General features: G+C 34.7%; 52 protein-coding genes and 1 pseudogene (2 of these 53 only partly in view). 16 read left to right on the plus strand and 37 right to left on the minus strand.

Annotated features, from left to right (window positions below):
* Positions 1-486, plus strand: the 3' portion of a protein-coding gene (locus tag AAGD91_RS02875; RefSeq protein WP_341821438.1) for a hypothetical protein. The gene continues 291 nt to the left of window position 1, outside the view; the window shows 486 of its 777 coding nt (coding positions 292-777); the start codon falls outside the window, past its left edge; the stop codon is at positions 484-486.
* 253 nt (positions 487-739) lie between these two features.
* A pseudogene (locus AAGD91_RS06360) lies at positions 740-841 on the plus strand (IS630 family transposase); the annotation flags it as partial.
* A 124-nt stretch (positions 842-965) separates the two neighbouring features.
* Here AAGD91_RS06360 and AAGD91_RS02880 read toward each other — a convergent pair.
* The 8 genes from AAGD91_RS02880 to AAGD91_RS02915 form a co-directional block, all read right to left on the minus strand.
* On the minus strand, positions 966-1,454 hold the full coding sequence (locus AAGD91_RS02880; RefSeq protein ID WP_341820774.1) for a transposase: 489 nt from the start codon (positions 1,452-1,454) through the stop codon (positions 966-968).
* 158 nt (positions 1,455-1,612) lie between these two features.
* Positions 1,613-1,906: a transposase gene (locus AAGD91_RS02885; protein WP_253309376.1), complete on the minus strand. Its 294-nt coding sequence runs from the start codon at positions 1,904-1,906 to the stop codon at positions 1,613-1,615.
* 166 nt (positions 1,907-2,072) lie between these two features.
* Complete coding sequence (locus tag AAGD91_RS02890; protein ID WP_341821439.1) at positions 2,073-2,621, minus strand: head-tail connector protein; 549 nt, start codon at positions 2,619-2,621, stop codon at positions 2,073-2,075.
* 354 nt (positions 2,622-2,975) lie between these two features.
* Positions 2,976-3,287: a hypothetical protein gene (locus AAGD91_RS02895; RefSeq protein ID WP_341821440.1), complete on the minus strand. Its 312-nt coding sequence runs from the start codon at positions 3,285-3,287 to the stop codon at positions 2,976-2,978.
* Between the two features lie 353 nt (positions 3,288-3,640).
* On the minus strand, positions 3,641-4,663 hold the full coding sequence (locus AAGD91_RS02900; protein ID WP_341821441.1) for a hypothetical protein: 1,023 nt from the start codon (positions 4,661-4,663) through the stop codon (positions 3,641-3,643).
* Between the two features lie 729 nt (positions 4,664-5,392).
* Positions 5,393-5,971: an RlmE family RNA methyltransferase gene (locus AAGD91_RS02905; protein ID WP_341821442.1), complete on the minus strand. Its 579-nt coding sequence runs from the start codon at positions 5,969-5,971 to the stop codon at positions 5,393-5,395.
* Between the two features lie 76 nt (positions 5,972-6,047).
* On the minus strand, positions 6,048-6,623 hold the full coding sequence (locus AAGD91_RS02910; RefSeq protein WP_341821443.1) for a DUF2497 domain-containing protein: 576 nt from the start codon (positions 6,621-6,623) through the stop codon (positions 6,048-6,050).
* Between the two features lie 19 nt (positions 6,624-6,642).
* Complete coding sequence (locus tag AAGD91_RS02915; RefSeq protein ID WP_341821444.1) at positions 6,643-7,878, minus strand: TolC family protein; 1,236 nt, start codon at positions 7,876-7,878, stop codon at positions 6,643-6,645.
* Between the two features lie 132 nt (positions 7,879-8,010).
* On the opposite strand from AAGD91_RS02915, the gene rplM reads away from it, so the two are divergent.
* The 3 genes from rplM to AAGD91_RS02930 all read left to right on the plus strand — a co-directional run bounded on the left by rplM (position 8,011) and on the right by AAGD91_RS02930 (position 9,392).
* Positions 8,011-8,469: a 50S ribosomal protein L13 gene (gene rplM / locus AAGD91_RS02920; RefSeq protein WP_253309391.1), complete on the plus strand. Its 459-nt coding sequence runs from the start codon at positions 8,011-8,013 to the stop codon at positions 8,467-8,469.
* Positions 8,470-8,479: 10 nt separating this feature from the next.
* Positions 8,480-8,935, plus strand: a complete 456-nt coding sequence (gene rpsI / locus AAGD91_RS02925; RefSeq protein WP_264732271.1) for a 30S ribosomal protein S9 — start codon at positions 8,480-8,482, stop codon at positions 8,933-8,935.
* 145 nt (positions 8,936-9,080) lie between these two features.
* Complete coding sequence (locus AAGD91_RS02930; RefSeq protein ID WP_264688310.1) at positions 9,081-9,392, plus strand: HU family DNA-binding protein; 312 nt, start codon at positions 9,081-9,083, stop codon at positions 9,390-9,392.
* Here AAGD91_RS02930 and AAGD91_RS02935 read toward each other — a convergent pair.
* On the minus strand, positions 9,385-10,092 hold the full coding sequence (locus tag AAGD91_RS02935; RefSeq protein WP_341821445.1) for a pyridoxine 5'-phosphate synthase: 708 nt from the start codon (positions 10,090-10,092) through the stop codon (positions 9,385-9,387). The two genes, AAGD91_RS02930 and AAGD91_RS02935, sit on opposite strands and share 8 nt — an antisense overlap.
* 262 nt (positions 10,093-10,354) lie before the next feature.
* On the opposite strand from AAGD91_RS02935, the gene odhB reads away from it, so the two are divergent.
* Positions 10,355-11,527, plus strand: a complete 1,173-nt coding sequence (gene odhB, locus AAGD91_RS02940) for a 2-oxoglutarate dehydrogenase complex dihydrolipoyllysine-residue succinyltransferase (RefSeq protein WP_341821446.1) — start codon at positions 10,355-10,357, stop codon at positions 11,525-11,527.
* 38 nt (positions 11,528-11,565) lie between these two features.
* Here the strand turns inward: odhB and AAGD91_RS02945 are convergent, their stop codons facing one another.
* The 3 genes from AAGD91_RS02945 to AAGD91_RS02955 all read right to left on the minus strand — a co-directional run bounded on the left by AAGD91_RS02945 (position 11,566) and on the right by AAGD91_RS02955 (position 15,168).
* Complete coding sequence (locus AAGD91_RS02945; protein WP_341821447.1) at positions 11,566-12,966, minus strand: tetratricopeptide repeat protein; 1,401 nt, start codon at positions 12,964-12,966, stop codon at positions 11,566-11,568.
* Positions 12,967-13,014: 48 nt separating this feature from the next.
* Positions 13,015-13,158 carry a hypothetical protein gene (locus AAGD91_RS02950; RefSeq protein ID WP_341821448.1) on the minus strand — a complete coding sequence of 48 codons (144 nt, stop codon included), beginning with the start codon at positions 13,156-13,158 and terminating at the stop codon, positions 13,015-13,017.
* 132 nt (positions 13,159-13,290) lie between these two features.
* Positions 13,291-15,168 carry an NB-ARC domain-containing protein gene (locus AAGD91_RS02955; protein ID WP_341821449.1) on the minus strand — a complete coding sequence of 626 codons (1,878 nt, stop codon included), beginning with the start codon at positions 15,166-15,168 and terminating at the stop codon, positions 13,291-13,293.
* 249 nt (positions 15,169-15,417) lie between these two features.
* Between AAGD91_RS02955 and secA the strand changes: the two genes are divergently transcribed.
* Positions 15,418-18,078 carry a preprotein translocase subunit SecA gene (gene secA, locus AAGD91_RS02960; protein WP_341821450.1) on the plus strand — a complete coding sequence of 887 codons (2,661 nt, stop codon included), beginning with the start codon at positions 15,418-15,420 and terminating at the stop codon, positions 18,076-18,078.
* 3 nt (positions 18,079-18,081) lie between these two features.
* Here secA and AAGD91_RS02965 read toward each other — a convergent pair whose 3' ends face one another.
* The 7 genes from AAGD91_RS02965 to AAGD91_RS02995 form a co-directional block, all read right to left on the minus strand.
* Entirely contained in the window at positions 18,082-18,966 is an 885-nt protein-coding gene (locus AAGD91_RS02965) for an ankyrin repeat domain-containing protein (protein ID WP_341821451.1), read from the minus strand.
* A 391-nt stretch (positions 18,967-19,357) separates the two neighbouring features.
* Positions 19,358-20,920, minus strand: a complete 1,563-nt coding sequence (gene guaA, locus AAGD91_RS02970; RefSeq protein WP_341821452.1) for a glutamine-hydrolyzing GMP synthase — start codon at positions 20,918-20,920, stop codon at positions 19,358-19,360.
* Between the two features lie 105 nt (positions 20,921-21,025).
* Positions 21,026-21,532, minus strand: a complete 507-nt coding sequence (locus tag AAGD91_RS02975; RefSeq protein WP_341821453.1) for a DUF2924 domain-containing protein — start codon at positions 21,530-21,532, stop codon at positions 21,026-21,028.
* Complete coding sequence (locus tag AAGD91_RS02980; RefSeq protein WP_341821454.1) at positions 21,519-21,680, minus strand: hypothetical protein; 162 nt, start codon at positions 21,678-21,680, stop codon at positions 21,519-21,521. The genes AAGD91_RS02975 and AAGD91_RS02980 overlap by 14 nt, the downstream gene beginning before the upstream one ends.
* A 253-nt stretch (positions 21,681-21,933) precedes the next feature.
* Complete coding sequence (gatC, locus tag AAGD91_RS02985; protein ID WP_065094978.1) at positions 21,934-22,287, minus strand: Asp-tRNA(Asn)/Glu-tRNA(Gln) amidotransferase subunit GatC; 354 nt, start codon at positions 22,285-22,287, stop codon at positions 21,934-21,936.
* Positions 22,277-23,203, minus strand: a complete 927-nt coding sequence (locus AAGD91_RS02990) for a ribose-phosphate diphosphokinase (RefSeq protein ID WP_341821455.1) — start codon at positions 23,201-23,203, stop codon at positions 22,277-22,279. The genes gatC and AAGD91_RS02990 overlap by 11 nt, the downstream gene beginning before the upstream one ends.
* A 351-nt stretch (positions 23,204-23,554) precedes the next feature.
* A complete protein-coding gene (locus tag AAGD91_RS02995; protein ID WP_341821456.1) occupies positions 23,555-23,752 on the minus strand; it encodes a hypothetical protein in 198 nt (65 codons plus the stop codon).
* A gap of 180 nt (positions 23,753-23,932) precedes the next feature.
* On the opposite strand from AAGD91_RS02995, the gene sdhA reads away from it, so the two are divergent.
* Positions 23,933-25,738, plus strand: a complete 1,806-nt coding sequence (sdhA, locus tag AAGD91_RS03000) for a succinate dehydrogenase flavoprotein subunit (protein WP_341821457.1) — start codon at positions 23,933-23,935, stop codon at positions 25,736-25,738.
* On the opposite strand, the gene AAGD91_RS03005 is transcribed toward sdhA, so the two are convergent.
* From AAGD91_RS03005 to ychF, 7 genes are all read right to left on the minus strand, one after another.
* Positions 25,739-26,524, minus strand: coding sequence for a hypothetical protein (locus AAGD91_RS03005; RefSeq protein ID WP_341821458.1), 786 nt, complete (start codon positions 26,522-26,524; stop codon positions 25,739-25,741).
* Positions 26,525-26,557: 33 nt separating this feature from the next.
* Entirely contained in the window at positions 26,558-27,988 is a 1,431-nt protein-coding gene (locus AAGD91_RS03010; protein WP_341821459.1) for an ankyrin repeat domain-containing protein, read from the minus strand.
* 206 nt (positions 27,989-28,194) lie between these two features.
* Entirely contained in the window at positions 28,195-30,735 is a 2,541-nt protein-coding gene (locus AAGD91_RS03015; RefSeq protein WP_341821460.1) for an ankyrin repeat domain-containing protein, read from the minus strand.
* 444 nt (positions 30,736-31,179) lie between these two features.
* Positions 31,180-31,788 (minus strand): guanylate kinase, encoded by a 609-nt coding sequence (gmk, locus tag AAGD91_RS03020; RefSeq protein ID WP_341821501.1) that lies wholly within the window; start codon positions 31,786-31,788, stop codon positions 31,180-31,182.
* Positions 31,772-33,577: a pentapeptide repeat-containing protein gene (locus tag AAGD91_RS03025; protein ID WP_341821502.1), complete on the minus strand. Its 1,806-nt coding sequence runs from the start codon at positions 33,575-33,577 to the stop codon at positions 31,772-31,774. Before AAGD91_RS03025 ends, gmk begins: the two co-directional genes overlap by 17 nt.
* On the minus strand, positions 33,570-34,772 hold the full coding sequence (locus tag AAGD91_RS03030) for an ankyrin repeat domain-containing protein (protein WP_341821461.1): 1,203 nt from the start codon (positions 34,770-34,772) through the stop codon (positions 33,570-33,572). Before AAGD91_RS03030 ends, AAGD91_RS03025 begins: the two co-directional genes overlap by 8 nt.
* Positions 34,773-34,970: 198 nt before the next feature.
* The gene (gene ychF, locus AAGD91_RS03035; protein WP_341821462.1) at positions 34,971-36,065 is read right to left on the minus strand and encodes a redox-regulated ATPase YchF; all 1,095 of its coding nucleotides are present in this window, start codon (positions 36,063-36,065) and stop codon (positions 34,971-34,973) included.
* 118 nt (positions 36,066-36,183) lie between these two features.
* Between ychF and AAGD91_RS03040 the strand changes: the two genes are divergently transcribed.
* Positions 36,184-37,110 carry a hypothetical protein gene (locus tag AAGD91_RS03040; protein WP_341821463.1) on the plus strand — a complete coding sequence of 309 codons (927 nt, stop codon included), beginning with the start codon at positions 36,184-36,186 and terminating at the stop codon, positions 37,108-37,110.
* 85 nt (positions 37,111-37,195) lie between these two features.
* On the plus strand, positions 37,196-38,368 hold the full coding sequence (locus AAGD91_RS03045) for a CCA tRNA nucleotidyltransferase (RefSeq protein ID WP_341821464.1): 1,173 nt from the start codon (positions 37,196-37,198) through the stop codon (positions 38,366-38,368).
* Between the two features lie 97 nt (positions 38,369-38,465).
* Here the strand turns inward: AAGD91_RS03045 and AAGD91_RS03050 are convergent, their stop codons facing one another.
* The 4 genes from AAGD91_RS03050 to AAGD91_RS03065 all read right to left on the minus strand — a co-directional run bounded on the left by AAGD91_RS03050 (position 38,466) and on the right by AAGD91_RS03065 (position 41,351).
* Positions 38,466-38,885: a hypothetical protein gene (locus AAGD91_RS03050; protein ID WP_341821465.1), complete on the minus strand. Its 420-nt coding sequence runs from the start codon at positions 38,883-38,885 to the stop codon at positions 38,466-38,468.
* Complete coding sequence (locus AAGD91_RS03055) at positions 38,833-39,489, minus strand: hypothetical protein (RefSeq protein ID WP_341821466.1); 657 nt, start codon at positions 39,487-39,489, stop codon at positions 38,833-38,835. Before AAGD91_RS03055 ends, AAGD91_RS03050 begins: the two co-directional genes overlap by 53 nt.
* Positions 39,490-39,623: 134 nt before the next feature.
* Positions 39,624-40,682, minus strand: a complete 1,059-nt coding sequence (locus tag AAGD91_RS03060; protein ID WP_341821467.1) for a hypothetical protein — start codon at positions 40,680-40,682, stop codon at positions 39,624-39,626.
* A gap of 135 nt (positions 40,683-40,817) precedes the next feature.
* A complete protein-coding gene (locus AAGD91_RS03065; RefSeq protein WP_253309059.1) occupies positions 40,818-41,351 on the minus strand; it encodes an HK97 family phage prohead protease in 534 nt (177 codons plus the stop codon).
* Between the two features lie 818 nt (positions 41,352-42,169).
* On the opposite strand from AAGD91_RS03065, the gene gap reads away from it, so the two are divergent.
* From gap to AAGD91_RS03085, 4 genes are all read left to right on the plus strand, one after another.
* Positions 42,170-43,156 (plus strand): type I glyceraldehyde-3-phosphate dehydrogenase, encoded by a 987-nt coding sequence (gene gap, locus AAGD91_RS03070; RefSeq protein ID WP_341821503.1) that lies wholly within the window; start codon positions 42,170-42,172, stop codon positions 43,154-43,156.
* Positions 43,153-43,914: a twin-arginine translocase subunit TatC gene (gene tatC / locus AAGD91_RS03075; RefSeq protein ID WP_341821468.1), complete on the plus strand. Its 762-nt coding sequence runs from the start codon at positions 43,153-43,155 to the stop codon at positions 43,912-43,914. Before gap ends, tatC begins: the two co-directional genes overlap by 4 nt.
* Before the next feature lie 149 nt (positions 43,915-44,063).
* A complete protein-coding gene (locus tag AAGD91_RS03080; protein WP_341821469.1) occupies positions 44,064-44,441 on the plus strand; it encodes a hypothetical protein in 378 nt (125 codons plus the stop codon).
* A gap of 450 nt (positions 44,442-44,891) precedes the next feature.
* Entirely contained in the window at positions 44,892-46,445 is a 1,554-nt protein-coding gene (locus tag AAGD91_RS03085; RefSeq protein WP_341821470.1) for a hypothetical protein, read from the plus strand.
* A gap of 287 nt (positions 46,446-46,732) precedes the next feature.
* Here the strand turns inward: AAGD91_RS03085 and AAGD91_RS03090 are convergent, their stop codons facing one another.
* From AAGD91_RS03090 to AAGD91_RS03115, 6 genes are all read right to left on the minus strand, one after another.
* Positions 46,733-49,849 (minus strand): AsmA-like C-terminal domain-containing protein, encoded by a 3,117-nt coding sequence (locus tag AAGD91_RS03090; protein ID WP_341821471.1) that lies wholly within the window; start codon positions 49,847-49,849, stop codon positions 46,733-46,735.
* The gene (gene rnhA, locus AAGD91_RS03095) at positions 49,842-50,279 is read right to left on the minus strand and encodes a ribonuclease HI (RefSeq protein ID WP_253309066.1); all 438 of its coding nucleotides are present in this window, start codon (positions 50,277-50,279) and stop codon (positions 49,842-49,844) included. Before rnhA ends, AAGD91_RS03090 begins: the two co-directional genes overlap by 8 nt.
* 175 nt (positions 50,280-50,454) lie before the next feature.
* Positions 50,455-51,342, minus strand: coding sequence for a heme o synthase (locus AAGD91_RS03100; RefSeq protein WP_253309067.1), 888 nt, complete (start codon positions 51,340-51,342; stop codon positions 50,455-50,457).
* Between the two features lies 1 nt (position 51,343).
* A complete protein-coding gene (gene ctaD, locus AAGD91_RS03105) occupies positions 51,344-52,894 on the minus strand; it encodes a cytochrome c oxidase subunit I (RefSeq protein WP_341821472.1) in 1,551 nt (516 codons plus the stop codon).
* Positions 52,895-52,909: 15 nt separating this feature from the next.
* Positions 52,910-53,674 (minus strand): cytochrome c oxidase subunit II, encoded by a 765-nt coding sequence (coxB, locus tag AAGD91_RS03110; protein ID WP_341820570.1) that lies wholly within the window; start codon positions 53,672-53,674, stop codon positions 52,910-52,912.
* 543 nt (positions 53,675-54,217) lie between these two features.
* Complete coding sequence (locus AAGD91_RS03115) at positions 54,218-55,738, minus strand: HlyD family type I secretion periplasmic adaptor subunit (RefSeq protein WP_341820571.1); 1,521 nt, start codon at positions 55,736-55,738, stop codon at positions 54,218-54,220.
* Between the two features lie 266 nt (positions 55,739-56,004).
* Here AAGD91_RS03115 and fabG point away from each other — a divergent pair, with 266 nt between their 5' ends.
* Positions 56,005-56,739 carry a 3-oxoacyl-[acyl-carrier-protein] reductase gene (gene fabG / locus AAGD91_RS03120; RefSeq protein WP_341820572.1) on the plus strand — a complete coding sequence of 245 codons (735 nt, stop codon included), beginning with the start codon at positions 56,005-56,007 and terminating at the stop codon, positions 56,737-56,739.
* A gap of 95 nt (positions 56,740-56,834) precedes the next feature.
* Positions 56,835-57,170 (plus strand): TrbC/VirB2 family protein, encoded by a 336-nt coding sequence (locus tag AAGD91_RS03125; RefSeq protein ID WP_253309072.1) that lies wholly within the window; start codon positions 56,835-56,837, stop codon positions 57,168-57,170.
* Positions 57,171-57,198: 28 nt separating this feature from the next.
* Here AAGD91_RS03125 and AAGD91_RS03130 read toward each other — a convergent pair whose 3' ends face one another.
* Positions 57,199-57,671: the 3' portion of a M48 family metalloprotease gene (locus tag AAGD91_RS03130; protein ID WP_341820573.1), read on the minus strand. It continues 808 nt past the right edge of the window; 473 of the gene's 1,281 nt are visible here — the last part of the coding sequence; its start codon lies off the right edge, out of view; it ends in the stop codon at positions 57,199-57,201.

Here is a 57,671-nt window from a genome sequence, read left to right on the forward strand (position 1 = left end):
GATGCAGAATTTGAAACCATAAAGCATACTCGCGATAAATCAGAATCTATGAAAAGGGTTAGAGAGAAAAGAAGGAAGCAAGCAATAGAAGAAGTATTAAGTAGCATGTTTGCCCAGCAACAAAAGGAGCTAATGAACGCTAAACACTTAAGTCATGGACATGAAATAGCACATGATGATGAAGCAAAAAAACGAGTGAAGTCTTCAATCAGGGGAGTGTTGTTTTCGGTGATTGCTCATAGGATGGATCCAAGAAGGAGAGCAGGGGAAACTGCTGACGATAACGAAAAGCAAGCTCATATATATGGCAGGGAAGCAGTTGGTGGAGCTTTAGGTGCATTGTTAAAAACATTTTTAATAGCAGTTACTGCCGTTGTGCGCGAAATTGCTAAGCCACTTCAGCATATCAGCAAACAGGAAACATCTTTTGCAAAACAAGTTGAAGAAAGCAGAAACGCAGATTCACAAAAAGGTCGATCTGTGTAGACTTTTCCTTGTAATAATCTTTCGATTCTACTGTCTGTTAATTCATAATTAGGGTTATATAGCTAACTGAAAAAAGGTTACCCCAGAAGGGATAAAAAGGTATAAAATGGCTTTAGATAAGGTAGAATGGTGCCAAAGTGAGGATCTGAGGGAACGTGTTTTGAAAGTAGTAGACGAGAAAAAAATGACTATGGAGAAGATAAGCAAGAGAAAAGATAATTGAAAAATTTGGCAATATGTGCAAAGACAAAGATACTCGCCGGATTTAAATCCAATTGAAAAGTTATGGTTTGCCATCAAGCATGCCATAAGAAAAGCTCTGCAGAACTTTTGGCCCGATATCAATTCGGCTATTGATTTTAGCACTCGGGGAAACCTTACTTGGGTTAGCTATAGTTTGCTTGCTCACAAGAAAACTTTCCTGGATGCCAGTGGGCTTTGTTGCATCACACTTTATGAGATGGTGATTTATGGTAAATTCATGTAACTATCTCAAATTTAGCCATACCAATATCAGTGAATTTATTAAGCAAATAGCATTTGATTAGCAGTTCTTTTTCTCGATTTATCTCAGATTTATTCCTAAAACTAAATCCGAATATTTGCTTTAATCTTGAGAAAAACCCTTCAATATAAGATCTTTTCCCATAATTTACTTCTTTTTTCCATTCTTTCATGCCATCTTCACCGTATAATTTTATTAACGTAATAGCAGCATTCCTGTCAGACATATAATCTATTTCTGGATGTTCTGCCGCATTGTTTATTGGTGGAATTTTTGTCTTTATATCATATTCGTTACACAACTTATAAAACTTGTGCCTATCACATGCTCTATCTGCATATAGTGCTTTTATGGCATGCTGAAAATCAACTTCTTTTAGCAAATCACAAGCTCCATAGTGATCAGAGTAGACACCGTTACTGTATTTTACAGCTATGGCTTTTTTGTTGTTTATATTCAACATTACGTGCAATTTTCTCGTTTTCTCATAGTCACGATATTTTCTGTCAGTGCTATTTTCCTTGCTGTGTGTTGTTGTATATACTAATTCCTGTACTGTCTATAGCAATTTCGATATCTTCCATATTATTTTTATCAATTCTGCAATCATTTATCTTAATATTAAGTTTCTTTTGATGCTTGTGAATAGCTGATAACTGCCAAATCTCTTCCTATTTGTTGCAAATACCCTTTTATAAACCCGACTGTTTGTCTTAAACCAATTCTAAAGAAACTGACGATTATATGCACCAAAATCACAACTTTATCACTATAAATATAGTTGCCGCCCTGCATTTTTGGACAATTCTCGTACCAATTTTCTATGGCATCATTGATATAACAAAAAATGCTTCCTCTTTCTTGGAGAAATTTGTTATATTCATGGCAGTTACTGACTCTCATTTTTTGTGGCATATTTTTTCTTCAACAGTTAAATGGCTATTTATAATGAATTTTGTCAGTAACTGCCAGTTCTTTTTACTTGAGCGATGCAACAAAGCCATCCCAGTGTCTGGGCACTGGGATGACACCCTTCTGGTGGACAATGTTTGTACAGAGCTACTTGGATGACAAGAAAGAGCTACAAAACAACCTTTGGTTCGCGCAATGGAGAATACACCTTCTTCACTTCAGACAAATGGCTACTTACCCCCGATTCACGATCTTTGTAAATAGCAGAAACATGCCGCATAATACCTAGTTTTATCTGCTCAGGAACATTGTCATAGCCAGCCTCGTATACAACATCAACTCTTATTGCATTCAAATAATTGAAAAACTCAACGTAGCCCCCTACATCACTAAAATAATACTTAAGTGTTCTCTTCTCTTGACCTTTAGACATCATTGCAGTAGCCAATACTATCTTACTCACAGGGCCATAGCTTAAATAGATCCTACGAGGTACATAATCTTCATATGAAACTTGCCATGTTTGTTTCACCAGCGACTTTTCCATATGCCACTCAGCATAATCAGTTGCCATAAAAATTAGATCTGAAATCAACTTATCATCTTGATCGTTCTCAATGCGTAAAAAAGATTTAACCTCTTCTAAAGTAACTGGAAAAGATTCAGGCTTAGATTTACGTTGCACATGTATTCTTGGTGAAGTAGATCTTGTTGACATGATAACCCTCCTTATAAATATATTTTTGTCATTCTAACACTCCTTATTTTGTCATCCAAGTAGCTCTGTACGAACATTGTCTACCAGATCCAAGTGGCTGACACTGGTTTCTTTATGATGGCAGTGCTTGACACTGGAATCCAGCCTTTCACTGTCAAAGATGTTATTTTTAATATAAGGTTAGTCACTTTCGTGCTCACCAACTTAATCTCTAATCAAAATTTCTGGATCCAAGTAGTCAGGGCACTGGGATGACATCTTTGTGTTTGAGGCAAAACCGGCTATAATATTTCTTCGCAAACAAATGTTCGTACAGAGCTACTTTCATGACACCACGATTATGCTATAAATTCTTTATCGTATGAATATATTAAGAAGAGAACGTATTAAAGCTGTTTCTCCTTTTTTCTTGATAAAATTTGAACTTATAGCATATTCAACTAGGCTGGATTTTAGTAGATTAACATTTTGAGAATGAATATTATTGAAGATGGAGTTTAACTCTTTAGCAAGCAGACTGCGAAATTTTTGCACACTGTCATATGCGATATTTTCAAGTTCATGTGCAAATTTATCTTGAGCTATAGTTGTTATATCTTCAATTTCCTTATTAAACTCCTCTAGCTTTTTTTCGTTATTTTTAAAATTTTTCGTAAAAGTTTTCATATCAATTAAACTCAACTACTATTATGATTATAATGATAATGAAAAACTACCGAAGTAAAAAATTCACACTACTGTGTAACTTGCAAATACTTTTTACTAGTCACACGCTAGGGCTATAGGTGTCATCCAAGTACCCCCTTCCCGTCATCTGAGTAGCCTCCTTTTCCTGTCATCCCAGTGCTTGATACTGGGATCCAGGATTTTGATTGGACACTGGGTTGGTAAGCATAAAAGTGTTATGTTAAAACACAACGTTCTTGATGAGATTACGGCAAGGCTGGATTCCAGTGTCAGCTACTTGCATCTGCAAATTGCAATGTTCGTACAACTCTGGGTGCTGTACAAATCAAGTTTTACAAACACTGTTGTGCTGAACCTTGAATATCCACTTCTTTCAATTTAGTGGTAGGTTTTGGTTCAGCGATGGGTTTTGATATTGCGTATGTAATGCCACCGGCTATCAGTGCAGATACCACAGAAGCTGCAACTATTAATAGAGCAGACAATCCGGAAGCGATACTAAGAGCAGCACCTACTACTAACATAGCTGCAAGGCTCGCATAGGCAACTTTTGGGGAAAATTGTCTTTTTCCTATTTTTTCTAGTGACACTTCATTTGTTTTAGTTTTTGTTTTGCCTGATTCACCATTAAGCGTTGCGTTTTTACTTTTTAGATCTTGTATTTGTTGTTTTAGTGATTGATTCTCTTCATTGAGTTTATTAAGTGCTTCCAACCTAGTTCCATGTCCAGTGACACAATTTCTCAATACTTCTAGTTCTTTTTGCGCTTTTTCTAATAGTACTTCATTTGTTTTAGTTTTTGTTTTGCCTGGTCCACTCTTAAGCGTTGCATTTTCACTTTCTAGATCTTGTATTTGTTGTTTTAGTGATAGATTCTCTTCCTTTTGAGATCGCAGTGCGTTTTCCAGAGTCTGATTATCAACATTTTCCTCAACATCATTTGCCTTATCATGATTTGTTTTGAAGTTGAGAGGGGTACTAAATGTGGTCTCGCGTTCTGATTCTAGACCACTTTCGTCGCTAACATTTTCATCAGTTGAAATTTCAGACACACTACTACTCAGATTTTTTACTACATTTTTATTACTTTCATCTTTTTTGTCTGTTGTAGTTTTGTTATTTTCCCATGCTTGTGCTCTTTGTTTTACTGAAATGAAGTTTTCTTCTTCATTTTCACTACTACGCTGCAACAAGATGTCAGTATTAGTTTTTATTTCAACACTCTTATTTTCAAGCCCATTTGTAGTACTCGGTACAGCATCTTTTGAATCTTTTACATAACTATATTCATTAGATGACTCAAATATTTTTGCTCTATTCTTAACACTAACAGGTGTATATTTCTCTATTGCCATAACCTTTCCTCTCAATTTATTTATTATTGCTGAATAGTCTCACAAAAAAGTTAAGTTTGTCGAAATTCCATGTTTGATCTAGAAATTAGTCATAAACATTTTCTTATCTGTCATCCAAGTAGCTGACACTGGTTTGCTCTATAGTGTTATCATCCCAGTACCTTCTCCTGTCATCCCAGTGTCTGGGCACTGGAATGACACCATTTCCATGAATATTGCTCTTAATTTGTAACTAACCTAAGCCATGAATATTAAGAAATTTACTAAACGAAAAAAAGGCAAAAGAAGCCCCATGGTTGGCTAGTTATTTATATGTACTTCAAAATATTGGCGTTTTTTATTCTAAACGCTCCAATTTAGCTGCTTTTAAATGCGACTAACCTAAATTATAAACGTTAAGAAATTTACTGAGCGGAAAAAAAGGCAAAGAAACCCCAGGGTAGCTAGTATTCAAATTCTCCCTTGTCTATTTGACGTCTTTTACTGTCTTAAACGCTTTATAAGCGCGTTTCGGCTTGTATAGGTAGAAACCTAAAAGTTTTATAAAGACATGAGGTGCACATAGTGCAAAAAATTAAGCATGATTTACGCCAAATACATTAAGTTTTTTTGTCATTAATCCACTGCAGAGATTGCGAAGATAAATAATTAGCTTCGGTACCATGATAAGGGGGCTGGCGGAGTTCGTCAAGGAAGTTTTTTCGTTTCTGCGGGCTACCTGGGTTAATATTATATAGGAGATCTGCTGCCAATAAAGCCTAAACTTACCAAATACATTTCTGTAGATTCAGATCTACTTGACTTTGGTTTAAAATATTTTACTGTTTTAAACATTTTTTTTAGCTCGTTACAAAAATCTTTATCAGATTCTCCTTGGAAAATTTTTACTACAAACGTGCTACCATGGCTCAAGAAATGCTTTGCAAAATTGAGCGCTGCCTCACATAAAAGCATAATTCTGATATGATCCAACGATTTTAAACCACAAGATTCGGGCGCCATGTCAGATAAAATTACATCAAATTTTTGATCCTTGAATTTTTCTCTTAAAATTTCAAGCCCATTGATAATATCACATTGTATAAACTCTACTCCATTAATTGCGTTCATTGGTTTCATGTCAAGAGCAACTACATTTGCACCTTTCTGAGACGCGACTTGTGACCATCCACCAGGAGAAGCACCAAGATCAATAATTTTTTGCCCTTCTTGGAATAATTTAAATTTATTATCCATTTCTACCAGCTTATATGCTGAGCGTGACCTATAACCATCCTTGCTAGTTTTTCGCACATACTGATCATTCAAATGACGATGTAGCCACCTTGTTGAAGATAGTTTTCTGCCTCTAGCCGTCTTTACTCTAGTTTTTATTGCTAATACCCTACTTATTATTGATTATATCTTTGAGCTCTTTTTCAACTACTTCTTTTACCAGTGCATGTAGATATTTATTCAGCCATTCTGAGAGCTGAGGTTTTAAAAGAGATGTAACTAATTCTTCAACAGTAAGATTCGCTCTTTTTTGTTGTTTATGCTGCAATTCGTTTTGCATTTTTCCAAGCAGTGCTTTGATCTCTTCCATATTCTCTTTTAAAATTAGATGATCATTATTTTGCGCTTGTAAGCCTCTATTACTCGCTTTGTTATTACTCATTTGGATATTATCGTACAAATAAATATCTTTTTTTTCTTCTAAATTGTAGCTATGGCCATCAAATTGGTTATTGTTGCAAGCCATTTCCTCACTTTGGTCATCATTATCAATGTTCTCTTCTTTACCATTTTCTTTTTTGCCATCTTCTTCCATGTCTTCTGGATACTCTTCTTCAAGGCATAGCACATCATCATTTTCATCCTTTATTTCTGCTTTATCGTTACTTGCGTTTTTACCCGATATAGCTTTTTTTATATCTTCTAGAATATCTTTTACAGATTGATTGCCTTGTTCATCATGCATAGTGCTAATACCATTAAATTTAGAGATTTATACTATTTATTATAAAAAGCAAATTATAAACACTAGTTACATAATTGCTTTTTGCTTCAACTAAGTCTGAACGTGCTTTAAATAATGCATCTTCAGTGTCCAAAAGGTCAGATGTACTCTTTAAACTTAAGTTTACCTCTTGCTCAACTCCTTCCAATGCTAAAGCTGCTGCTTTTCCCGCTTCTTGACTTGCTTTAATAATGGCTTTTGCTGTTAGCACATTATTCCAAGCATTTACAACTGCTTGTTCTATATTTTTTACCGTTTCATAATAATCGTAGGTAGATTTTTTTGCATCCATTTTAGCTTTACTGACACCAAAAGCATTCGCTCCTTTTTTAAAAATTGGAACATCAAGAGTAAAAACTATATGAACATTTTCTAATAGCTTGTCTAATTTTACACCATCCTTCCCAAAATTTTTGCTTGCGCTTAGATTTAAAGAAGGAAGCCACTTGGAGCTTTCAGCGATCACTTCCATTCCGGCTGCTCTTTTTTGATAAACTGCTGCTTTTAGAGATAAATTATTGGTTTTTGCTAATTGTAAACATTCATTTAGCTCTGGGACAGAAGGTAGTTTATCATTAGCTTCAGAAAGGTCATCAGCATCTTCGCCAATCAAATGATAATAAGCAATATTTGCCAATTTTAATTTACCTTCAGCATCAACTCTTTCGGATATAGAAGACGAAAATTTTGCTTTTGCTAACGAAACTTCAGCATTGGTTACCTCTCCAAGGGAAAAGCGTTTTTTCATAGCTGACAAATGTTCCAAAGAAACGCGTTCTTTATGTTCTCTGAGCTTTAATATTTCTGTCTTTTGTAAAACACCAACATATGCTTTCACAGCATTAAGTGCAACCTCTTGTTTTAATTGCTGAAATCGCATTTTTTCTGCTTTGAGAAGATGACTTGATCGACTGAATGTGGCAAAGGTGCCACCTCCATCTATTATCCTTTGGCTTAATATCAGACGTTTTCCAGGTAAATTAGGTTGATTATAAAGATTAAAATTACTATCAAAATTGTACTGCAAACTAATGTCAGGTAAAAATCCAGCTAACCCAGAAGACTTAAGCTGTTTTTCTGCGCTTTTATATTGGTAAAATTGAGACTTTATTTTTGAGCTATTTTTGATCGCTTTGCTTATAACTTCTCCCACATCGGTTGCATAGCAACTTATAGTACCAAAAATGATCGCAAGTGTAATAATCAATCGAAACATTCTACTTCCTGTGCATATTGGTTGCGCAGCTCAATTACTAACATAAATTACTTTAATAATCAATAACTAATATTGTTGACACTATTGAGAAATTAAGTATATAGTAGCTTACTATTGTTTAGTTAAATTATAATGAAAACTTTTTTCTTAAAAGAGAAACAAATCGACAAAAAATGGTTTGTCATAGATGCAGAAGGATTAGTGGTAGGAAGGCTTGCAGCATTTGTAGCGACACTATTGCGTGGAAAGCATAAACCTGAGTATACACCTCATATGGATTGTGGCGATAATGTAATTATTATCAACGCAGAAAAGGTGCATTTTACCGGGAAGAAGCTTAAAGATAAAATTTACTATAAGCATACAGGTTATTCTGGTGGTTTGAAGAAAACTACTCCAGATAATATTTTAAATGGCAAATTTCCTGAGCGTGTAATAAAAATGGCAGTGAAAAGGATGCTTGATGATGGCCCTATGGCGCGTAGACGCTTTGAAAATTTGTATGTTTATTCTGGTTCAGAGCATAAGCATCAAGGGCAGCAACCTGAAAAGATAGATTTTGCCTCTTTGAATCGTAAAAATAAAAAGTAATGGAGTAAAAATGAAGAGTTCTACAATAAATAATAATGATTGGTCAGAAAAGACAATTAAATCAGCAGTTGATTCGCTTGGTCGTTTATATGCTACAGGCCGAAGAAAAGAATCTGCAGCAAGAGTATGGATAAAGCCAGGAAGTGGAAAATTTAGTGTTAACAAAAAAGGCGATCTAATTTCTTATTTTAAAAGAGAGTCAGTGTGCCAAATAGTGAAAATGCCATTTGTAGCAACTTCTACGTTAGACAAATATGATGTATTCGCAACTGTAAAAGGTGGAGGGCTATCTGGTCAAGCAGGTGCTCTAGCTCATGGAATAAGCAGAGCTTTAAGTAGTGTAAGCCAAGATTTGCATTCTATATTACGTAATGGTGAGTTCTTAACTAGAGATTCGCGTGTTGTTGAACGTAAGAAATATGGTCAACATAAAGCTCGGAAAAAGTGTCAATTTTCTAAGAGATAGTTATTTCATAGTGGTGTTTTTTTGTAAGTATTATACAAATATTTGCAAAAGTGTATGATATCCTCTATTTTTGTGATGAATTTAGTTGACTATCAGTGTCAACATAATATGCTATTTGTGTGATTTTTCAATATTAAGGTAATTTATGAGTAAAGAAGATATAATAAAACAGTTAAAGGAAGATTGTTCTGGTCAGAATATAGATATAACAAAATCTGATTTGAGCAAGATTCATGATGCGTTTATTAAAATAATAAAGGATGAGCTGCATGGGAAAGGTGAAATACGTTTGCATGGAATAGGAACATTTTCTACTGCTATAAGTCAGGAGAAACAATGTCGTAACCCCCAAAATGGTGAGATCATGACTGTTCCTGAAAAGACAAGGGTAAAATTTAAAGCAAGCCAAACTCTTTTAAGTATTTTAAATGAGAAGGAAAAAGCAGCAGTTAGTTAGACATTATCATTTTCATTGTTTTTACTACGCTGTGTAAGCCATAAAATACAGCTTCGCTAATTAAATAGTGGCCTATGTTAAGAGCTGAGATGTGAGGTATTCTTGTCATCTTCTTAGCGTGTTTATAAGTTATGCCATGTCCTGCGTGGTATTCTATTCCTAATTTATTGACGTACTCTGCAGCATTAGTAATTAACTGTAACTTTTTCTCTGATGGATTATCACAGTAATCCCCTGTGTGAATTTCTATTATGTCAGGTTTTATCTCTAGCTTCTCAAGATATTTTAGTTGATTAATATTTGGATCGATAAACAGTGAGACTTTTATGCTAGAGCTATGCATTTCCTCTATTATACTAGAAAGTTTGCTGTGCATATTAATGATATCCAGGCCACCTTCGGTTGTTAATTCTTCTCTTTTTTCTGGTACTATACTAATCGAATAGGGTTTTACCTTTTTTGCTATTTTAAGCATTTCTTCCGTGGCTGCAATTTCAAGATTTAGCTCAGTGCTAATGCTTTTTTTTAGGTTAAATACATCTTCATCTCTAATATGCCTTCTATCTTCTCGTAAGTGTACAGTAATAAAGTCTGCTCCAGCGTCAATGGCTATTTCTGCTGCTTTCAATAGATCTGGGTAGGAAGTTCCGCGTGCGTTGCGGAGGGTTGCAACGTGATCAATATTAACACCTAGTTTCACAATCTACCTCAAAAATTATTTATGGATTATACATGTTATTAGGTCTTTTGCATAGTCATTGTTTGATTAGCAATACCATAGCCGAGAGACGGGGTTGGCGAAATGTGTCAAGATGGCCTAGCATCACGCGCTGGAATGACATTTGGGAGTATGTTATCCGTTTGTCACTTCTAAATGATAAAAGCCTCAATGAATTTATTAGTTTATTACATGTTTCTTTTCATGTATAAATCTATAGAAAGTTTTATACGGAAGTTGTTTTATGAGCAAAATTATAGAAATCAGAGCGCCAAAAACTCTTGGTGGTGAGTCAGTTACGGAAGGTATAGTAAAAATAAAGAAAAATATTGGAGAAGCAGTAAAAGTAGATGACTTGATCTTTGAAATTGAGACTGACAAAACAGCACTCGAATTAACTGCAGAAGCTTCAGGGCAAATAACTGAATTTCTCGTAAAGGAAGATGATGTAATAAGTCCTGATCAATTGTTAGCGAAGTTTTCCGTGGGGGAAGTAAAAGAGGAAGCGAGAAAAGAAGATAAAAGCGAAAGTTCTGCTAAAAAAGATGCTCCATCAGCTCGCAAAATTATGGAAGAAAATGCAATTAATGCAGAAAGTGTCAAAGGAACTGGCATGGGAGGCAGAGTAACAAAGGCAGATGTGATAGGCCACATGAACAAAGCAGAACAGCCTGCAATAAAACAATACGAATTGCCAAAAAGTGTAGTGAGTGGAGAGCAAAGAGAGGAACGAGTAAAAATGAGCAAAATAAGACAAGTAATTGCTGCTCGTTTGAAGGCATCGCAAAATACTGCTGCAATACTGACCACGTTCAATGAAATTGACATGAAAAATATCATGGATCTAAGAGCAAAATATAAGGACACTTTTGAAAAAAAATATGGAATAAAACTTGGTTTTATGTCGTTTTTTATAAAGGCAGCGGTGCAAGCACTGAAAGAGATCCCTGAAATTAACGCTGAGATCTCAGGCGATGAGATCATATATAAACATTACTATGACATAGGTGTTGCTGTTAGCACCGATAAAGGTCTTGTTGTACCAGTTATTCGAAATGCTGATCAGATGTCATTTGCAGAAATTGAGTTGACTTTAGTTGCTCTTGGCAAAAAAGCACGAGAAGGCAAATTACAAGTATCAGAAATGGAAGGTGCAACATTTACTATCTCAAACGGCGGAGTATACGGTTCGCTTCTTTCCACTCCGATAATAAACCCTCCGCAATCTGGAATACTTGGAGTGCATTCAATACAAAATAGGCCAGTTGCCGTGGGTAATGCAGTAGAAATTAGACCTATGACGTATATCGCTCTCTCTTACGACCACAGAATAGTTGATGGCAAAGGGGCAGTAACTTTCCTCGTTAAAATAAAAAATTATATAGAAGATCCAAATAGGTTAGTTTTGGAAGTGTAGCTCAAATGAGTTGTTGTTAATCTAGTATTGCTAAAAACCTAAATATCATCTAGTTCTGCCAGTAGTTTAGCAACTTCCGGATGATCGTGGCCATAGTGTTTTTTAAAAATAGGTAAAGCTCGTTCAAGTAATTCCTTTTGTTTCTTGTGGTCACCTAGAGCACCATAAACGTCACATAGGTCTGCCAATAGTTTAGCAACTTCAGCATGATCAAAGCCGTAATGCTTCTCTAAAATAAGCAAAGCCTGTTCAAACAACTCCTTTTTTTTCTTATGATTACCTAAATCCCCATAAGTAATACCGAGGTTTGTCAGCGTTCTAGCAACTTCGAAATGGTCAGGGCCATGACGTTTCTCAAAAACAAGTAAAGCCCGTTCAAGCAACTCTTTTGCTTTCTGAGGGTTACCTAAATCCCCATAAGCGTTGCCTAGGTTTTCTAGTATTATAGCAAATGTAAAATGATCGGAGCCATAATGTTTCTCAAAAATAGGTAAAGCCTGTTCAAGCAACTCTCTTGTTTTCTGAGGATTACCTAAAGCATAATAAGTGATAACGAGGTTTGTCAGTGTCCTGGCAACTTCAAAATGGTTAGGCCCATAATGTTTCTCTTGAATTGTAAAAGCTTGTTCAAGTAACTCTTTTGCCTTCTGAGGATTACCTAAAGCCCTATAAGTGGCACCTAGATTTGTCAATAGTTTAGCAACTTCGAAATGATCAGAGCCATAATATTCCTTAAAGGTAGGTAAAGCCCATTCAAGCAACTCCTTTGCCTTCCGGGAATCACCTAGAGCATAATAAGCGATACCGAGGTTTGTCAGCGTTCTAGCAACTTCGAAATGGTCAAAGCCATAATGTTTCTCTTGAATTGCCAAGGCTCGTTCAAGTAACTCTTTTGCTTTCTGAGGGCTACCTAAAGCACAATAAGTGATACCGAGGTTTGTCAGTGCTCTAGCAACTTCGAAATGGTCAAAGCCATAATGTTTCTCTTGAATTGCTAAGGCTTGTTCAAGCAGTTCTTTTGCCTTCTTATAATTGCCTAAAGTACTACAAGCAATACCGAGGTTTCCTAATATTATAGCAAATGTAAAGTGATCAGAGCCATAATATTCCTTAAAGGTAGGTAAAGCCCGTTCAAGCAACTCTTTTGCTTTTTGAGGGTTACCTAAAGCACTATAAGCGGTACCGAGACTTACTAGTGCTCTAGCAACTTCAAAATGATCAGAGCCATAATATTTCTTAAGGATAGGTAGAGCATGTTCGAGCAATTCCTTTTGTTTCTGAGGATTACCCAAAGCGCCATAAGAATTGCCGAGGTCTTCTAGTATTATGGCAACTGTAAAATGATCAGAGCCATAATGTTTCTTAAGGATAGGTAAAGCCCGTTCAAGCAATTCCTTTTGTCCTCTAGGATTACCTAAATCAGAGTGTACATTATCCATCCACATTAACAAATCTACAAGATAATCCTTCTCTATTGTTTGTTTTTTTTAAGGATTTTCTTTTAGCCAGTTATCTATATGTGATAAAAATGCTTCTAAATGTGGTAATAATTGTCGTTTCTTAGCATAATCTTCTAATTTATCACTGCCATAAGGAAAGCTTTCTTTCAGTAATTCAAAAGTCTTTTTCACAACTTTGTCTTTGCCTTATTTTTCTAACTCTATCCCTGTTACTTGCTGTACTAACCTGTGAATATTGACTGAACTTTGCTCTTCTCCTGAGTTAATCATCGAATATTGCTTAAGTAGTTGGATAGCATCACCTCACTTTTCTTTATTACTTTCTAATCCTAAAAATATTTCTACAGGAATGTTGTCAGGAGCAATATAGGCAATGATATCCAAAATTTCCTTAGCTTGCTGACCATACTCTAAGTTATCTTGGATTTTATCAATAGTAATTCTCCAGGTTATAAAAGTTGTCTCAGTGTAGTTATCGTTGTTGTCTTTAGGAAACTTAAAATCAAGTAATTTTTCTGTTTCCTCTTTATATCTCTTTAAGTAATCACCAATTTCAAACTTCGAACCTACATTCTTTAATGCTATATCCCTTTCTTTTATGTATGCAACTGCCTGCTGCAGAGCTAAAGGAAAATGCTGTAATGTTTCTGCTAAATTCTTTATTTCATGTTCTTGTGATCCATCCTTTACATCCAATGCTTTTCTAATGAAATCTATTGATTCTGGTTCAGTAAATGTACCCAATGTTAATGGTTTTATATCTCCCCATTTCTTATTACGAGAAGTAATCAGAACACTAAGTTTATTATCATCAGATGATAAAAAGTGGGACGGTAAAAATTGACTAATACCAGCATCTTGACCTTCACTTCTATATTCTTCTGCGTTATCAAAAACAAAAAGACTTTTTCTCTTTGCGAAAAAAGCGTATATATCTCTTACAATAGATTCAATATCCCTATCTTCTGTAGGAATGCCTAAAAGTTTATTAGCCAACTTCAGAAAAGACCGCACCATGGTTTCATAGGTTGCAGCATTTACCCATATAATGTTGTTATCGTAATCTTTACTGTGTTCTTCAATATATTTTCTGACTAACTCAGTCTTACCTATTCCTCCCAACCCACTGATAGAAACCAGTTGCGATATTACTGTGGCTACACCTTGACTCTCTTGTATTGACTCATGCAGTTTTTCTAGCTCTGTTTTTCTTCCAGTAAACGATCCTACTGGATTTCTCACCTCAAATCGAAAGCCTCCTAAGATTTCTTCTTTCATCTTGCGAAAGAATTCTCTTCCGTCTTCATGTGTAAGAAAACGTCTCCCTTTTTCTTTCAGCCAATCTAGCATTTTTTCTTGGAAGCGAGCGTAAACATTTTTTCTGTCAATATCATTAAATTGCTCGCCCAGCTCATTCTTAATGATTTCCGCTAGTTTCATCTCATTCGGCTGATTTACTGCAAATACTAATTTATCAAAAAATTCTTTTATACTCTCTTCTAACCTGCTCTTTATTATTTGTTTAAATTCGTTTTGCCACTTTTGATTTCTTCCCAATTTCCTTTTTGAATCCTGATCTGATTTACTTTGAAGTTTTTCTATCTCCTTTTCTAATTCTGCTATCGTCTCTTCCACAGCACTCTCAAATGCCGGTTGCACTACCGAAATCATATTATTATGAATACAAGAGAACTTATATCTAGTGCCGCCGTCTTTAAAAAAGACATCACTAGTGTCGATTACTTCAACTAAAATTTCTATTGCATTGTTTGGTCCTGAAGTTTTTACCTTCAACTTCTTCACTGTGTTTTGTGCTGTGCTTTGATCCAGATCAAAATCGATATTAGTGCAGATAATAAAATCTTTCAGGTTACCATCTGCAAAATCTTGATTATTTTTGATCTTTAGGTAAGAAATGAAATACTTTGCTAATCCAAATTCACCACTTTTATCTTTTGTAAGTAAGTTCCCTACTCCAATTTTCTTGTTATCTTCATCTTGTGTGTGTTTGGCCTGCAAAAAGCGGTATACTTTCTTACTACCTTGGGTACATTCAAATACTAAATCATCGAATTTCCTGGCTTCTTCTATTTCTGTACCTAAGCGAAAAGAGTGCTGATAGAGCACTCCGCGATGCAAAAATAGCATCAATACCTTTAGCTGGTAGATATTACCGTGCATAACTAGTTACCTCATACAGGCTGCTATAAATTTGTTTGATCTCGAATTAAAGATTACCAAACACCTAAAATAATGCAATAGAGTCTTTATGTGTTGATAGAAAGGCCTTCGAGGGTAGGAATTGCCTGGCAAACTCTTAATTCTTGATTTAAAAAAGACTTTCCAAAGACTCCCCGAATCTAATATGTCATTGCTGTAGGCTGCATTTAGTAATATAATCTCATATTAAATAAGACGTTACTTAAGTTTATGCTAGATTCTCCGCTAATTTTGACAGCCATTCTTATATTTTTCATTTTTACGTTGTCATTCTTTTTTATAAGAAAGATATTTGGGTCAACAAACAAGAAGATAATAAAATCCTTTAGGAAAATTGTTCAGCAAATAAATGCATTAGAAACAGAAATGCAGAGCTTATCTGATGAGGAGCTTGCTGGTAAAACTCAAGAATTCAAACAGGAATTGAAAAATGGGAAAACGTTAAATGATCTTCTCGTACCTGCATTTGCAGTTGTGCGTGAAGCCTCTCGAAGGTTTCTTAACATGAGACACTTCGATGTTCAACTGATCGGTGGAATGGTGCTCCATAACGGCATGATATCAGAAATGAAAACAGGAGAGGGAAAGACACTCGTTGCAACTTTAGCTGCATACCTTAATTCTTTAGAAGGGAAAGGCGTGCACGTCGTAACTGTTAACGATTATCTTGCAAAACGAGACACAGAGTGGATGAGCAAATTATATAATTCTCTTGGGGTTTCTGTTGCGTTTATCACGAATAACTTGACAGACGAAGAGAGAAAAGAGGCTTACAGTGCAGATATCGTGTATTCCACAAATAACGAGCTTGCCTTTGATTACCTGCGAGACAATATGAAATTTTCTCAAGAAGACATGGTTCAGAGAGGCTTTCACTACGGAATAGTTGATGAAGTAGACTCAATACTCATTGATGAAGCTCGCACTCCGCTTATTATTTCTGGCCAGATTGAGGAAAACAATCAGATATATAAGCATATCAATAAAATAGTAACCAAATTAGTTGACTCTGATTATGAGGTGGATGAAAAGGGTAGGGCAGTGTTCCTTACTGAAGATGGTATTTCACGAGTGGAAGAACTACTCAGGTCATACAATCTCATTCCTGAAAATTCCTCGCTCTATGATACTGACAGCATGATAATGACTCATTATATAGACCAAGCATTACGTGCACATAAGCTGTTTACTGCTGATAAAGATTATATAGTAAAGGATGGCAAGGTAGTGATTATTGATGAATTTACTGGGCGTATGATGGAGGGCAGGAGATATTCCGATGGTCTTCATCAGGCACTTGAAGCGAAGGAGAATCTTGAAATTCAGCATGAAAACCAAACTTTAGCATCGGTCACATTTCAGAATTACTTTCGTATGTACAATAAACTTTCCGGAATGACTGGAACAGCAGCAACAGAGGCAGAAGAGTTTCGTGATATATACAGACTAAATGTAGTAAAAATTCCAACCAATTTACCTGTAAAAAGAGTTGATATTGATGATGAAATTTATGGCACAGGAAAAGAAAAATTTAATGCTGTGTTGAAGTTTATAGAAGAATGCCACAAACGCCTTCAACCGGTCCTTGTTGGCACGGTAAGCATCGAAAACTCTGAGAAGCTTTCTGCGCTTTTGCAAAGCCATTCTCTTAAGCATTCAGTATTGAATGCTCGTTATCATGAACAAGAGGCGTACATAATAGCACAAGCTGGAGTGCCAGGTAGTATCACTATAGCAACTAACATGGCAGGACGTGGAACTGATATTCAACTCGGTGGAAACGCTGAAATGATTGCAAAGGTAGAGCTAAAGAAGATAAAAAATGCTGATGAAAGAGAAAAAAAATACCAAGAAATAGTCGAAAGAGTAAAAAAAGATAAGGAAATTGCTATAAAAGCTGGTGGTTTATGCGTGGTTGGAACCGAAAGACATGAAAGCAGGAGAATAGATGATCAATTACGCGGCCGTTCTGGTCGTCAGGGGGATCCTGGACTTTCTAAGTTCTTTTTATCGCTTGAAGATGACCTAATGAGAATATTTGGTTCTGATAGAATGAGAAGCTTTTTACAAAAAGTAGGGTTAAAGAATAACGAAGCTATTCATCATCCATGGATCAATAAGGCACTTGAGAAGGCGCAGAAGAAAGTTGAAGCTAGAAACTATGATGTGCGGAAGTCTTTGCTTAAGTTTGATGACGTAATCAACAACCAACGTAAAGTTATTTTTAAGCAGAGAAACAATATCTTAGGCAACGAAATTAATGATTTACTTGAAGTATATAGCGAAGTAAATGAGAGCATAGTAGAAGGTATAATCCAAAGTGGCTATTATGAGGATTATATTGAAGATATAGTCAAAGAATTCCATACAAGGTATGGAATAACGCTTGATAAAGAAGATTTAGCAAAGTTTTTAAACAAACAAGAAGCTTTGAATTATATAAATGATAAGATACAAGAATTTTTTACTGAGAAAGAAAAATATTTCAACAGTCAGCACACTACAGATTTGTGGAATACGATCGTGAAGCAAGTAATGATAATGACACTTGATCATTTATGGAGGGAGCACCTTTCAACTTTAGAAAGCTTAAGACAAAGCATAAGCTTACGTGCCATGGGGCAGAAAGATCCACTGAATGAATTTAAACGCGAAGCTTTCTTGATGTTTGAGTCAATGCTTGAAAAATGCAAGGAACTCACCATTCATCGCTTAGCACACTTTAAGTTGGCAGACAACCAAGAGATAGGCAATAGATTACATTCTGCGAGAAATAGCAGACTTCCCAAAGTCTCAAGAAACGACAAGTGCCCTTGCAACTCCGGAAAGAAATACAAACACTGCCACGGCGCGGTTACTGTGGTGAGCTAATAATTATGGTTGTACAGTTTGTTTATTTCCATCAACATTACTGCATCTAACCTCACTTAGCTTACTGTTTAATGAGTGCTCTGATGACTTATACGCAACACCATAGGAAATTCCACCAACTATCAGTGCAGATGCTACAGTAATTCCAATTATTGCTAGTGCAGATAATTCAGTAGCGTATGCAAGCATCAATGGAATTACAACAGTAGTAATAGCACCCACAGCAGCGCTAATTTTTATTGCTTTATGCTTAATACATGATGGATCTGCACCATAGTCTAGTAGTAGCTTTATTAGCTTTGGATGTTTATAATTGTAATGAATAGCGTAATCCAAGGGAGTTTTTCCTTCTCTATCTAGCAAATTAACACTTGCTTTTCTTTCGAGTAGAGGTTTCACTATTTCTGTATTGCTTTCCCTCATAACGGCATAATGCAAAGGAGTTCTTCTATAAAATTGATTTTGTACATTAACATTCGCTTCTTTTTTCAGTAGAAGCTCTACTATCTCTACATTGCCGAACCAAGCAGCATAATGCAAAGGTGTCATTTCAAGTTCACTTCGCACATTAACATTTGCATTGCTTGCTAGCAAGAGCTTTACCATTTTTAAATTTTGTTCACCGACAGCAAAGTGTAAAGGAGTCCTGTTGAATATGTCTTTCACATCAATATTAGCCCCTATTTCCATTAAGAATCTTGCTAGCGTTTCATAACCATTTTTAACCGCTAGGTGCAATAAACTATACCTATCTTTACACCCAAAACCTGTAGATTTGTATTCTTTGAATATGTGATTTACATTGAAATTATTCTTTTTCCATTGAAAATATTGATCAAAACTATAAATATCGTCTTGATTATTTTTGGGAGGACATCTTTTTTCCAATTTGTCTCTTATTTCATCAATTATATTTTCTTTATTTATATCTTGATTATTATTGATCTCTTATAATATTTCTTGTAACCACATCATTTTTCGTTTAAAGTTCATAGTTTTATTATGGCATATGAAGTGGATTATGTCAATGAAGAACTAAGAAACTGGTTCTTCTTTTTTTCTATAGCTTTAGGTTTACCTACAATTTGAAAAACAACAAATTCGTCATTCCGCCGCAGTATCTCTAGATCCCGCTAACACGTAGCGGGATGACGAGTTACTTAACGTCATACCGTGATTCACGGTATCTCAACCGCTAACAAAGCGGGATGACAGCAATCCTACGTCATACCGCCGCGGTATCTCTAGATCCCGCTTCGGGATGACTAAACTTTTTGATTTACTCCCACTCAATGGTTGCTGGTGGTTTAGAAGTTAAGTCATAGACAACTCTATTTACTCCGGAAACGTTATTAACAATTATACTGCCAACATTCTGTAAAAAGTCCCAAAACACTAGCGAATGCTGATCCTTATCTTCAAATGGAAATGCATCAGCCGTCATACCATCGGACGATGTTACAGCCCTTAAAGCACAAACATATCCGTATGTACGACCATCTCCCATGACGCCTACAGTTTTTATTGGTAATAATACAGCAAAAGCTTGCCATATCTTATCGTATAGATCGTAATTTTTCATCGTATTAATATATATTTCATCTACTTCTTGCAATATTCGCACCTTTTCTTCATCGACTTCACTTATAATCCTCACTGCAAGTCCGGGTCCAGGAAATGGATGTTGAAATATTATCTCGTCTGAAAGCCCAATTTCTTTTCCAAGTAGCCTTACCTCATCTTTAAAGAGGTAGCGTAAAGGCTCTACTAGCTTCAGGTTCATCTTTTCTGGCAACCCACCAACATTATGGTGAGACTTAATTGTACTAGTGTTGTCTGAGGCATACCCTGACTCAACTACATCAGAGTAGATGGTACCTTGCATCAAAAAATCCACATCACCTATTTTTTTTGCTTCTTCTTCAAACACTTCAATGAAAGCGTTACCGATAATTTTTCGCTTTTCTTCTGGATCAGTTATCCCCTTCAACCTACTCAAAAATAAATTTGATTTATCAACGTAGTTTATCGGAATCTCTTTTAACATAGTAATGGTCTGGTTCTTGCGTAACAACCCAGTATCGATAAAAATACAGTTCAATTGTTTTCCTATAGCTTTATGTGTGAGAGCCGCTGCAACACTTGAATCAACCCCACCACTTACTGCAGCGATTACTTTTTTCTCTCCTACTACATTTTTGATTTTTTCCTTCTGCTTTTCAATAAACGATTTCATTGTCCAGTCTCTCTCGCAATTTGCAATATCCAAGAAGTTAGAGAGCAATTTACTGCCATTTGTTGTGGGCCTCACTTCAGGATGGAACTGAGTACAGTAAATCTTCCGCTGTTCGTTAACAATCATTGCAATTGTTTGATTTATCACACCTGATGCGATAACAGTAAATCCCTGTGGTATAGTATCAACACTGTCCGCATGGTTCATTAATACATCCACTTCAGAATTAACATCCCAGGTATCCTTTATAATGGGGGATTCTTTTAGTATCTTGATTTTAGTTCTGCCAAACTCCTGTTTGAAACTCTCTTTTACTTTTGCTCCAAAATAATGACAAATGAGTTGCTGTCCATAGCATATTCCAAGTATAGGAACGTTTGTTGCCTCATTAAGTTTTATAATTTCATGTACTACTTCACTTGTTTCAGAACAATCATCATTTACAGATTGTGGTCCTCCAGAGAGAATAAACCCATTGAATTTTGATATTGTTTCAAAACTGATGTTGCTTGGAAATATTTCGCAATACACACCCATTTCCCTGACTTGTCTTGCGATAAGCTGTGTAAATTGTGAACCAAAATCAATAATGGCAATTGCTGACAATTTGCTCCTCCATATTATTTAAAAGTGATATCTGATAATAAAGAAAATAAAGAAGTAAGTAAACTAAGACCTCTTAAAAGCTTTGATGTATGACTTAAACGCTAGCTATGATTTATTTTGAGTTGACAGAAACTTTGCACGGTGGTGACTCAGAGTCCTCAGTTTTTCTTTGGGGTCAAGGCATACTTTAAAAAAATCCCAACCGTTGCAACTTTTACCGGTAATTCTTGTGCCAGCCGTAGAAGGAGCACTATATTCTTCCCCATTGTAAATAAACTTTCCCTCATTACTGACTGTAATTTCATACATTTTCTTTTTATATTCTCCAACAAGTGTTCTACCTATAAAAAGAGCTTTAATAACTTTTTGATTTTGCGTTAAGCCATCATCATCAACTTGCACAATTTCTTTAGGTTTATCTATTTTGAGCTCATTTAGTGGCTCATTACCCACCATATTGTTTAATACTTTATTTATTATATATGTTACTGCCTCATCTTTGACTTCTTCTACCCTTTTATCTACATATTTTTCTACTTCACTACACACATGCCTTTTCAAACTTTCAAGCAAATCCTGTAAGTCGAGTAAAGTTAATTCAGATGTTTCCATAAAAACTCCCAGTTTTATTATCACGTATCAATAATACATCTAGTATACTTAAAATATCTTTAAGAAAGGCGACTCTGACCCTCAGGTAGCTAATGTTAACTACCGATATCGTACGTGAACCAAAATCAATAATGGCAATTGCTGACAACTTACCCCTCCATATTATTTAAAGCAATATCTGATAATAAAGAAAATCATGGGGCAAGTAAACTATAGCTAAAGTGACTTAGGTTTACCTACAATTTGAAAAACAACAAATTCGTTATTCCGCTACTTGTTAGCGCCGCGGCGGTATGACGTAGGGAAACCTTCTTGGGTTAGCTATACCTGTTTTGCCACTCTGCTGAACGGATACTTTGAAAGTAGATCTATTATAGAATTGATATGAGCCTTATTTTACCCTAATCGTTTATAACCTTTGGCACTACGAAATACCCATGCTCAGGTTTTGTATTGGACAATATCTCTTCTTTAATGTTTTGAGAATTTATAACATCATCGCGTACATGAATGTCCTTGTCTATACTGCCATAACGCATAGGAGAAACACCTTCAGTATTAACTTGTAATAAAGTATCATGTATCCAATCCAGCATTGTCAGTTCTTTGGAGTAGTGATCAATCTCGTCATTTGATAACTTAATCCTTACAAGCTGTGCAATTTTAAGCATTTCTTCCTTGGTAATTGTTATTTTTCTCTTATTTGCAAATTCTATTAGTGAAGTAATAACGTCTTCTGTTGACTTAGCTGGCATCTTTACCTCCTTGGATGAAGTGAGTTAAAATATCTACGACCGAAACAACTTCTATTTTACCAGTTTTTTCAAGTTTGTGAAGTATAGTATCCGTAATCACTAATTTATCTAAAGAAGAGGAAGAAATTTTTTCAACTGCACTTCCTGAAAGCACGCCATGTGTGATGCATGAAATTACGGACTTTGCTCCGCAATTTTTTAAAGCAAGGGCTGCATTACACAATGTTCCACCAGAGTCAACTATATCATCAACAATGACACAATTTTTATTCGCAACTTCTCCTATTATGTTCATTACTTGAGATGTGCCTGCTTTCTCCCTATATTTATCTACTACAATAATCTTATCACTTAACCCTATCTTGTACTTTTCCTCTAAAGTCTTTGCAAAAGCACGTGCTCTGCCAATTGCTCCAACATCAGGTGCAACAATTGCCAAATTTTCCGTGTGTATACAGTCAACAAATGCTTCAAAGCAGTTCAAATTAGTTATCGGTACATCAAAGAATCCTTCAATTTGACTTGAGTGCAAATCAATCACTGCAACACTACTTGTACCTGCAATTTGAATAAGATTTGCAACTAATTTGGCATTTAAAGCAGATTGCATATCATTGTTCTTGATAATTCTATCTTGTCTGCTATATCCATAATAAGGAATAATTACTACTATCCTTTTGGCTCCTAATCTATTTACTGCATCAATTATAAGCAGAAGCTCCATAAGGTTATCATTCACAGGGGGAGAAAGAGATTGTACTATGTATACTTCTTGATTATATAGATCATTTGCTACTTCTACATTTACCTCGCCATCGGTAAACTTTGATATCCAAGCAGAGGATGGTTGAACATCTAGCTGGTTAACTACTGATTCCCCTAATTCTTTACTAGCATTACCTATTATTATCTTCATAATATACCAATTGAGCTTGTAAGATTATACAGAAATTATGAAATAATTGAAATGTAAGTTTCTTTATCTAGCATTCTTGTCGGCAAATTAGGTACCTCTTGTACAATGACCTGTCATTTTCACGCGTTGTTTCAATATACAGACCCAAATTGAAACAACTATACAAAATCCTGCTTATGTTTCAAGATAAATGACTTTAATGAAATATAATTTACCTTACCACTTCGTTTTGATTCTCCAGTTCAACATAGGATAAATTACTCATACATTCTCCTAGTATTTCCTCCTTTTTATCATTATCTAGTCCACTGCTAAACCCCTGACACTTTTTCTCAAGAGCTAAGCGTGTAGCTATCTTACTGTTTCAGACGATAATTCCGGCAACTCATTACGAATCTTTTCCTGCTCTTCCTCAGAGAAATTGCCAAGGTTTTCCCTGGCCATTTTAGAAAATTTTTGAGTAATCGTTTCTTTTATCATTCCACCAACTTCCTGTTCATTTAGTGTAATAACTACCGATGGATGCAAGCCAGATAAAGACTCAACCATTTTATTGTATGTTCCACCTGAAGTAAGTAAAATAGCGAGGTTTAAATGGCATTAAGATCAAAATTATTGGATGAAAAAGTGGTTCACTAATAATGAGAATTGGTATTAGCTATAGAAAACTTGTATAGATTTTTTCTACTTCTGTGATATCATAAGCCTGTAATGATAAAATAAGCAAATATGGATAAGTCAGCGTATGAGATCATAGAACATGAGTATGATGTGGTAGTAGTGGGTGCAGGTGGAGCAGGGCTCAGAGCAACGCTTGGGATGGCTGCAACTAATTTTTCAGTTGCCTGCATTTCTAAAATTTTCCCTACACGAAGTCATACAGTTGCAGCACAAGGCGGAATTAGTGCAGCTTTAGGTAATATTGGTGAAGACGATTGGCGCTGGCATGCATATGACACAATAAAAGGTTCAGACTGGCTTGGTGATCAAGATGCAATAGAATATATGTGTAAAAACGCTGCTAAAGCTGTTATTGAACTTGAAAATTTTGGCGTACCTTTTTCTCGTACAGAAAATGGCAAAATATACCAGCGTTCCTTTGGTGGAATGACAACTCACTTTGGTAAAGGAAAATCAGCGCAGCGCACTTGTGCGGCAGCAGACAAAACTGGGCACGCAATCCTTCACACTCTATATCAGCAGTGTCTTAAATTCAACGCTGAATTTTTTGTTGAATACTTTGTGATTGATTTAATTATGGATAGCGAAACCGGAGCATGCTGTGGAGTTCTTGCTTGGTCGCTATGCGACGGTACATTACATAGATTTCGCGCACATTCGGTGGTGCTAGCAACAGGTGGATATGGACGTGTTTATTTCTCTGCAACAAGTGCGCATACCTGCACAGGTGATGGTAATGGCATGGTGGTGAGAGCTGGGTTACCACTTGAAGATATGGAATTTGTACAATTTCATCCAACAGGAATATATGGCTCAGGGTGCTTGATGACAGAAGGGTGCCGTGGAGAAGGGGGGTACCTCGTTAATTCTCAGGGCGAAAAGTTTATGGAACGTTACGCACCAAAAGCAAAAGATTTAGCTTCCCGTGATGTGGTAAGTCGTGCAATAACAATTGAAATTAGAGAGGGAAGGGGAGTTGGACCGAAAAAAGATCATATGTATTTAACTATAGCGCATCTTGATCCGGAAGTAATAAAACTCAGATTGCCGGGCATCAGCGAAACCGCAAGAACTTTTGCTGGAGTTGATGTCACTAAAGATCCAATACCGGTCATTCCGACTGTTCACTATAACATGGGTGGCATTCCAACCAATTATCATGGAGAAGTGATCACGCTGAAGCAAGGTAAGGAAGAAGTGGTAGATGGACTATTTGCAATTGGAGAAGCTGCGTGTGTCTCTGTGCACGGTGCAAATCGACTTGGTTCTAACTCGCTTCTTGATCTTGTGGTTTTTGGTAGAGCTGCAGCACTCAAAGCAAAAGAGAAACTAAAATCCTGTACATCACATAAAAAATTGAGCTCAGATTGTACAGATTGGATAATAGATAGGTTTAATAAAATGCGATTTGCTTCTGGGAAGCTCAAAGTAGCAAAAATACGCAGCGAAATGCAGAACACTATGCAAAAGTATGCATCAGTGTTCCGTGTTGCTGAAGTTTTAGAAGAAGGTAAAAAAGCTATAAAAAAGGTAGCAAAAATGATGCCTGATGTTTCACTTGAGGATCGCAATATGATATGGAACAGTGATTTAGTTGAAGCACTGGAGCTTGCTAACATGATCCCACAAGCGGTTATTACCATGGAATGCGCAGCCAATCGAGAGGAGAGTAGAGGTGCTCATGCTCGTGAAGATTTTCCTGAGCGTGATAATAAAAACTGGATGAAACACACCATAGCGTGGCTTGAAGAAAAGAAAGGTCAAATTAACGTAAAAATTGATTATAAAAAAGTGGCTGAAAAAACTCTGAGCGATGAAATTGACTTCATCGCTCCGGAAAAGAGGGTATACTAGTTATACTGTTAACCCATCTGCGGGAGATTTTGTTGATGTATCTTTCATTTCACTTTTTGGATTTCTTGCACGCTTTGTCTGTCGGTCATTGTCAGTAGAGTTCTTTGTTTTATTAGTTAGTTTTTCAAAACATTTCTTAACACCACTAAACCCTAAAGTGAGAGCAAGACATGTAGCTATAGCAATAGCTGCGAGGAATAAAGCGGCAAGGGCCCCAATGTAACCCTGAGAGACACCATATGCTACAGCTGAAATGAAAATAACCGTTGTTATGGATATTAATGTTTGACGGGTTCTCTTTGCTGGATCTATGTACTTTCCAGCAGCAGATACTGCTTTTCCTGTAGTCGATGCTGTTTTTTCTATAAAAGAACCTGCTTTTTCAATGCCAGACTGACATTTTTTTGAAGCAGTTTTACAGTGGTATTTTTCCTCGAGTTTCTCCTTTAGCTCTCTAACCTTTTTTTGTGCTTCTTGTGTAATTCTTGGATATTCTTTTAAATTAAGTAAAGTTAGATAATACTTTTTAGTATCAAATGTTTGACCTTCCAACTCTAGAGAACAGGGATCAGCGCCCATTTCTAGCAGCATTGCACAAAACTTTGTTGTATTGCTACAACTAACTGTTGAATCAAAAATTGTTCCTTGCTTTAGATATTCAATTTTTTCTTTCCTTGCTTTTGTTTTTAGCACCGCTTGTAGAGGCGTGTCTTCTTTCTGGTTGGTAGCATCTACAGCTTCTCTCAATTTATCTTGAGATATCACTTCTTTTTCTACTAAATTCAAAATCAACTCCAAATATGCAACTTTTTGCTCTCCTTAAAGTAAAGCAATATGATGTAAAGCATTGTTGCCATTTGTGTCTTTCAGGCTAATATCCGCCCCTTTCTGTAGTAACTCCTCAAAAAGTTTTTTATCATTATTTTCAATTGCTGAATGTAATGGATTACTATCTGGAGTATTTATGGTATAATCTATAATTTCTTTAATTTTTGTTTCTGTATTGGTTTTTATTTCTGGTTCTAATTCAGACTTCTTTACTGACTCTGCCAATTTTTCTAAGAAGTTAAGATAATATATTTTTTGTTTTTCGCTTAACTCCTGTAATTCTTCTTTAGACAACTGCAAATCATCAATATTTGCTCCTAATTTGAGCAATTGTATAGCAGATACTATTGTATTGTCGTAGTGTGGTACAAGTTTTTTTAAAGGTGTTAAAGTTTTTCTAGGTGTAGTCTCAAAACTATGTTTTTCTTTTGTTACTTTACTAAGTAACAATGCTTGCAGTGGTGTTTGACCGTTGCCATTTTTATCGTTTACAGCTTTTTCAAGTTGTGCTTTAAGTTGCTCTTTTCCTTCCTTCTTACTCACATCTAGTACTGTATTTAAAAAATCAAACTTTTGTTTTTTCTCTAATTGTGTAACTATTAGGTGTAAAATATTATTTTCCTTTTTATCTTTTACACTGCTAATATCCGTGCAACCTTTCAGATATTCTCTAAATTTCCCTTGATCTCCATTTTTGATTACTTTGAATATTGGCTGTTCCTTATCAGTATATTGAACACTGCTGTTCATTATTCCGTTCTCTACTTCTTGGTCTTCATTTGCTGTGTGGAAAATTGGTATACCAGAAATGTGGTCTTTTTCGTCAGCATGATCATCTTCAGCTTCGCTACTGTTGCCGCTTTCAATTCCACTGTCTTCACTTTTACCCGTTATCCCGTTCTCTACTTCTTGATCTTCACTTATTGTGTTAGCACTACTGATTGAATGCTTCTTACTAGCGTCATGATTATCTTCAGCTTCGCCACTGTTGCCGCTTTCGGTTTCACTCTCCATACTCCCTCTACAACCAGTTTCATTTTGATCAACGTTATCAGAATGATCTTTTTTGCTGCTCTTGTTAATAGCTTCTGAAATTACTTGTTCTATTTCCTCTTTTTTTGTTGGGTCTAGTTTTTTTGACTGTTTGATTTCTTTTTTCAATGCTGGAAGGAAGTGTTGAGTATAATACTTATAATATTTTTCTTGTTCTTCAGATGATTCTCCTAATTTGGTTAACACTTCGATTAATATCTTAGGACTAGCCCCTTCCTTGAACAATCCCTTGCATTTGTTGAGAGTCTTGTCTTTCCCAACTTCTGGGTGTAGGTGTTTGTGCTTTCCTTTTGTTACTTTTTTCGTTATAATACTCAATAATTCATTGTTGTGTACTAACTCACTAGATGTAGAATTTTCTTTTGTCATACCAAAGCCTCACTAAAAACTAACTATTTGTGTATCTTTGTAGTTGTAAGTGTCAACAATTTGAGATTGAGAACTAACAACTAAAAAGCTAGATTTAAATTTTAAAATGTTGTATATGTAATTGAAATACAGGCAGAAGAGCGTTTCTGCTAGTATCATAGTTAAAACTCACTTCAACGATTATCTACTATTTTAAATGTTTAGTTTTAAGAAAGGATAACTACTAGCTTATTCATGAATTGACGTAGTATTGATACATCGCTCATTTTAGTAGCTGGGTTTTCTGTATATTCTGATTGACTTGATGATTTTTGTACCTCTTGCTCTTCTAAATCGTTGGACTTATTTTCTATATCCTTAACAGAGTTATTGCATTGTGTATCATTTTTTGGTGCGTTATCTTGAAGTGTAAGTTGCTTTTCTTCAGTAAACTTTCCTTTAATTTTTCCAAATCCTTCATAAATATTTTCTAAATTCAAGTAAATAAGATAACAAACTCCAATAACTGCTATAATAGATGAGGCAGTTGCAATTGTAATACTTCCTTGAGAAGCGCTGAATATTACCGCACAGGCTAAAGCAGTAAATACAAGCGTTGTCACTACTTTACAAACAACATTATTGACATACTTCACAATATCGCGTGCTTTTAACTTCTTGCCAAAATTGCACTTCAGTTCAGTTCTCATATCATCTGGAATAAGCGCTCTACCCATTGATTTCTCTATTCCTTTTATAATTTTATAATACTCTTTGCTCCATAATCTTTCGGGTAGTATTAACTGCTTTGGGTCAACACCATTTTGCACTAATTTTACACAGAACTTGATCGTGTTATCACGGCTCTTAGGATTGACCAAATTATGTTTATCTTTTGTCGTCTTAGTAATTAGCGCTACTTGTAGTGGTGTGCGTTCTTTTTCGTTAGTGGCGTTTGCAGCTTTACTAAATTTCTCTTTTTCCACCGAATTTAAAATCAACTCTAAACATGTAACTTTTTGTTCTCCTTTGAATGAAGCAATATAGTGCAGAGCATTTTTTTCATCTTTATCTTGCACAGTAATATCTGCACCATTTTGTAAAAATAACTCTAAGGCTTTATATCTATTTGTTTTTTCAAATTTTCTATCTGTACATGATCGATCCTCATTCTTTTCTTTTATATGCTGAAGCAACTGATGAAGAGGTGTTTGTTCTTCCTTGTTAGTAGTATTTACAGCATTACTAAATCTATCTTTATCTGAAATCAACTTCAAACATGCAACTTTTTGTTCTCCTTTGAATGAAGCAATATAGTGCAGAGCATTTTTTTCATCTTTATCTTGCACGGTAATATCAGCGCCATTTTGCAGAAATAACTCTAAGGCTTGATACCTGCCAGTATCCTTAAATTCTTTTTTTACTACATTTTTTATTTTATCTTTCAATGAAGATTCTTTACTCTTTTCTTGTATGCGCTGGAGTACCAGATGGAGCGGTGTTTGCCCTTCTTTTTTATCATTTACAGCTTTTATAAATTGTTCTTTTTGGCTTGCTTCTAGCAATATATGGAGAAGTTTAAGTTTTTGTTTTGTTTCAGGTTTAACAATCAAGTGTAAAGCATTATTATCATCTGTGTCTTTAAGGCTAATATCTGCCCCTTTTTGCAATAGTTCTTTAAAAAGTTCTCTATCATTATTTTTAATTGCTAAATGTAATTGATAATTATCATTACTATCTGGAGTATTTATGGTATGTGGTATAATTTCTTTAATTTTTGCTTCTGTATTGATTTTTATTTCTGGCTTTAATTTAGATTTCTTTCCTTGCTCTGCTAATTTTTCTAAGAAATTACGATAGTATGTCTTTTGCTCTTCTTTTAAGCCTTGTAATTCTTTTGTAGATAATCCTAAATTATCAGAGCTGGCTCCATGCTCTAACAATTTTGTAAGAAACTTAAGTGTGTTATCATTATTTTGGATCGTATGAGACTCATGTTTTTCTTTTGTTATCTTGTTAATTAGTGCCACCTGAAGAGCGTCCTGATTTTCACTATTAATGAGTTGTGCTAAATCTTCCTTGGTGACCGTTTTTATTAGGATACCCAGAAACTTGCATTTCTGTTTCTTTTCGAGCGATGCAATAAGGTGTAAAATATTATTTCCTTTTTCATCTTTTATGCTGCTAATATCCGTACAATCTTTTAGATATTTTCTAAATTTCCTGTTATTTCCATTTTTGATCGCTTTTAGTAATTGAACATTATTATTCGTTATTCCGTTGCTTATTTCTACTTCATGATCATCTTCAACATCGCTACCGTAGCCACTCTCTGTTTCACTGTCCCTACGATCATTTTGGTTGTGGGTAAAACAATATTTGCTATTATAAGTAATTTCTGAAATTGCTTGCTTTACTCGCTCTTTTGTTTCATTTGGTATTTTTTTCGATCGTTCTATTACTTCATCTAGCACTGGAAGGAAGCATTGGACATAATACCTATAATATTTTTCTTGTTCTCTAAGTGATTCTTCTAATTTAGTTAATACTTCAGAGTTAGCACCTTCCTCAAATAACCTTTTGCACTTCTTGAGGGTTCCATCTTGACCTCTTGGTTTTTCACGCTTGTGTTTTTCTTTTTTTACCTTTCTCTCTATAGTGCCATACAATTGCTCGTCTTTTCTATCCTGCTCTCGCTTTTTATTTTTATCTATGCATTCGTCTAATTTATCTGCATTAGTAGCTAGTGCGCTTAGATCTATACCCATACTAAAACCCCAATATTAAAAGCTATTTAAGTTGTCAGCACTAAACTAACAACCAAGAAGTTTGACTTTTAAATTGAGCTAAACGTTGTATATGTGATCAAAATATAGGTGGAAAGGCAGAAAACTAGTTTCTATTAGAAAATCTGTTATCATAGTCAAATCCTCACTTGAACAGTTGTCTACTATTTTAACCATTTAATCTTAAAAAATAATAAATATAGCTAAAGTGAGTAACTGCAAAACGTGCTACTGGCTAAAATATATCTAAACTGACTTACGACAATTTGAAAAACCGTCATTCCGCTACTTGTTAGCGCCGCGGCGGTATGACGGTCCGCTACGTGTTAGCGGAATCTATGCTGAGATACTGCGAATGAATCGCGGTATGACGGTTCGCGGCGGTATAGCTATAGGATAAGAAACTATAGCTGCAGATCGATGCTTTTATAAATCTTCCAGACTTGGTTTTTCTTTTAGTTTTTTAAGTCTTTCTTTATTTAGTATGGAGCTTATCTCTTCTACACTTTTATCAATATCATCATTGATTATTACATAATCATATTTATCACGTTTGCTTATCTCTTTTTGAGCTTCGGCTAATCTGCGCTCTATTTCGCTTGCATCATCACTATTACGCTTTTGCAAACGCAACCTAAGCTCTTCCATTGAAGGGGGAAGTATAAAAATACTCACAACTTTTTTTCTCATGAGCTTGAATAAGTGAAATGCTCCTTGCCAGTCTATGCTTAGTAAAACGCTTATTCCACTGCTCAGGTTTTGCTCTATAAAATCTCTTGGTATACCATAAAAATTCTCAAAAACTTTGGCGTATTCAAGCATCTGACCAGCTTCGCATAACTCGTGAAATTTTTCTTCAGTAACGAAAAAATAGTCTTTTCCATTTATTTCGCCGGGGCGAGGCTTGCGCGTAGTCGTAGAAACAGACCTAACTAAATTAGTTGATCGCTCAAGTAATTTTGCTGATATAGTAGTTTTTCCAGCTCCAGAAGGGGAGGATAGAACCAATAATACGCCCTCACTTTTTACGGTCATTTTTCTTTGCATTTTTTAACATGGCGCTTTTTTGATCAGAGTTTAAAAAGCTAGAACCTTCTAAATTAGAATTTGATAAGTTGGTGCCAATGAGAGAAGAGTTATCAAAGACAGTATAGCGCAAATCGGTTTTTTCAAGATTTGCCTTATTCAAATTAACGTTTACAAACTTTGCTCTACTCAATGTTGAATTAGAAAAATCAGCATTTTCTAAATTCATATTCTTAAATTCAAAGTAAGAATAATTTACATTAAATTTTTCACCCTGTGATATTTTCTCTTGTAAATCTCCAATTGAAGTTATAGCATTTTCTAACCCTGCAAGTTTTTTCTGCCCTTGATTGTCAATCAAAATTGAATTATCAAACTTGCAATCTGTTAAATGAGCATCAGCAACTGAACTTTTATATATGCTTGAAGAGTGAAAAGACATATCACTAATTGTTGAATTGCTCAAATTGCTAAGAAAAAAGCTAGTTTTCCTAAAGGCATTAGCGTGAAGCAAAGAAGATCTGAAATCGCTTTCAATAAAATTTGAATTAGTTACTTTTAAATTGGACCAGCTCGAATTATCAGCTAATAAATTAAAGAATGTTGAATTTTCTATTTCACTGGAATCAATATTATGGTGAAAAAGTGTACTGTTATAAACTTGAGAGTCTTGGATTTTTATCTTATACATTGAAGTTGTAGAAAGGTCTGAATCTTCTATCTTCGTAGAGGTGAATAGTGAATGGTCAAAAAATGAGCCATTCATGTTAGAATTCGCAACTTTAGTATTATGAAACTTTCCGTGACGAATGTCAGCATTAGAGACATTAACTTGATGCAGTTCACTAAAACTAAAATCAATATTGGATAAATCAGCATCCTGAAGACTTGCTCCAAAAACATATACATGTTTTATCTTGGAACCATTTAGTATAGATTGAACAAAACTTGAATTATCGTCATTCACATAGGAAATTTGTGTGTTGCTTAAATTAGCTTCGTCGAAGTTACTGTTAATTATGATAGAAGAATTAAGGCAGGCATCGGAAAGATTGCTACCTGTAAAGTCTGATTCTTTTAACTCTGCACCATATATGTTAGCATTTTTTAATGAAGAAAATTGTATCTTTAATTTATATGCATCCACTCCAAAGAAACTTGCATTATCAAGGTTATTTTTCTGCATAACAGTATCGTTTATTTCACTATCATTAAAATTTACGTAGCTAAGATTCGAGTTTGATAAGTTGGAGAGATTCATTTGCACATTCGAGAAATTAGTATGCAAACCAATTACGTTGTGCATACTTACTTTTTTGAGATCGGAACTGATAAAATCAGCATAACTAACATTAGACTGATCAAATACGATATCTGTTAAGTTTGCAGAAACAAATTTTGTAAAACTCAAATTTGTACCTTTTATTTTAATGCCATGTAAATTAGCATTGGAGAAATTAGCACCACGTAAATCAACATCAATGAAAGACACGTCGGATAAATCAGTATTAGAAAAATCAGCACCAATCAGACTTACTCCATCAAAAACAGATCCACTTAGGTACAATTGGCTAAAATTAGCTCCATTTAAGTTAGAGCCAAAACCTTTCTTAAAATCTTCTGGCACGCCCTCTTTGTGGCACTGCACCAAAAATTCAGCAAAGTCTTTTTTACTGTAAGATACGTATTTTACATCATGCAGAGCGTTTAAAAAATCACTAATCTGATTTTTTTCATCATTTGTTTCGTTTCCATAACATAAATGACCAACTAAAATTAATATCAAAAATCTAATCATCTTGCTTATCGCACTGCGACTCATTGTTTTCTTTCGTTTTCATAGCCCAATCGTACATTGCTGAGCTTTCTTTATTGTCTATTTTTCTATCCTCCAAAAGGTGTGGCATCATTTCGGCAATCGCATTTATTATATTGACCTGCTTTTTTTCGATTGCTATATCAATTGGGGATTGAAAATTATTATTAACTACTCTAAGATCAGCGCCTTGTAATAAGAGAAAGCGCACTATGTCTACCTCACCTTGTTTAACTGAATAAATGAGAGGAGTATCACCCAATTTATTTCTAAACCTTAGTATCTCTTGAGTTGTTAATCCAATTTTTTCTAGCTTACTCATTATTCCTCTTAAGCAAGGTAAGTTATTTTTCTTAATACAGTAAAAAAATTGCTTACTGTAATCATCAATAAATACAGTTGTAGGAAGATGCTCATTAAGGCTATCATATTGTCGTTTATATATTGACTTGCTTTGTATATCTTTATGACCCCATTCTTTTATTGGTTCTCTGTTTAGCTTTGTCCATTTTTGTAAATTTTTCTTTTCACTTTGCTCTTCTTCATCTTTTTTAGTTATAGGTTTTACTCTATTGCGGTACTTAGAATTATTGTTTGTTTCTTTCACTTTTTTTTCTTCAAACTGATTCTCTACTTTTTCTTTTTTTCCCTCTAATAATTGACTCGCATCACTTTTTGAAAGTTCATTATCTTTTATATCAATCTTCTGATCAGCTTGTAGATTTTTTTGCGGGTCAGTTATATTCTCATTTAAATCAGCACTTAAAGGCAAAGGCTCTGGTTTCAAATCTTTATTCACTTCTTTATTGGCCACATTTGGTAAATTTCGAGCAAATTCGCCTGTACTTTCTTCTAGCTGGTCATTTGGCAAATCTTTATCAATCCTTTCACCTTCACTTATAGTTTTTTCAACCACAGAAGCTTTATTCTCGTTGTATTGCAGCTTCTCTTTATCGGTTACTCTTTTGCTCTCAGCCTCTTGTGTTTGTTTAGCATCGACGTTGCTTTTCAACTCATCTTTTTGATTTGTGCTGCTCAGTAAATCTTGCTTCCTTACACCTACATTTTCGTTTTTATGAACTGATTCAATTTTCTTTTCTTCAAATTGCTCTACAGCAAATAGGCTCAGTGATCCAAATACAACAACTAATAATACAAAGTATAAAATACTCTTCATAAATATTCCAAGCATAAGCTTAATTAAGATGATACTATAATCAAATGATTAATCTACAGTAAAAAATGCCTTAGGATTTTATTTATAAAAAACCAATAGATTTTTTGCATTACTTTTTCTGGGTAAGGTCAATTGTTTCTTAAACCTCTCCCCTAAACGAATACACTGTAGAAGGAGGAGTTTCTTCTCCCCAGAAAGCTACACATTAAACCTAAAGTGCATTATATCACCATCTTGTACGATATAATCTCTGCCTTCAAAGCGAATTTTTCCTGCGTCTTTGCAAGCTGATTCACTTCCATACTTTATGTAGTCTGCAAAGCTTATAGTTTCTGCTTTTATGAAGCCTTTCTCAAAATCAGTGTGGATTACACCTGCTGCCTTATCAGATGTTGATCCTATTTTTACTGGCCATGCCCGTGCTTCTTTGGGGCCCACAGTAAAGAAAGTTATCATACTCAGCACTTCATACATAATACGCGCTACTCCATCAAGGCCTGATTCTTGTAAGCCAAATTCTGACAAGAAACTCTGTTTTTCCTCTTCACTATCAAGATTTGCAATATCTGCTTCAAGTTTTGCTGAAATGCAATAAAATTTGCTTTTATTTTCCTCCGCCATTCTCTCTACCTTTTGAGATAATTCATTGCCAGTTATAACATTTGTATCTTCAACATTGCAAACGTACATAACGGGCTTTGTTGTCAGCAATTGAAGTGACTTCATTTCGGCTTCGTCCATGTTTTCCAAACTTCTTGCAGGTTTACCGAGTTTTAAAGTAGCTAATACCTCTTGCATTAATTCAAGTTGTCTCTTTAGCTCTTTATCACCTTGTTTTGCTTTCTTTTCCAATTGAGGAAGCCTTTTTTCTATGCTATCAATATCAGCTAGGATTAATTCCATTTCCACCACTTCAGCATCTGATATTGGATCTATTTTACTGTGTACATGGCTGATATCATCATCCGTAAAGCACCTGAGCAGATGCACGATGGCATCAACTTCTCTGATATGGCTTAAAAATTTATTGCCGAGTCCTTCACCTTTGCTTGCGCCCTTTACAAGACCTGCAATATCCACAACTTCTAATTGATTATAAATTATCTTCTCTGAACCGGCAATTGCTGCGATTTGTTTCAAACGCTGATCTTTTATCGAAATCTTGCCTATATTTGGCTCAATTGTGCAGAAAGGATAATTTGCAGCTTCGGCTGCACTTGACTCTGTAAGCGCATTGAATAAGGTTGATTTTCCTATGTTTGGTAACCCAACTATACCGCAGTTAAAGCTCATATTTACTATGTAAAATTATAACTATTGCATAATTTAAAAATTTCTGCTATACTTAATTAGTCGCTTATTAACAATTTTGTTGGTATAGTAACATATAGCTTAAATTAAGGTAAAAATTATGGCTGAATCTAGGAAACGGAAACTATCAAGTGATTTTCACGGTGTTGAAAGTCCGAAAAGGCTCAAGAGCTCCGGGCAAGAAATAGCTTCTTTAAATAGTAATTTTTACCCTGACAATTTCCATATAGGACAAGCAATTGGTAATGGAAGCTGTTTTTTTGACTCGTTTAGACAAAGTTTAGAGCAACAAAAGGGGATAGAAGTTACTGTCGAGCAGTTACGAGAAGACTGCAAGGAATTTGCACAAAACAATCCGCCAGAATGGTTTGTACATTCTATTGCTAACAGTTACGATAATGATGGCCAGCACCGTAGTGAAACTATAGATGATTATACAGCAAACATTATGCGTAACGATAGGTGGGGTGATCCTGAAGTTGAAGGCAGAATACTTTGTGAGAAGTATGATGTAAAATTGCATGTTATAGAGAACCAGACTGTTGATAACCAAGATCTGTCTTTGCATCAATTAATAGACAATTCAGGTTCAAAAAATGCAAGTGAATACAATAAAGTTAATTATGACGACAGTAGTGTTTTGCATGTAATAAACAAAGGCTATGCTCATTTCGAACCATTGCTTGATATAAACAAAAGTTTAGCAAAACAACTGCAAGAGGAAACCAAGCTTAAACAAGAGCAAGAACAAGAAGATTTCCTATTAGCAAAAAAACTGCAGCTAGATGAGATCTTAGAATATTGTAACGTTTCAAAAGACAACCCTAAGAGAGCGGAGGTTGAAGAAAGATTTGATGAGTTATTGGCAGAAAATGCTAATGGAAAAATTTGTGATGTTGTAGAGCAGTGCGTTAGTGATATAAAGCAATACATAGAGCGCTCTGAGAAGCAGAAGTTTTTGAGTCCATCGTGTAGCATGGAAGAACCAAGAGTAACACCTCATCAACAGCAGGAAATACTTGCATAGCAAATTTTCATAGCCCTGTATATTTTTATATAGGGCTTTTGCAAGCATTTCATATAATATGAACTTGCAGTACGTACTAACCTAAATGCAAGTTGACCATGAAACTAGTTTAATCATTGATGCTATAGAGAAATTTGGTGGTGAGGCTAGGCTTGTCGGCGGGTGTGTGAGAGACTCAATTTTGCAGCGTGATGTTCATGATATTGATCTCGCTACCAATTTGCTTCCCAATCAAACGATTAAAGCGCTAAAACTCCGTAATATAAAAACTATTCCAACTGGCTTAAAACATGGAACTATAACTGCGATCCTAAATCAGAGGTCTTTTGAAATTACAACATTAAGGCATGATGTGAAATGTGATGGCAGGCATGCGAAAGTAGAATTTACTAATAATTGGCAAGCTGATGCTTCAAGGCGTGACTTTACATTTAACGCTCTATATGCAGATAAGCATGGCCATATATATGATTACTTTGGTGGTATAGAGGACTTAAAGGCGCGAAGGTTAAACTTTATAGGCAACGCTGAAGATAGAATTGAAGAAGACTATCTACGTATTTTAAGAGCATTTCGTTTTCATGCAAAAATATGTGTCGGAGATTTGAGTGATGAAATACTAAGCGTATGCAAAAAGCATTCGCATATGATCCAAAACCTCTCTGGAGAGAGAATAAGAGATGAAATACTTAAATTGCTGGAGTGCAATGATCCTTTTCCAACACTTAAGAGCATGCAAGAATCTGATGTTTTGCAAAAGATTATCCCAAAAGAAGTAAAATGCGAAATTCTGTCTTCGTCACTTCTTTTCGGCACTGATGCACTAGTAAAATTAGCGTTACTCCTTAGGACCACCAAAAATGACAGGCTAAGTCTTGGAGAATATGTAAGTAAGTTTCTACGTCTTTCAAACAAGCAAAAGAAAAAGCTGTTATTTTTATTATCCAACGATATCAAAACAGAACTCTCAGAAAAAGAGAAAAAAAAATACATATCTTTATTTGGTAGAGAATTATATTGTGATTTAGTAAAAATTTGTGGTGTTGAGTCTGGAGAAAATGTTGATAAATACATTTCGTTTGCTAATACATTCAATATTCCAAAATTTCCTTTATCTGGCGATGATTTAATAAGTATAGGTCACCAGCCAGGAAAAAGTTTAGGTAGGAGCTTGGAGTTGCTAAAACAACATTGGGAAGACAGCTCCTACACTTTAACAAAAGAGGAGCTGGTGCTTTATGCTAAGAGCCTACTCTAACTGTTTTCCGACTGTTCAATGAATGTATGCTTGCAATATTAGTGTGACTCATCGAGGAATTAGGTGTGTATTCTTTTTTAGCTTTTTCTGTTAATTGTTATTCGTTTACTCCTCCTTGAGTTTGATTACACATTTTCTGATCTGGAGATAAAAATTTATCTCTTATGCTTGATGTCAGTTGTAACTCTTGAATCTTATCTGAAAAAAATCTCATTCTAGCTTCTACTAGCTCTTTCACAACAATTTCTTTAAGTAATTCTCCTGAGTCGTTATTATTATTATTTTTGCTATTAAAGCTGTGCAAGATAGAGTCTACAATCTTATTTACCCCTTCTTCTTGTTTGTTAAATTCTAATTTTTTTACGCATTTTCTAACAGAAGATAACAACTTGGCTTTTAACGTGCCATCTCGTAGTTCTTTACCTACATTTTTTCCAATGTGACAATGTTCGTTGACAACTTCTTTAACCTTGGCTTCTATGATCTCCCTTGCGGATTGTTTCAAATTTGCCATCATCTTGATTTGATAGAGACTTTATAGTTTCATTAAGCACGTTATGGCAAAAGTGTTTTTCTTTAAATTCAGGAAACCCTTTTTTTAACTCCTCGTTTTTTCTAGATAAAAAGTTATTGAGATTCTTATCCCCAAGAAGCTTATTGGTCAAGTTCTGCAATTTTGAAAGGGTTGATTTACTAGAGCCTGTAGTTGATTTTGCAGTAGATGCTGCGCTTACCAAACTCACTGTATCTGACGCTTTAGTTTTTGTTTGTCCTTGTGATTTTTGAGTTTCTCCATCAATATCTTCTAACCTTTTATCAACATCCTTTAACTTTTCTTCCAACTTTTGTTGTTCTTGATTATTTAACAGTTGTTGTTGCATTATTTTTAATTGTTCTTCCATGTTTTCTTTTTCTCCCTGTAGTTTCTTAATATCAGCTTTCAATTGATCTTCTACTTGCTTCTGTTCCTTTTTTAGCTGCTCAATCAACTTCTCTTGTTCTGCAAGCTTTTCTCTGGTTTCTTGTAACTCTTCATCTGATTCTTTCTTGAATTCTGCCTTTAGTCTTTCTATTAAGTCAACTTTTTTTCCCTGTAGTTGCTGCACTAACAATTCCATCACGCTCAAGAAAGTTTCCTTTAAGCTATCATCTATTCCAGCTAACTCCCATTCTTTATTTCCTTCTAATATCCGTACTTGTTCTTGTAGCCTAGCAACCTCATTTTCTGAGCTCTTTTTCTCTACTTCAGCAGTGCTTAATTGACTTCTAAGTTCTCTAATTTACGTTCTAGTTTGCACTGACTTTCCTCATGCATTTTGCGTTCTTCTTCCATAGCTTTTAACTGCTCCTCTTTTTCACTATTTAAAGCATTAATTCTGTCTTTTAATTCAACATTTTCCTTTCTTTCTTGCTTCAATTCTGTTTCTTTTTGCTGTAGAGAACTTATCTTCTCCAGTTGTTCTGTTGACTCCTTCTCTTTTACAGATAAATTTTCCTTGAGTTTTGTTACTTGCGCTTGCAAATCTTCATTATCTTTCTTAACAGCCTCACTTATATCTTTATTTTTACCAATAAGTGACTTAATTAAAGCGTCTTGCTCTCTTATTCTTTTCTCTTGATTAGATATAGTGCGCTGTTGTTCGTTATTTTTAGCCTCCATTTCCTTTTTATCTTGTTCTAATACTTCATTTGACCATGTTAAACTATTTATTTTCGTGTCTTTTTCTTTCACCCCTACCAACTCTTCCTCCCGTTTACCTGCATCTTCTGCCAATTCTTTGTGATTCTTTTCAAGTCTTGTAATTGTAAATTTTAATTCTCTATTTTCCTCTTCTAAAAGGACATTTTGTGAACGTTCAAGTTCTAGTTCCTGACTTATATCTTCCAGTTGTTCATTCAATTCTTCATCCTCCTCTATGCTTACTTCTTCCATACTATCGTAGTCTTCATCAATGAATTCATCATTTACTATAGTATCAAAACAACTCTCATCAGTAAACTCACTATTTTCTTCAGTTTGAACCTCTCCATCCTTACTTATTACTTCACTCTGGCTCCCTTTTTCTGCAACCTCAGGTTTTAAGTCAGCTCCAATATTTTTATCCGTTGTTTCAACACATTCGGTCTGCATTGTCGTATCTTGAAATGTTACTTTATTAGATAGAATATTTTCCGCCCATTTGTTCCATTTCTTTGGTAGTATTCGTCCAATCGTTTTTAAGTACAACCAAGCAAATACAGTAGACCAACTGTATTTTTTTTCCTTTCGTTTAACATTAATTTCATAATTAACCGTATTGTTAGTATTTAGCATAAAATTACCTTATTTTTTAACTTTGATTTACAGAAAATTTTAACAGTAGTAAAGTTATATATATTAGTATAAATGTTAAATAAATACTAACGCAGGTATCAAATTATGGTAAAGTCTTTGCCCGCCTAATACACTTTAAGCAGAAATGTACATGTCTGTAAGTACAGCATTTGCTTTTTCTATCGCTCTTGCTAACATTTCCTGTTCATTGTTCTGATTTTTCACATTGATTACCTGAGCAGCTAAGTTTGCAGGAAAAGTGACCAAACTGACTTCCCATAATTCCACTTGTTTTAATACTCTAGCTCCGCTTTTATGATCAACATCATACTCTATAGGTATATAGCCGATGGAAAGTCCATTGATTACTCCAGTTTTGAGCATTAAGTACGCTTCCTTTGCTTTTTGGATGCCCAAAAGTAAGTGTGCGGTTATATACAGGCCAACATCATTTTCGCAAATATCTATAATATTACCTATAGGTTCACCTGGATTGTGCTGCCAAAGGAGTTTTATTTTATTTCTGTTTAAATTTTCCTTAAATGCTCCGGGTAAGATCAGGTCATTTTGTTTATCAACTATATTAAAAACGCTAGCATAACCAGAAAATACACCGTTTTCTCCTATGCTTTTTATTGACAATGGTGAATAGAGAAATTTCTTATTCATAAAGCCTCCTGTAGTATTGGGAATTTTATTTCGCAATGCACTGCGATATAATTCTATTTGGACACTGGGTTATAAAAGTATAGCTTCTACGTCATGCTACCGCGAACCGTCATACCGCGATTCATTCGCGGTATCTCTAGATCCCGCTAACAAGCAGCGTGATGACGATTGTCAGGGTAGTACCTTCTCCTGTCATCCCAGTCCCCAGACACCGGGATCCATTTTGCATGTAATTCCGCTATAGTATTATGTTTTAGTGTAAAGTTTGGTATTTATCCATTAAGTTCGTTTGCGAGCAAAGTTCGCTAGATTCCAGTGTCAAGCACTGGAATGACATCATAGGGGCACTGGGATGACAAAAAAAGGAGCACTGACCATTTTCGGTCTCTTAAGTTGCTTTAGCTACAAACATTAAAAAATTTACCAAACGAAAAAAAGGCAAAAGAAGCCCCGTGGTGCGAGTTTTGATCCTATAATAATTTAAACTGGCGCTGTAATAATGTGCTAACGCTTAAAATAAGCACGATTTGGCTGAATGTAGAAAAAATTTAAAAGACATGCAGCCGCTATAATTTTATGTAATCCGCCAAAAAATACCCTAAGTTTTTTACTGAATTTTTGTTGTTGAACCTGCACAGATCAAAAACAAGTTTTGAGTCAGAAATACCCTTAATACGACAATAAGGGGGCTGGCGGAGTTTGTAAAGCAATTTTTTAGCCCTGTCTCCTTGCTATAATGTTCATATCGATAGAAAAGCAAAAGAATAGAATGAAATATCAAGTGATATCCTCTATAATTAAATTTTTTGAATGAAGAGATGACGATTCGTGTAGGAATTAATGGTCTGGGTAGAATAGGCAGAGGCGTATTGCGTGCTATTTTCGAAATAGAAGAATATAGCAAACAAATAGAAGTTGTAGCTGTGAATGGATCGCTCAGTGCAAAGCAGCATGCACATTTGATTAAATATGATTCTGTTCATGGCAAATTCAGTGGTGATATTGACTTTAATGAGTCTCAAAATTGGCTATCTATAAATGGCAGAAAATTTTCTTTATATAGAGAACGGAGCCCTGAAAATATTCCTTGGAATGTTGATGTAATACTTGAATGTACTGGTGCATTTAACAAGCGTGAAGAAGCAATAAGGCACAATGCAGAGAAAGTGATTGTCTCTGCTCCAGTTCCAGATGCTGATGTAACTATAGTTTATGGTGTGAATAATGATATGCTCAAAAAAGAGCATAAAGTAATATCAGCAGGTTCTTGCACTACAAATTGCCTTGCTCCGATTGTGAAAGTCCTACACTCTAATCTAGGTATAAAAAGTGGCTTTATGACTACTATACACGCCTATACGAATGATCAAAATGTTCTTGATGGCAATCATAGAGACTTATGCAGAGCAAGGGCTTGCGGATTATCTATGGTGCCAACTACAACCGGGGCAGCAAAAACAATTGGTTCTATAATTCCTGAATTAAAGGGAAAGCTAGATGGCACTGCCGTCAGAGTTCCAGTTAGCAATGTTTCTATGGTTGATTTTAAATTTACGACTGATAAGAAAGCGACCGTTAAAGAAATAAATGAAATGTTTAAGGATGCAGCAAGCAATGTGCTTTCTGTATGCACGGAACCTTTAGTTTCAATAGACTTTGTGCATAACCCTTATAGCGCAATTGTGAATTCAACTGGTACATATGTTACAGGCGACATCTGTAGAGTTGCAGCGTGGTATGACAATGAGTGGGCTTTTTCGCTGAGAATGTTAGACATAGCATTATTGAGCCATAGTAAAGTATGAATGGAAACCCAAACAAATATGCTTCATTTTGTGAGCACTTTGCGGAACTCAGAAAAAGAGTTATCTTTTGCTTTCTATTTTTTTGCGTTGCTTTTGGTTTTTGTTACTACTTTAAGGAAAATATATACCGTTTTTTACTTGCACCTTTAATAGAAGCAACAAAAGATAGCGAAGGTTTTTCTTTAATTTACACAGACTTAACAGAGGCATTTTTTGTGTATCTTAGAGTCGCAATAATGAGCGCACTTTTGTTTTCTTTTCCTGTGTTTGCATGGCAATTCTATATGTTCTTAGCACCTGGGTTATATAAAAGTGAAAGGGCAGTGTTGTTGCCATACTTAATTGCAACCCCGGTTTTATTTGTAACGGGAGCTACTGTAGTCTATTACTATATATTTCCTTTAGCCTGGAAGTTTTTTATCAACTTCGAACACAGTGGTAAATCCTTCGATATACCGATAGAGTTTATGCCATCAGTTAGCGAATATTTAGACCTCGTTCTCCAATTTATGTTTGCATTTGGCACTGCATTTCAAATTCCAGTAATACTCACATTGATGGTGAGAGTAGGGTTACTCACTACACAAAGTTTGTCAAATAAACGCAGAATCGCGATAGTGGTAATTTTTATTATCGCTGCAATCTTAACTCCACCTGATGTATTAAGCCAAGTAGGGCTTGCAATACCAATGCTGATTCTATATGAATTGTCCATTCTGATATGTAGGTATATTGAAAAAAAGAAGACAAAGGTTTGAATAAATATGTATTTGTAACGTTCTTTTTCGAGCACGAGCACCTTTTTCTTGCTTAAGCGTGTGTGATCATTACTAATAAGACTTTTTGTATTTGATTTTTTACATAAAATATGGAATACTTAAACTTAAGTTTTTATGGAGGTAGTTATATGTCAGGTTTAAGACAAGAACAAAGGAAATTATATGATCGGGTTATACAGAACGCAATTGGGGATTTTGTCGAGAGTTTTGCCAAAGGTTTTAATGATAAAATGAAAGAGAAACATGAGATAGAAACTAAACAAGTAACTAATAAACCAATAATAATTGGTAGTGTTTGTGGTGTTATAGCTGGATTAGCAGTCGGTGTTGGATGTGGTGTTACCGGTGTTCAATTATCAGTATTAGCTATAGTTGGTATAGCTGTAGCTGCTGCGCTGGCAGTTGGACTTGTTGCTGGTGGTATTACATATGCAGTATTAAAACCTAGTAATAAACTAGATGAACCAGACTCAAACAAAGTAGCGAGTGCTGCTCAGACAGTATAAAGCATTAAGGTCAAGGCCATATATTTGGGTTATTCACGGCATTGTGAATAACTTGGTTGATAACCCAGTAGAATACATAGTTTACGCGTTATGAGTACTTTGGAGATCTATAATAAGTATGATCTCCAAATACTAATATATAATACTTAAAGAGATACTTTAACACTTCTTCTTAAGTGCTAATCTGGAGGTTCGACAAGTTGCTGTTTAAAAGGTTGGGAAGTAGTTTTATTAGCATTGAAAATTACATAATGTATATTATGGAAAATAAAATTACATACATAAGAAGCAACGCTAAAAATAAAATCACATAATATAGCAAACTATAAAACATAGTATAAAAAGAGCTATTTCAGCAAAATTTTAAACAAATAAAATTCACAAGTTAACGAATTATTATGATTTTTACCAAGATAATAATATAGTAAGGTTTGGTAGTGAGGTATCAAAATGGGAAAATACACTAAAGATAATCACGATTGTGCAAACGATGGTACTTGCGGGCAATCTATAACGGATTTTAGGATTGGTAATTCTGACATTTCTTTTTTTGATAGTAACAAAAACTTAATTGCCAAAGTACCTAAACTACCAAAGTATTCTAGGGATAAATATGGGCATCAATTGTATAAGGAAGCTGAGTCAAAGCAGTTCAATTATTTTTCCACAAATATACATGATGTTTTATCTAACAGCTTTACCGTTAAATACGGGTATATAAATTGTACTATAAAATACGACAACTTATCTGAGCAGAAACAAAACCAAATAGAAACAGACATTAAAACTGCCTATGAGGCATTTAAAGAAAAGTTTTGCTTGAAAAATAGTAATGCAAGTTACAATATAACGGTTCACATTTTTAATAATAGAAGCGATTATACAAAGTATAACAATCTTCTCGGCTTAGATAAAGATGGTGGTCCAGGATATATTACACGAGGAGTAACAGATTATCAGAATATTCTGACATATAAGCAAAGTGCCATGGATTTTATTCTAGGTCATGAGCTAGGCCACATATTTCAATTGTGTTTTTCACCATCGGCAACAGTCAAAGCTTTGAGTATTCTGGATACTGAACTCATAGCAAATGTTGTTGGACGAGAAGTAGAAGAAAAAAATTATAAAGCTATTTGCAAGCAGATGGGTGTAGATGAATATGAAGACCATGAATCGATGTTTAGTTTTAAATACAAAGGTACAACTTGTAGTATATACCGCAAGGACCTTTCAGAAGAAGAAAAATTTCAAATTATACAACGTGTCAAGAATTCTGGACTAGATGAATATGAAGACCGTGGATCGATGTTTACATTTAAATACAAAGGTACAATTGGTAGTATATACAGTGAGGACCTTTCAGAAGAAGAGAAATTTCAAATTATACAGCGTATCAAGAATTCTGGACTAGATGAATATGAAGATCATGGATGGATGTTTAGTTTTAAATACGAAGGTACAACTTATAGAGCAGAACACAGGGGTTACCTTTCAGCAGAAGAAGAAAAACTTCAATTTATCAAAGACATTAAGAACTCTCATGAATCGCTCGTTAGTGAACGTCATAGATTAAATGAAGGGCAATTAAGTCAGAATGCAACTGTAGTAATTTCTATTGATGAAAATAAGGAGATAAGTCAAATGTATTTTCATAATCCAGACAAGAATATGTCCGAATGGTTAGATAAGACACTTATAAGCAGAAGTAAACCTGAAGTGGATGTGGATGAAATAGAGCAACCCAGTAATTTCTTATCCAATATTTTTTCAGCAATTAAATCCGTTATTGATTCTATCTCATCATTCTTTTCATGGTTATTTGGGTCTAAAGAGGAAGAACAATCTGATAACAACCTTTCTTTGCTTAACTTATCAGAAGAACAATCCGATGACAATCTTTCTTTGCTTAAACCTGATGTTAATCAAGATGCTGACGAAAACTACGTAGGCAATTACTCACTATGTAATCATGATTATCACCAACATGATGACCTAATATAGTAAAATAACGAACTTTTATCCCCTACCCTTCTAGTTGTATTTATAACTTTGCAGATATGGGAGACGATAAAGGGCACTTAAACAACTAGATAAAAAACTAGGTGGATCATTCCGAAATTCTTGCATTTTTTGTCTATAATTTTGTAAAGAAATAACTTTTACTTTATCATAATCAAGTTTCCAGAAAGAGAGTGGTATTGCTTAAATAATTAGATAAAAAACCAGGTGGATCATTCTGAAATTCTTGCATTTTTGTCCATAATTTTGTTAAACAACTTCCCTTTTGGTCATGTCGAACCAAATTTCTTTTTCACACCACCTTTTAAGCCACCGATGACAGCTTCGTTAGTTTTTGTCATAATGCGATCAAACACTCCCAATAACCTCTTTAATAGGTTTGGAGTTAGCGAAGAGATAAGATCAACAGATACGTTATTGTTTTTGTCATCACCACTTGCTTTATAGTCTATTGAAACGATTCCCCTACTTTTCCCGCCAGTAAGAAGTTTCCCAATTATAGGAATTTTTAACAAAGATTTATTAATTGAATATGCTGGTATTACCTGTCCTTCAACTTGGAATTTATAATTTCTAATGTCGAGCTTACCGCTAGTGCTAATGCCTAATTCCGCCCCTTCAAGCCAAGATTCTTCAATTTCGACAGAGCCATCTTTGTATGAGAAAGGTACATTACATTTATAAAAGTATACACCTTCATCCTTTATAGCATTTACAATACCAGGAAGCGAAGACATCGATAATAAAGTAGTGAGTAGTGGAGCATCTTTGATATAAAAATTACTAATAGATAACATGCCATAATGTTCTTCATTTTCTCTTTGAGGAGATAGATAAAGAGAAAGTTTACCATTTTTGACTGATTTACTAATGCCTAAGGAACGCGAAAGTATACCTGCATTATCCGCATATATTTCGAGCCCTATTCCACTGTATTCCGCTAGTATGTTGCTGCTATCTTCTAGAAACTGTCCTGTAAATTGACTTCCATTGCAATTACCTTTAGTACAGGTTACATTCAGCTTAGCATTTTTGATAACGACGCCTTCTTTCATAATTACATTGTCAACATTCATACTAATTTCTATATCTTTGTTTAATCCATTATTGTTTTTGCCAAGCAAGCCTAAAATATCACTCAAATTGATTTTCTCACCATAAATAGTTATGGCATTTTTTTCCTTACCTGATTCAATTTCTATACTAAAATCATTATCAGGCAATTTAAAACTACTAGAATTTAAATATAAATTTCCATTTCCTACTCTTCCGCTGAATTTTATATCTAGGTCATTTCCTATAACATCTAATTTGTCTATTAACAATTCATCGGCACCTTTTAATTTTACAGAGAACAAAACTTTATTGTGATTTTCAAGACGATTTTTCCACCCAAAATAACTTGAACGTGATTCAAGCTCTGATAAATCCATATTACCATTAACATGTCCCGTCTTATCTTGATTTATCACCAATTCTATATTTGTATTGACATAGCCACCTATATTTTCATCAAAATCAAGTATTTGAGCGGGTAAATCTCCGGTCAAATTCCAGGCAAAACTTTCATTCCTATTGCTACTTTTCAGGTCAAATAATAGCTGTGTGTTATTCACCATACCACTACCATTTAAATCTATAAAGTCACTGCCAAAACTAAGCTTAATGTCATATTTACCAAGACTTGCATTATAGACGGCCAAATTGTCAATTTCAGAATGAAAATTTGCTGAGAAGTCTACTTTTTTGTCATCAGCATTTAGATTAAAAATGCGAAAATTAAATACAGATTTTGCCATTCCACTTACTTTATCCCTTTCAACCTTCACCATATCATCCAGCTTAAATCTTATAGGCTCATATAAACCATACGCATCACTTACAGCTTGGCCATTAATGGTTAGAACTGAATTTTCCTTATTGAGAGATTTCATTTCAATATCACCACCATTAATAGTGAAATTCTGAAACTTAGCGCTATTTGCAGTAATTTTGAGATCGTTATTCTTGATGATCAAATCACCCTTTAATTCCTTTACTTGCTCAAAATCTTCATCAAATTTTACGCTACCATTTTCTATATCAGCAACAATTACAATGTCTGACAGATCGTCATCAACCAAATTGTTAATTTTGCCATTGAAACTTACAATGGTATTTAAAACATCCCCATTAATATTATCACAATACCAGCTTCTAAATTTACTATTCACTACACCATCTGGTACATAAGTACATAAATCCTTTGCAGCAAACTTGCTAATATTAATTCTAAGCAAAGCATGACTTGTACTAAAGTTCATCTTGCCTATTAAAGAGAGATACATGTCATTTAACTTAAAATGGAAGTTTTTTACACTAATAATTCCATCATTATATGTTAAATTTATATTTACATTAGTTAAGGCCAAATTTTTGTTCAAATAATTTTCTGTACTCAATACGTATATATTTCCATCTACAATTTCATCCTTTTTATTAATTTTCACTGAGAAGCTTCCTTTGAATCCTATATTTTTGTCCAAATTGTAGCTTTTAACTAATGTAGAAAACTCGCTCAATAGTCCCAATTTTAGATTATAAAATGTCCCGTATACATTTAGCAAATTGTTGCGATTTTTTATTGTAATTGATAAATCATCCAAAAATCCCTTTCCATCTTTTGTATTCACATAAATATCTAAAACATTAAAATCTTCCCCCTTCCCTATATATAATTTATCAATAAAAAATTCATCTTCTGTGCTTTTATCAATAGCGATGTTAGTAAATTCAATTTTTGAATCCGCATTTAAGTCAAAAAAAAATTCCCTTATTGTTTTTAATAGATTTTTTGCACTGCTTTCTATCATCTTGAAATTCTTCCCTGTCATTCCAGCACTCGTCCTTGTCATCCAAGTAGCTTGACTACTTGTTTCTTTTTTTCTAAATTCCAGCGTCACGCGCTGGAATGACACCGAAGGAAGGCGGTTACTATTTAAATAATGATTATCCAAAAGGTCTAATGAGTTTTGCGGATTAACATTAGTTTCTTCTCTCTTGATACATACATGCACATTATCAGCTGAAACCTGAGAGAGATTTGTGCTAGCTTTAAATAAGGAACTTAACTTAAAATGTACAAAAAGCTCAGGAACTTTTATAGTAAAATTAGGGTTTGCTATTGCCAAATCTGTAATGACTAAATACGGATCTTTGCCATCTTTCTGCCAAACAACTGAGGTATTCTCCATATTAACGCTTGAGCCAACAAATACTTTTGATATTTTATGTTTAACATAAAAATTAATATAATTAATATTGATTTCTAAAGGCTTTAAAAAAATAAAGAAGCACAATATGAACAATAAAGCTACGGAAAATAATATAGTAAATTTTTTAAGCATCGATTATTGCTTTTCTTGCTAAAATATCAGCCTCCTCATTATATTTATTGCCACTGTGTGCTTTAACCCACTTCCAATCAATTTCGTGTTGTGAAGCAACGTTGTCTAGCTCTTTCCACAATTCCATATTTTTTACTGATTTTTTATTACTTGTTTTCCAGCCATTCATTTTCCACTTATTTATCCACTCTGTTATGCCATGCTTAATATAAAGACTATCCGTATATAAATTAATATTACAAGAAAATTTCAATACTTTTAGCCCATTGATCACCGCTGTTAACTCCATTTTATTGTTTGTGGTATTTTCTTCTCTACCATAAATGTCTTTTCTATAATCTTGAAATAATATGATAGCTGCCCATCCTCCCGCTCCAGGATTACCAGAACACGCCCCATCCGTGTATATTGTCACTTCTTTCTTACTCATCTTTGTTTATATCGGTTAACAAAGTATATAGTTGCTTTTATGAAAGCACAATTTCTAAAGGTAGTTTAAGCTGCACCTTTAAATTTTATTATAGAAACAAAAAAAAGTGTGACAACGAGCATTACCAAAAGGAAAAGTAAAAAATAGTTTTTATGCTTCTGCCGTTCTTTCATAACTAAAATAAATCAATAGAACAAAAAATAATACTGGCGAATAGGGAAAATAGATAAGAAATTGAATAAGAAAACATTTGTTTCTGTGAGTTGTGGTTCTTGAATCTGAGAATTGATATAGCGTACCAAATAAAGATGCAACCTGCAAAAATTGCCATGCTTAGATAAAGTAAAGCCTTTTTCAAAAATAGAGCTGGAAGCAAGCTGGTTAATACCAGCAACACACTATAAATTAATATATATTTTCTTGTTTTTTCCGGACCATAAACAATATTGAACATAGGAATCGATGCTCTTGCATAGTCTTCGGACTTATTTAAAGATAGGGCCCAAAAGTGTGGTGGAGTCCACATAAAAATTACTAAAAATAAAATGAAACTTTCCCAACTGACAGAATTAGTCACAGCTGCCCAGCCAATCATTGGAGGAAAAGCACCTGCTGCACCACCGATAACGATATTCTGTGGAGTACGCCTTTTTAGCCAAATTGTATATACGAAAACGTAAAATAATATGCTAACTGCAAGCAAAGCAGCAGAAATATAGTTTACTGCTATTGCCATGATAAATACTGACAATATTCCAAGAGTTATACCAAATTCAAGCGCACTTTCTGCAAGAATTCTTCCTGAGGGTATAGGGCGGTTTTTTGTCCTTTCCATGAGCAGATCTATGTCTCTGTCATACCACATATTTATAGCACCTGCAGATCCTGAGCCAAGAGCAACACATATAAGAGATATTAGTGCTAGAAAAGGGTGCATACTACCTGGTGCAGTAACCATACCAGCAACTGCAGTAAATACCACAAGATACATTATCCTTGGCTTCAGCAAACGCCAAAAATCCAGTATTGTTGATTCAACATTTAGCAAAACACTTGTGTACATTCTATTTTACCACTGGTGGCTTTTCGAAAGTATGAAAAGGCGGTGGTGAAGATACTGTCCATTCCAAGGTGTCACCTTCCCAAGGATTATCTTCAGCTTTTTTGCCCCATTTAAAGAGATATATAACTATAAACACAAAAAACATAACTGAAATAAAGGACATATATGAGCCAATTGAGGATATATAATTCCAAGGGATAAACGCATCAGGATAATCAGGTATACGCCTTGGCATGCCAGCTAATCCTAAGAAATGTTGAGGTAAAAAAGTGATATTGGTACTAATAAAAGTAAGCCAAAAGTGGATTTGACCTAAGCGCTCATTATATTGTTTACCCGACATTTTACCAATCCAATAATAAAAGCCAGCAAAAGCTCCAAATAATGCAGCAAGTGACATGACATAATGGAAGTGAGCAACAACATAGTAGGTATCATGCAGAAGCTTATCTATTCCACCATGAGAAAGAATTATTCCCGTTATGCCACCGCCAACAAACATGAAAATAAAACCTAGTGCAAATAGCATAGGGGTCTTAAACTCAATTGCTCCACCCCACATAGTTGCAATCCAGCTAAAGACTTTTACACCAGTTATAACACCGATAAAAATTGTGGTAGTGCTAAAAAATGCAGCAGCGTCAGCACTAAGCCCAACAGTGAACATATGATGAGCCCACACCATAAAGCCAAATACTGCTATACCTATCATAGCATAAACCATCCCTATGTAACCAAATACAGGTCTGTGAGAAAAAGTTGATACAACCTGACTTATGATGCCAAATGTAGGAAAAATAATTACGTAAACTTCTGGATGACCAAAAAACCAAAATAGATGTTGAAATAACACAGGATCCCCGCCACCGGCAGGAGCAAAAAAGGAAGTACCAACATTGCGATCAGTAAGAAGCATAGTTATAGCACCGGCAAGCACTGGTAAGGCAACAATCAACATAAATGCTGTTAGCAAGACAGACCAAACAAACAGTGGCATCTTAGTTAATGACATTCCTTTTGTGCGCATGTTAAATATAGTAACTATAAAGTTGATTGCCCCAACAATTGACGACATACCAGCAACATGAAGTGCAAGTATAGCAATGTCAACTCCTGCACTTGGATGGGACATTACCTGTGATAAAGGTGGATATAAAGTCCAACCTGTACCTGGACCTTCACCAATAAACACTGAGAGAATGAGCAAAATAAAAGATGACACTAATAACCAAAAACTTAAATTATTCATACGAGGAAATGCCATATCTGGTGCGCCAATCATGAGAGGTACAAACCAGTTACCAAATCCTCCCATGAGGGCTGGCATTATCATAAAAAACACCATTATCAACGCATGCCCTGTAACCATTACGTTATATAATTGATAATTATTGTTAAGTATATTAATGTGCATTAGCTGAGTGCGAATAATCACCGATAATAATCCACCAATAATTCCAGCTAATATGGAAAAAATAATGTACAGTGTCCCTATGTCTTTATGATTAGTGGAAAACAACCAACGCTTTATGCCCTTTGGTACGTCACTCATATCTATACTCCAAATTTAACTCACTAATTTTCTATTTTCAATCCACTTATTAAAATCTTCTTTGCTTACTGCTTCAACAACAATTGGCATAAATCCATGGCCTTGACCACACAATTCATAGCACTGCCCATAATAAACACCAGACTTTTTGATATTAAACCACGCCTCATTCAGCCTACCTGGTATCGCATCAATTTTTACACCGAAAGCCGGTACTCCCCAGCTGTGTATCACATCTCCTGCTGTAACTTGTAAACGAACGTTAGTATTAATGGGTAAAACGATGTTGTTATCAACAGAGAATAGCTTTAAATCTCCTTCGATAAAGTCTTCTTTTACCTTAATATAACTATCAAATGACACACCTTGATATTCTGGATATTGGTAACTCCAATACCATTGATGGCCAATAACTTTCAGTGTTATATCAGCTTTCGGTATTTCTTCCTGTAGCTTCAGTAATTTAGCGTTTTCAAAGGCTAATATACCAACAATAATCGTTGGTATAACAAACCAAACAATTTCTAAAAGAACATTGTGGTTAGTTTGGCTTACGTTTGCCACTTTGCTTTTACGAAAGCGAAATACTACATAAGCAAGCAGCGCCCACACAAAAAGCATTATTACAACCATCACAACCATTACAAACGAATGTGACCTAACTACAGCCTCCATTACTTCAGTTGCAGGAGCAGGAAATCCAAATTGCCAGGAAGTAGGAGCAGAGGCAACAGATATATTTGAGTAAAATATTATCAATAGTGCAAATAACTTCACCATATCTTTTGTTTGTTTGCTATAAAACTAAATGATATACTGTATAATAGTATATATAAACTTACTATGCAAATAGAGATTAGTGATGGTTAATAATTTTTTAGCATTCAATAAGTATAATAGTACAATACTAATTTGAGGAAAAAAGCATTTACATAAATCTATTGTAAGTAAAAATATTATAATATTTTAAATTAAGTATTTACTTTAAGTAAATTCTATAATAAGTTTAATAGTGTCTGTTACTGCTAATAACCCTCTAGCCTCACACCTAAAAGCAGTAACAGACACTATTAAACTTTATGACAAGTTTATAATCTGTAAGATCAAAATCTTACAAGTTTCTTTATTTTATTATATATTGCAGTTTGTTAATTAACTTTTAATGCCTATGGTAGCATTTACAGCTTGGACCAAAGGTTTACGCATTATAGAAAATAATTATAAAAAAACACACTATATTTGTATACCATACAAACTTTTTTCATTCTGCATAGCTGAGTTACTAGATTCTGTAAACGAAATCTTTAGAGAAGCCAAATAGAGCTACCTTTCTATAAAAGACCTATCGACTGTTGCAATTATAGGTGTAAACAAGAATGATAAAAGAGTACGGGATTGAGTAACTATGTACACTTCTGCTGGCATACCAGGGTATAGGTATACATTTTTAAATTGAGCAAGCTCTGACTTCGGTATCACTACGCGCACTGAATAATAACGCCCTAGTCTTGGATCATCAAGAGCATCAGGAGAAATATGGCTTACTATACCACTAATTAAACTTAAACGACGTGCACTGTAAGCACTCAGCCGGACTTTAACCTTTAGCCCTTCTAGCCCATCAATAGAGACTATGTTGCTATCTTTCTTTTGTGCTGACAGTAACTCTTCTATGTTTCTGGTCTGAATTTTAGCATCTATTATTAGGTCATCATCCGATGGCACTACGCTCATGATTGGAACTCCAGATTGTATAACACCACCTTCAGTATGGTATCTTATATCTGTGACTATCCCATCTTGAGGGGATTTAATTATTGTACGTGCTAATGAATCTTCAGCAACCATCAGCCTCTCTTTCAAGTCTGCAATAGACGTACTAACTTCCTTAAGTTCAGCGTTTGCTCTTTCTTGAGAATCATTTCTCACGTTTATAATTTCTAATTCATTCTCTCCAATTTTTTGCTGCACTTGAGATATTGCAGAACGGTAATGTCCAACTCTGCCTTCAATTTCAGCAAACTGTTTTTCTAAAGCTAAAATGTGTGGTTTGCTTATATGGCCACTATCAAGTAATTGTCTTTTTGTTTCCAACTCCTCAGTTATCAAGTCATATTGCTTATGAGCTGCATTTAGTTGAAAGTTTAGCCCAGCTAATTCATCATTTAACTGCTTTATACGTTGTTGCAGTATGTCTGTTTTTCCCAATATGCTCTTTCTCTGAGAGTTGAACAACTTTACTTGATTCTTTATCGCTTTATTTACAAGTTCATCGTGAGATAATTTTTTAACCTCATCAGGAAACTCGAGCGTGTCTAAATCTCCTCTGATTGCAATAAGCCTTGCTTCTGTTGCTAAAAATGATAAGAGTTTCTCTTTGATAATACTTAAATTCGCCTTCTCGTTAACATCACTCAACAAAACTAGAGGCTCATCTTTTTTAACTGCTTGGCTCTCTTTGACTAAAATTTTGCTTATTATTCCTCCGCCCAAGTGTTGAACTATTTTCCTATTTGAAGATACAATAACTTCTCCACTTGCATGCACCGCACCGTCAATTGGAGCTATAGCCGACCAAATACCACCTATCCCAAAAAAGATGAGTATTACTACCAGACCAAAAAATAGTGGTCCCCATGTTACTCTCAGAACTTCATTTACGTTATTACTTTCGCGTTTTAAAATAAAATTTATCACTTCATCAATCAATGCAAACGTCTTATCCAAAAATTTTGGGTACTTCTTCTTTTTATTTCTTGCTTCTTGCATATTTATATTATCACTATGGCCAATCAGGCCTGTCAAAGAAAATCCAGCGCTAAGCTTTTTTAACTTACTTATCATAATACTACTGTGAATTTGTGTTAACTCAAGATAACACACAAAAACAAAGAATCTATAATTTAGGCATTCCATTTAGACTGCAGAGCACCAGAATAAACTATTTAGTAACAATTCCTGCATCAACTATGTTTTTAAAATTTTTTGACGTTTAACTTTATTATAACTTTTCCTTTATTTTGTGAATATCTGAGTTACTTATATTATGTAAGAAATCTATTGCCAACCAGTCGATATTCTGTTAGGAATTAAGATAATATAAAGTTATTATGTTTAGATTGGAAAGTAGAAAGTTCCTGATCACTGGCGCATCAGGAGGAATAGGGCAAGCAATTGTAAAAATTATGTACAAAGCCGGAGCAACTTTATGTATTTCTGGCACAAAAAAAGAAGTGCTCGAAGAAGTTGCTAAACAATATGAAAAAAATATGCACATACTACCTTGTGACTTATCAAATGCTGAGAAAGTAAATCAACTAGTAAATAGAGCAAGTGAGTTGATGGAAGGCTTTGACGGGCTTATATGCAATGCGGGCATTACGCGAGACAGTTTATTATTGAGAATGACAGATGAAGCATGGCAAAAAGTAATTGATATTAACTTGAGCTCTACATTTAAGCTGAGTAGAGAAGCATGTAAGAGACTAATTAAGAATAATTGGGGAAGAATTATAAATATTTCCTCAATAATAGGGCTGACAGGAAACGCCGGGCAAGCAAATTATGCAGCGTCTAAAGCTGGAATAATAGCCATGAGCAAATCTATAGCAAAAGAAGTTGCAAGTCGTAATATAACAGTAAATTGTATTGCTCCTGGGTTTATAGATACTAAAATGACTGAAGTTTTAAATGAAGGACAAAAGGGAAAAATATTAGATAATATTCCAATGAAAAGAATGGGAACAGGGGAAGAAATAGCAGCAGGGGTCTTATTTTTAGCAAGTGATGAAGCAAAATATATAACAGGGCATGTGCTTAACATTAATGGTGGGTTATTTATGTAGCAACACTTATGTATAGACAAATTATAATTTTTACTTTAAAATAAAAATATGTGTAGGTTTGCGTTTGCGTTAATTTGTTATTTAAAGGCAAGAAAATGAGCTCTATAATAAAAAGATTTTTTAGTGTTTTTTGTGTAGTATTACTTTTCTCTTTCTCAGGTTATGCAGCTACCACTGATCCTGATATGGATGACACAACTAAAGTAATATGCAATATTATTGGTTACGTTTGGGGAATAGGCGGTCCACTTATGACGGTAGTAATAATTGGTGCAGCTTTGCTTGCAATATTTGGCAGGATGCCGTGGCCAGCCCTCTTTGCTCTAGGCATGTTCTGTGGTGTATTTTTTGGCGCTAAAACTATCATAACGAAAATTATGCCCAACGTAAGTGATGAAGCAAAAGCTATGTTGGAAAAGTGTGGAAAATAACCCATAAAAGTGCAGAAATACTTTTTTGTTATCCATTAAATCGCTTCATATCTTCAACTTGCAACAAATAAGGACTATCTTTTGGTAGAGTTTTAACAGCTAGCTCAGCATATTTTGTAAATTGCTTTAAATCACCTTCAATACAAGCCTTTTTTGTCAAGGCAAAATAATGCATTGCCGTATCAGCTTCACATTTATATGCAATGCTTAAATATTTCCAGACAAAAGCGTTATTTGGTTCTACATTCAAAATCTGCTCCAGGTAAAAAATCGCCTTTTTTGCATCACCGTGTAATAATAAAGTATGAGATAATGCAAGTTTCACTAAATAACTGTTTTTCTCAGATAAATACCTAAGCGATTCCTCATACATTTTTATTGCTTCACTTAAATTTCCGGCCTTGTATAGCATTTCTGCTTTTAATTCATATAGGTATAGGTCATTGCGTGACTCTTGAATCAATGAATTAACTTTAGCAATAGCCTCTTCTATCTTTCCTT

Origin of the sequence: Wolbachia endosymbiont (group A) of Myopa testacea, assembly GCF_964027115.1 — a bacterium.
In the GTDB taxonomy this organism is placed as follows: domain Bacteria; phylum Pseudomonadota; class Alphaproteobacteria; order Rickettsiales; family Anaplasmataceae; genus Wolbachia.

What these genes read in the sequence shown, in the direction of transcription:
- gmk (WP_341821501.1), bottom strand. Translation starts at nt 31,788, where the DNA reads ATGACCGTAAAAAGTGAGGGCGTATTATTGGTTCTATCCTCCCCTTCT.
- AAGD91_RS03065 (WP_253309059.1), bottom strand. Translation starts at nt 41,351, where the DNA reads ATGAATAAGAAATTTCTCTATTCACCATTGTCAATAAAAAGCATAGGA.
- coxB (WP_341820570.1), bottom strand. Translation starts at nt 53,674, where the DNA reads ATGGTGAAGTTATTTGCACTATTGATAATATTTTACTCAAATATATCT.
- AAGD91_RS02945 (WP_341821447.1), bottom strand. Translation starts at nt 12,966, where the DNA reads ATGGATAATGTACACTCTGATTTAGGTAATCCTAGAGGACAAAAGGAA.
- AAGD91_RS03015 (WP_341821460.1), bottom strand. Translation starts at nt 30,735, where the DNA reads ATGGGTATAGATCTAAGCGCACTAGCTACTAATGCAGATAAATTAGAC.
- AAGD91_RS02930 (WP_264688310.1), top strand. Translation starts at nt 9,081, where the DNA reads ATGAGTAAAGAAGATATAATAAAACAGTTAAAGGAAGATTGTTCTGGT.
- rnhA (WP_253309066.1), bottom strand. Translation starts at nt 50,279, where the DNA reads ATGAGTAAGAAAGAAGTGACAATATACACGGATGGGGCGTGTTCTGGT.
- AAGD91_RS02890 (WP_341821439.1), bottom strand. Translation starts at nt 2,621, where the DNA reads ATGTCAACAAGATCTACTTCACCAAGAATACATGTGCAACGTAAATCT.
- fabG (WP_341820572.1), top strand. Translation starts at nt 56,005, where the DNA reads ATGTTTAGATTGGAAAGTAGAAAGTTCCTGATCACTGGCGCATCAGGA.
- AAGD91_RS03045 (WP_341821464.1), top strand. Translation starts at nt 37,196, where the DNA reads ATGCAAGTTGACCATGAAACTAGTTTAATCATTGATGCTATAGAGAAA.
- AAGD91_RS03060 (WP_341821467.1), bottom strand. Translation starts at nt 40,682, where the DNA reads ATGCTAAATACTAACAATACGGTTAATTATGAAATTAATGTTAAACGA.
- AAGD91_RS02915 (WP_341821444.1), bottom strand. Translation starts at nt 7,878, where the DNA reads ATGTTTCGATTGATTATTACACTTGCGATCATTTTTGGTACTATAAGT.
- gap (WP_341821503.1), top strand. Translation starts at nt 42,170, where the DNA reads ATGACGATTCGTGTAGGAATTAATGGTCTGGGTAGAATAGGCAGAGGC.
- ychF (WP_341821462.1), bottom strand. Translation starts at nt 36,065, where the DNA reads ATGAGCTTTAACTGCGGTATAGTTGGGTTACCAAACATAGGAAAATCA.
- AAGD91_RS02885 (WP_253309376.1), bottom strand. Translation starts at nt 1,906, where the DNA reads ATGCCACAAAAAATGAGAGTCAGTAACTGCCATGAATATAACAAATTT.
- AAGD91_RS03030 (WP_341821461.1), bottom strand. Translation starts at nt 34,772, where the DNA reads ATGAAGAGTATTTTATACTTTGTATTATTAGTTGTTGTATTTGGATCA.
- AAGD91_RS02975 (WP_341821453.1), bottom strand. Translation starts at nt 21,532, where the DNA reads ATGGAAACATCTGAATTAACTTTACTCGACTTACAGGATTTGCTTGAA.
- rpsI (WP_264732271.1), top strand. Translation starts at nt 8,480, where the DNA reads ATGAAGAGTTCTACAATAAATAATAATGATTGGTCAGAAAAGACAATT.
- sdhA (WP_341821457.1), top strand. Translation starts at nt 23,933, where the DNA reads ATGGATAAGTCAGCGTATGAGATCATAGAACATGAGTATGATGTGGTA.
- AAGD91_RS02995 (WP_341821456.1), bottom strand. Translation starts at nt 23,752, where the DNA reads ATGGTTGAGTCTTTATCTGGCTTGCATCCATCGGTAGTTATTACACTA.
- AAGD91_RS02910 (WP_341821443.1), bottom strand. Translation starts at nt 6,623, where the DNA reads ATGCATGATGAACAAGGCAATCAATCTGTAAAAGATATTCTAGAAGAT.
- AAGD91_RS02955 (WP_341821449.1), bottom strand. Translation starts at nt 15,168, where the DNA reads ATGCACGGTAATATCTACCAGCTAAAGGTATTGATGCTATTTTTGCAT.
- AAGD91_RS03100 (WP_253309067.1), bottom strand. Translation starts at nt 51,342, where the DNA reads ATGTACACAAGTGTTTTGCTAAATGTTGAATCAACAATACTGGATTTT.
- AAGD91_RS03010 (WP_341821459.1), bottom strand. Translation starts at nt 27,988, where the DNA reads ATGACAAAAGAAAATTCTACATCTAGTGAGTTAGTACACAACAATGAA.
- gatC (WP_065094978.1), bottom strand. Translation starts at nt 22,287, where the DNA reads ATGCCAGCTAAGTCAACAGAAGACGTTATTACTTCACTAATAGAATTT.
- AAGD91_RS03125 (WP_253309072.1), top strand. Translation starts at nt 56,835, where the DNA reads ATGAGCTCTATAATAAAAAGATTTTTTAGTGTTTTTTGTGTAGTATTA.
- AAGD91_RS02880 (WP_341820774.1), bottom strand. Translation starts at nt 1,454, where the DNA reads ATGTTGAATATAAACAACAAAAAAGCCATAGCTGTAAAATACAGTAAC.
- ctaD (WP_341821472.1), bottom strand. Translation starts at nt 52,894, where the DNA reads ATGAGTGACGTACCAAAGGGCATAAAGCGTTGGTTGTTTTCCACTAAT.
- secA (WP_341821450.1), top strand. Translation starts at nt 15,418, where the DNA reads ATGCTAGATTCTCCGCTAATTTTGACAGCCATTCTTATATTTTTCATT.
- AAGD91_RS03050 (WP_341821465.1), bottom strand. Translation starts at nt 38,885, where the DNA reads ATGATGGCAAATTTGAAACAATCCGCAAGGGAGATCATAGAAGCCAAG.
- AAGD91_RS03115 (WP_341820571.1), bottom strand. Translation starts at nt 55,738, where the DNA reads ATGATAAGTAAGTTAAAAAAGCTTAGCGCTGGATTTTCTTTGACAGGC.
- AAGD91_RS03025 (WP_341821502.1), bottom strand. Translation starts at nt 33,577, where the DNA reads ATGATTAGATTTTTGATATTAATTTTAGTTGGTCATTTATGTTATGGA.
- tatC (WP_341821468.1), top strand. Translation starts at nt 43,153, where the DNA reads ATGAATGGAAACCCAAACAAATATGCTTCATTTTGTGAGCACTTTGCG.
- AAGD91_RS03090 (WP_341821471.1), bottom strand. Translation starts at nt 49,849, where the DNA reads ATGCTTAAAAAATTTACTATATTATTTTCCGTAGCTTTATTGTTCATA.
- AAGD91_RS02895 (WP_341821440.1), bottom strand. Translation starts at nt 3,287, where the DNA reads ATGAAAACTTTTACGAAAAATTTTAAAAATAACGAAAAAAAGCTAGAG.
- AAGD91_RS02990 (WP_341821455.1), bottom strand. Translation starts at nt 23,203, where the DNA reads ATGAAGATAATAATAGGTAATGCTAGTAAAGAATTAGGGGAATCAGTA.
- odhB (WP_341821446.1), top strand. Translation starts at nt 10,355, where the DNA reads ATGAGCAAAATTATAGAAATCAGAGCGCCAAAAACTCTTGGTGGTGAG.
- AAGD91_RS03080 (WP_341821469.1), top strand. Translation starts at nt 44,064, where the DNA reads ATGTCAGGTTTAAGACAAGAACAAAGGAAATTATATGATCGGGTTATA.
- rplM (WP_253309391.1), top strand. Translation starts at nt 8,011, where the DNA reads ATGAAAACTTTTTTCTTAAAAGAGAAACAAATCGACAAAAAATGGTTT.
- AAGD91_RS03040 (WP_341821463.1), top strand. Translation starts at nt 36,184, where the DNA reads ATGGCTGAATCTAGGAAACGGAAACTATCAAGTGATTTTCACGGTGTT.
- AAGD91_RS03085 (WP_341821470.1), top strand. Translation starts at nt 44,892, where the DNA reads ATGGGAAAATACACTAAAGATAATCACGATTGTGCAAACGATGGTACT.
- AAGD91_RS02900 (WP_341821441.1), bottom strand. Translation starts at nt 4,663, where the DNA reads ATGGCAATAGAGAAATATACACCTGTTAGTGTTAAGAATAGAGCAAAA.